A 57,671-nucleotide genomic window follows, 5' to 3' on the forward strand; every position below is an offset into this window, starting at 1 on the left:
GATGCTTCAAAAGTGGGTAGTTGATCAAGCATGGCGTCTACACGCGACAACCTGAATCTTTTCGGCCTGGATCTGAGCGGGGTGCCAGGCACGCTGCGCCAGGGCTGGAAGGAAGCCATGCAATGGCGCTTCTTTCGCTGGCTCCTGCCGGCCGAGCCCGTCCGTCTGCTGTTGCCTGACGGTGGCGAAGCCGTCTGGCCGGTTGCAGCCCGGGCGACCCGCATTGCAGCAATGGCCGTCGTGCTGCCCGAGGACATCCTGCTGCGTCGCGCCTTGAGACTGCCCAATCTGGCTGACGCCGAGCAGCGGCAGGCCATTGAGCTGGCCTTGCGGGCTGAAAGCCCTTTTCCCGTGGATTCGCTCGCCTGGGGCTATCGGGTTGAGCATGATGGGCGTCAGGTTGGTATCGAACTGGCATTTGCCGCCAGGGCACATGTCGAGCAGTATCTCTCGCAGCGTTTGCCCTCGCAGGGCACAAGCGATACCCACCTGATGCCTGAAGTATGGGCGTCCGGTGAGCAGCCGCTGGTATTCCAGGGGTTTGGCGAACAGTCGCGCATGCAGCGCGAGCGCCGGCAGCGCTGGCGCACGCTGGGACTGGCGCTGGTGTGCCTTGGTCTGTTGCTGGCATTGCTGGCCTCACCGGTTGCGCATCTGCGTGCCCAGGTGCTGGCCTTGAACGACCGCTTCGAGACCTTGAGCCGAGAGGTTGCGCCGATCGTGGCGGATCGCGACGCCTTGTCAAAGGCCAACCTCCGCCTGCAGTCGGTCGCCGCGTATGTGCAGGCGCATCCTGATCCGCGGGGCGTGCTGGGGGCGCTTTCGAATCTGTTGCCCGACACCGTCCATCTGACCCGACTGGAGGTGCGCGGCCGAACCGTGATCATTGGCGGCCTGGCTGACAACGCGGCCGGGCTGATGGAGATGCTCGGCGCACAGGGCGGATTCCGCGATGTACGGGCGCCCGCAGCAATCAGCCGCGATCCGGTGTCCGGACGCGAATCGTTCACCATCGAGTTCAAGCTTGCCGACGCGGAGGTCGCACGATGAGCCCTCTTGCGCAGCACCGGGCGTCCCTCAGTGTGGGGGTGGTCGTCCTGATGGTCGTAGCCGTCCTTGGGGTGGCGGTGGCCTATCTGGCAAACAAGGCCTTGTGGGCGGAAGACACTTTCGAAACACTGACGCCTCGCATTGCCAGGCTGGAAGGCATGCGCGAGGCTGCAGGGGCGGTACGTCAGGCGCGTCTGGATGCAGACGCCGCGCTGGGCCGCCTGGCTTATCCGGGCAATGCCACTGCCGATCGCATCGGCACGGACCTGCAGCAACGCATCCGGGCTGCAGCCGAGGCTGCCGGGGTGTCGGTTTCCGGCAGTCAGATCATTGGTCCGCGAACCGACGCCGGACTCGAGTACATTCCGGTGGCTTTCAGTTTCGAGGCGACTCACGCGCAGTTGTCGGCGATGTTGACGGCGGTGGCAGCGCAGTCGCCAGTCGTTCATGTTGATTCCCTGATTCTTCAGCCTCAGCGGACCCGGGTAGGGCAAGGTGCCCGCCTGAACGTGCAGGTTCGGTTTACCGCATTGAGGGTGGCGTCATGACGCTCAAGCCTCAAACGCTGTTGCTGGGTGTGGTTGTGGTCGCCTTGGCGGCCATTGCCGGGTACTGGTCGCTGCTGGCTGTGCCACGCGATTTGCCCGGTGCCGTCGTCCCTGACGCTGCTGCGCTCCGTGCGCAGACGGTGGACGCTGTTGTTCCGGATGCGGCGCTTGTTCAGGCAATCGCTGCACGTCCGTTGTTCATCCCCGGGCGCCGTCCGCTGGCTGATGATGCTCAGGCGACGACCGATTCGGCGTCCACCAGTGGGGGCGGCAGGCTGGTATTGAAGGGGGTGCTCGGTGCCGGCGACGTCGGGGTTGCCATTCTGTCCCGGGATGGCGTTGTCAGAAGGCTCTCCAGAGGGCAGGTGGTCGATGGCTGGACGCTCGAGCAGATCGATGGGCGAGTCGCTCGTTTTTCGGGCGCGGGTGGCGAAACCATGGAGCTCAAGCTCGAACATCTGACTCAGGGGACTGCGGGGCAGGCTCAGGCGGTCCCGCCTCCGCTCCAGCCGCAATCTGCAGATCCGCAAGCCGCAGCTGGCACAACGACTGCGCCACCTCCACCGCCCGCGCCGGTTGTCCGTCCTGCGGCGGGTGCGCTGTCACCCGAGGAGCTCGTCGCTGCGCGGCGTGCCCGGCGTGAGGCCTTGTTGCGCTCGCAGGCAAATTGACAGGTTATTCATGAAACTCAAGATCCTTTCCAGCGTATCGCTGATCCTCATGTTGGCAGGTTGCGCCAGCGTTCCCGCCGGCGGACCCGTGCTGTCCACATCAGCGGAAACGCTCAGGCAGACGGCTGAGCGCAACCCGGTTGGCGCCCCTCCCAGGGCACGGGCCCAGGCAGAGCAGCCGGTCGAGCCCGTTGTGCCAACCCTGGTCAAGGGCTCCGACATCATGATCGGTACGCCGTCGTCCCGCGGTGCGCTGGCCGTCCGCGGTGAGGCGGTTTCGCTGCGCTTCGAGCAGGCGCCCATGACTGAAGTGGTGCACGCGGTATTCGGTGATCTGCTCAAGCTGGATTATTCGCTGGTGACGCCTTTGACGGGCGAGTTGACCCTGCATACCCAGGCGCCGGTGCCGCGTGACCAGGTGTTGCCGCTGCTGGAGTCGGCGCTCAAGGCCAATGGCATTTCGATGGTGACCGATCTGACGGGGCGTTACCAGATCGGTCGCAGCGAGGCACTGAAGGGGTCCGTACCGGTTCCCCGGCGTACCGAAGCCCTGGCAGCAGGCGGGGGCAGTGTGATCGTGCCGCTGCAGTTCATCGGTGCGACCGAGATGGCGGATATCCTGCGCCCGGTTGCCAGTCCCGAATCCCTGTTGCGGGTCGATACCGTACGCAACCTGTTGATGCTGTCCGGTACCCGTCAGCAACTCGATGGCTGGCTGGAAATCATCAACACCTTTGATGTCGATTTCCTTAAAGGCATGTCGATTGGCCTGTTTCCGCTGGCCAACAGTTCGGTGAAGGATGTCGACGCCGCACTCAAGAGTGTGCTGGGCTCCGCTTCGGTCACCACGCTGCCCTCTTCGGCGTCATCTTCATCCGCCCAACGCCAGGGTGAAACCACCCGCAGCGCGTCCGGCGCACCGGCGCAGTCCGCGGCGCAAGGGGGGGACGAGGCGGCGAGCCCCTTTCTTGGCCTGATCCGGGTTGTGCCTATCGAGCGCCTCAACGCGCTACTCGTCATCACGCCGCGTGCTCACTATCTGGAGCAGGCTCGCATCTGGATTGAACGCTTCGATCGTCCCGCGGACAGCGATGTTGACGGCCAGCTGTATGTGTATCCGGTACAAAATGGTTCGGCACAACATCTGGCCAACCTGCTGAACGGCCTGTACGGCAGTGGGCAGACTTCATCCTCCGGCATCGCTGCGGCCACCCGTACCGGGGTTACACCCAGCTTGTCATCGACCACGCAATCCAGTCTTGGGACGGGAAGTTCGATGTCCGGCAGCATGGGCAGCCTGAATGCTTCGGGCAATACAGCCGCGGCGGGCACAACCGGACAGGGCGCGACCGTGACCCAGGTCAGCCTCGATCGCGGGGTCAAGGTCGTGGCGGACGATCACAACAATGCCTTGCTGATTCACGCCAGCCGGTCGGAGTATCGGCGCATCGAATCGGCGTTGCGGCGCCTGGATGTTTCGCCGACCCAGGTGTTGATCGAAGCCAGCATCATCGAGGTCACCTTGACCGATGCGCTCAAGTACGGCTTGCAATGGCATTTTCAGGACAATCTGAGAGGTGGCTGGAAAGGCTTGGGGCAACTGGTCGAGGGGGAGTCCGGCGCCATCAGTGAGTTGGGTGCCGGTTTTTCGTACTCGGTGGTGAATCCGGCCGGCACGGTACGGGCGGTATTGTCCGCGCTGGCAGACAAGTCCTTGCTGAACGTGCTGTCCAATCCCAATGTGATGGTGCTGGACAATCACACGGCAACCATCCAGGTCGGTGATCAGCAGCCCATACAGACCGCCAGTTCGGTGTCGGAAGATGGTGGGTTGCGCACCAGCTCCATTCAGTACAAGGACACCGGTGTATTGCTGACGGTGACGCCATCGGTCAATGCAGGCGACATGGTGTCGATGACCGTCAACCAGGCGATCACCGACGTGGGCGACCGCGACACCGCCACAGGGCAACGCAGCTTCAATCAACGCCAGATCAATAGCCGTGTTGCCGTGCGTTCTGGCCAGACCATTGTGCTGGGGGGGCTGATCCGCGACAACAAGACCCGCGGCCGCCAGGGCATTCCGCTGCTGCACGACATTCCGGTCGTTGGCAACCTGTTTGGCGCGACAACCGTCGATACCGTCCGGACCGAACTGCTGGTGCTTATCACGCCGCGCGTCGTACGCAGCGAAGTCGATGTGGACGATGTCAGCGCAGAGATGCGTGAGCGGCTACGCCTGCTGCGCAGCGCGGAGGGTCTGGCGGGCGAGGAAATGTCGCGGCTACTGCCGGGGCGGCCGATGACGGACGGCGCAACCACCGCCATTCCCGTAAAGGAATGACGTCATTCAAGCTGATGGTGTGGGCTTTCGTGACAAATTTCACGGGGCGAGCAATCTTGCCGGTTGTTCCTGATCGGCACGCGCCCCATCTGGCTGGCTGCCCTTATCCGCATGCTTGCCGTCATGCCAGTGGCGTTCCAGGTGAGACAGATTGATTCTTATAGACCATTTTTTGAATAATTCAAGTGCATGAATCCAAACGCATTTGTCTGTAAAGGAGGAATTATGCAAAAAGGGTGTTGCGTGAGTGCGACAAGTCGATGGGTGGCCTCCCTGTTGCTGGCAGGCGGCCTGGTCATGATGTCGGGATGCACCAGCCTGGGGGGGGCAGGTGCCACCCCAGAGGAAATCGTGGCCAAGCGGGCAGTCGCGCGCTGGCAGGCGGTTATTGCCGGGGACTGGGAAAGCGCTTATAGTTACGCCACGTCTGCTTACCGAGCCGCAGTGAACCTTGAATCCTACAAGGGACGTATCGCGGGTCCGGTAATCCGCAAAGCGGCTGAAGCCAAGTCGGTCAGCTGTCAGGAGTCCAGTTGCGAAGTAGTGCTGCGTATGACATACGAGCCTGCAGGGCGGCGGGGTTTCGGCGAGTTGACAACTGAATTCAGTGAACGCTGGGTCGAAGAAGATGGGCGCTGGTACATTTTTCAGCGTTTCTGATCTCGAGAGTCAGGTGCAGCAGACTGCAGTCAGGTCTGTTGCGTAAGTACAACGACTTGCGGGGGTGGCGCGCCGTTGGTTGTTTTCGCATGGGGTGTATGCTAGTGTCGCCACTAGCGTAATTTCCTGAGCACGTTGCGCTAATTTGGTTTAGATAAATCTAAGGAGTCTTCAATGAAGAAAAAGCTTCTCGCTACTGGTGTTGCGGTTGCTCTGGGTGCGCTGTCCGGTGTGGCGAGCGCTGCTGTTACTGTCAATGCAGGTGGTGTTGGTCAGATCAACGTTCTGCCCTACTACAGCGTTCAGGAAGGCAACGACACGCTGATCTCCATCACCAACACTGACACCACTCGCGGCAAGGCGGTCAAGGTTCGCTTCCGCGGCGCCGAGTGGTCGGATGACGTGTTCGACTTCCAGATCTTCCTGTCGCCGGGCGACATGTGGACCGGTGCTGTCACCAAGGACGGCAACCTGGCCAAGATGAGCACCTCCGACAGTTCTTGCACCCTGCCCGCCAGCGTGAACCAGGCTTTCGTGCCCATTCGTCTGCAGGCCGCTGCCCAGAACACCGGCACGCTGGAAGGCTACGTTGAAGTCATCACCATGGCCGATATTCCGGCTACCGGTACTGGCGCTGGCAACCTGACCGCCAACTGGGCTGTTACCAAGGATCTGTACAACGCAATCAAGCACGTTGCTGGTGGCAAGCCCGCCTGCCGTACCGATGCTACTGCTCAGACCCTGCTGGAAGGCCTGACCCAGGACAACGTTCTGGTGCCTGCTGGTGCTCCGCAGAATGCCTGGATGGTTGCGCCGACCGCTTCGCTGACCACCTTCGCGACCATCATCAACGTGCCGACCTCCAAGGCCTTCACGTTCCCGGCTACCGCGCTGGTTGAAAGTGCGCCGCTCAAGCAGTACTTCGAGCAGTCGAACAACGCTCTGGCGTTCAACGTTGCACTGACCGCCGACAACATCTTTGCTCCGATCGCTGCAAACGGCGGTGCTGAGCTGCCGATGTACCAGTTCGACATGCCGGATCTGTCGACCCCGACCAACGCTGTTGATGTGCTGGCTGTTGATCAGCGTGACGCCATTGCTACGCTGCTGGCCAAGGCTTCGGTGACCACCGAGTATGTGACCAACGATTCGCTGCTGGCCTCGACCGACGTCGTGATCAGCCAGCCGGTCCGTCGTTACTTCTACGAGTACACCCAGAAGGCCGCTGGTCAGACCTTCCATCTGACGATTCCGGATTCGACCGGCACCAACCACAACTACGATGTGAATGGTGACGTCGGTACCGTGTATCAGCCGCTGGATGGTGCAACCAACCGTATCGCCGTGGCGAACCCGCGCTTCTTCGACCGTGAAGAGAACACCTTCACCAGCTCGAGCGGCATCGTGATTTCGCCGACCCCGCCGTCCGCCATCACCCCGATCTCGCTGAAGGGTGAAGTGTCGGTTGTGTCGATCAACAACTCCGGCCTGCCGACTGGCGCGCTGAACGCGTCGATCACCGCGAACGACTACACCGCGACCGGTGGCTACTCCGACGGTTGGACCACCCTCTCCACCACCTCGCAAGGTACTAACGGTGGCGCACTGCCGGTGATCGGCTTCTCGGCGATCAACCTGTTCAACGCCAGCGCGGGTGCTGCCGGTACCAACTACGGCATGACCCTGCCGCTGAAGTAATGCGGGTATTCGGCTGATTGTTGGCCGAACATGAACAAAGGCGGGCTTGCCCGCCTTTGTTTTTTTGTGTTTAGTGTTTATGTTTTGATGCTGGAGGTTTGATGGTGATCGTTCGCAGGTTGCTGGTGACGGGTGTGATGGCGGTGTTGTGTCAGGCTCCGATGGCTGCAGCGGAGACGGTGGCGACCCATCCCAAGGCAAGTTTGTCTGCGGTTGAAATTCAGGCCGAAATGGCCGTACTGGCGCCCGAGTTGCAGGAGGCGGTGAAACGTTCGGCGACATCGGCACAGAACCTCGCGGCAGATCTGCTGGCGCGCCGGATCATTGCCGAGCAGGCTCGCGAGTCTGGACTGGAGGCGGACCCGGTGGTCGCTGCCCGCGTACGACTGGCTGCGGAGCGCGCCTTGTACGAGGCGTATATGGAGCGGGCTGCGACGAAGGCGGTGGACTCCAAACTGGTGGAACGTCAGGCGAAGGATGAGTTTCGCGCGTTTCCTGAAAAGTACAAAAAGGGTGAGCAGGTACGTGCTCGCCACATTCTGATTGGCGCCTGCAAGTGCGCACCCGAAAAAGCGCAAGAGCGTGCCGAAGCCATTCTTGAACGCTTGAAGGCCGGTGAGTCTTTCGAGGCGCTGGCCAAGGCAGAGTCGGAAGATCCGGGTTCCGCCAAGGAGGGAGGCGACCTGGGCTTCTTCGAGCGGGGCAGGATGGTGCCGCCGTTTGAGGAGGCCGCGTTTGCGCTGAAGGCGCCGGGCGATCTGTCGGGCCTGGTGACGTCCCAGTTTGGTATCCATATCATTCGACTGGAAGAGCGCAAGCCTGCTGAAAAACTGTCTTATGACGAGGCGCGTGATGCGCTGGTGTCGTCGATCGAGACCAAGCTGAAGGTTGCCGAGCGGACGCGTATCCTGAACCCCATCCGCGCGCCGGGGGCGATTGCCTATGACGAAGAGGCGCTTGGTCGGGCCGTGGCGGGGAAAGACTGAGTCGCGATGTTGATTGCCACTATGTATCGGTATCGTAGTGGCGTATTGTCTTGCGCTAGTGTCATATCCCTGGCCGGGCGTATCATACGCGCCGGCCTTTTTTCCGTTTATTGAGCGCATGACTTTTCTGTCGGTCCTGTGGGCGCGGCGTTCGCTGCTGTTCGGTTTCATCAAGCGCGACATCAAGATGCGCTACACCGGCACCCTGGTCGGTGGTTTGTGGGCAATCGGCCAGCCGGTGATGTTGCTGGCGATCTATGCTTTTGTGTTCCGGCGTGTGTTTCGTGTCGAACTGCCCGATCTGGGGGCGAACAGCTTTGTGGCCTTTGTCGCGTGTGCGCTGTGGCCCTGGATGGCGTTGCAGGAGTCGGTGCAGCGGGCGACACAGGCGATTGCATCCAATGCCGACCTGGTGCGCAAGATCCGCTTTCCCTACGAATTTCTGGTGCTGGCCGGCGTCAGCTCCAGCTTTGCCATTCATTTCACCGGTTTTTGTGGTGTGCTGATGGCGCTGTCGGCCTGGGGCGAGCCTTTCCATTTTGTCGCGCTACCCACGGTGTTGCTGGCCTGGTTGTCGATGTTCATGCTGGCGCTGGCGCTGGCGCTGGTCACGTCTTCACTGCAGGTGATCCTGAAGGATGTGGATCATCTGATGGGGCCGGCTTTCATGTTGTTGTTCTATGCCACGCCCATCCTTTATCCCTTGGCCCTGGTGCCCGAAGTGGTGCGGCCGTGGATGGAAATCAATCCCCTGTTGCATGTGATCGAACCGCTGCGCGCCGCCTTGCTGCGGGGTGAGGGGGCCGTCGTGTCGCTGCTGCCCTTGCTTGGCTTGTCCGTGTTGCTGGTGCTGGCTGCAAGAGCCTTGTTTGTGCGTCTGTCGGCGTATTTCGAGGATTTCCTGTGAGCAGTGCGATTCCGCTGATCCGTTTGCGTGGGGTGGGCAAGGCCTATCCCTTGGCCGATTCGCCGCTCGGTCGTCTGCGTACCATCGTGACCTTGTTGCTTGGGCGTCCCTTGCCTGCAGTATTCCAGGCCTTGAGTGGCATCAACCTCGAGGTGCATCGCGGCGAATCGCTGGGCTTGATTGGGGTTAACGGTGCGGGCAAGTCCACCTTGCTGAAGACGATTGCCGGGGTCGTGCGTCCGAGTGCAGGCGAGATCGAGATCAACGGACGGGTGTCGGCATTGCTGGAGTTGGGGGCGGGTTTTCATCCGGAATACACCGGACGTCAGAATGTGTTTCTGGCCGCTTCGTTGATGGGGCTGAGTGACGCGGAGATACGGGCGCGTCTCGATGACATTCTGGCTTTCGCTGATATCGGCGAGCACATCGATCAGCCGATCAAGCACTATTCTTCCGGTATGGTGGTGCGGTTGGGGTTCGCGGTGGCAACCTGTGTGCGCCCCGACATCCTGATTACTGACGAAGTGCTGGCAGTGGGGGACGAGTCGTTCCAGCGTAAGTGCGTTAGCTGGATGGAGGCGTATTTGCGAGGCGGCGGCACCTTGCTGTTGTGTTCGCACAGCATGTTCCATATCGAGAAACTGTGTCGTAAGGCGGTATGGATACACGACGGTCAGATCGAGGCTTATGGCGATGCGTCGGTGGTGACCCGCGACTACCTTGCGTGGCATGAACGGCGGCTGGCTGCGGCCAGGCCAGGTGCGCAGCCGTCGAACGCCCAGGCGGCGGGACAACATGCCGTCCGCAAATTGAGTCTGAATGGCTGCGGTGCCGAGGGCACAGAGATCGGGATGGGAGAGACGCTGACGATCAGCGGTGTCGTATTCGCACCGGATGGACGCCCGCCAGTGGTGGCATTGGGTTTTCTGAAAGCCGACGGAACACCGATCTACGGGCTGGCTTCAGACATGGATGGACATGTATTGAGCGCCATTTCGACGCATGAGTTTGTGTTCAATCTGTCTTTGCCCGGTTTGTTGCTGTTGCCGGGTCACTACATCGTTCGGGCGCATGCACTGGATGCAGAGGGTTACCGGTTGTTCGATGAGGTGGTTTGCCCGCTCGTGGTCAAGGGTGATAGCCGTGAGATGGGGGTTTGCAGGTTACCCCATCAGTGGCATGCGTGAGCTTGAGTGATGGAGCCTGATTCGAACATGCGTAATCCGCACGAGCTTACAGGGTGGCCGTGCCACCGCAATACCCTTGAAGGCGTGGATTCGTTGGGGGCTGGATTCCGGGCGGGGCCGGGGGTATCGGTATTCCGCACGGGCAACGTGCACCCCGGGGCCGGCATTTTCATTGGCGAAGATGTGATGCTGTTCGATCATGTCAGGTTGTTGCTCGGTGATGCAGATACCCGATTGACGATTGGAAATCGTGTCGTGATCAATGTCGGGGCTTATGTCTCGGGTGAAGGTGGTCTGCAGATCGGCGACGATGTGCTGATTGGCCCGCATGCCAAGTTATTGTCGGCGGGGCACGAGATACACGAAGGTCATCTCGAGGTCAGCCGGAATCCCATCATCGGTATGCCGATCCGGGTGGGGGCAGGGGCCTGGATCGGCGCAGGTGCGATCGTGATGCCTGGCGTCACGATCGGTGAAGGGGCTGTGGTGGGGGCGGGCAGCGTCGTGACGCGAGATGTGCCGGCACGGATGGTGGTGGCGGGAAACCCCGCCAGGGTATTGCATGCACGCGGACGTCAGGCCCCCCTTCTTCAGCGTTGGTCGAGGCTGGTAAAACGTATGCTGGCCGCGCTTGGGGTGCGCTGACCGAATCGACCCCGGGTCTGATCAGGTACGGGAGATGACGTAGGCGTCCTGGTTGTCCCAGAAGTGCGCCGGGAAGTGCGTGACGCGGGCTTGGGGGTGCAGTGCGTTGACCTGCCTGCGCACATAGGGGTCGGCGGTATAGGTGCAACCATAGACCTGCCCATCCAGGGTGGAGGATTCGCTCTCGGCAAAGAAGGCATAGCCGTGTTCGGAGAGCGTGACGCCAGCGAGTTGGGCGGATCGCGTTCCGTGCGTGCTGATGATCAGGTGGCCGCCCGGTTCGAGTGCATCGAACAGGCGTTGCAACCAGGGAAGCCAGGCGGAGTCGGGCAGATGGCTGAATAGCGAGAGTACAAAGATGACCTCGAACCTGCGCTCGAAACGCACTTGCTTGGGGTCAGTCGATGAGTAGAAGCCGTTGACGTGGAGTTGATCGCGCAGAAAGTCGACGCTGCCCGGCATGACGTCGGAGACATGCAGGTGGCCTGCTGGCAGAGCCTTGACAAGGTGTCGGGTGAAGCGGCCGTAACCGGAGGCGAACTCAAGGAAGGCGTTGCACGCTGACAGCCGCAGACCGATATGCTCGCTCAGTCGCATGAGCTCGGCGAGTGTTCTCCAGCCATCGGCAAGATAGTCACGGATTGGGTTGCGCGAGCTGGGGTGGTTGGCGAAGAAGCGAAAGATCTCGTCGTTTGGATGAATTTGAGCGCAGATGCCGAAGGCAGTGCCGAAGTTGTTTGAAAGTCCGTGTCCTTCGATCAGGTTGTGGCTGTCTATATCTGCAGGGTTGAGCTTCAGCGCGGCGTGCAGGATCTCCGTGGCTTGCGCTGTCCGGCCTTCGTTGAGTAGCTGCCTTGCAATGGGATACAGCGAAGAGGACATCGGCGGAGCTCACTATGGGTCGGGTCGGACATTTTAGTGGCATCTGGCGGACTTTTCGAATTTTCGATCGCCCTTGAGGCGGGTCTTGAGGATTGGAACGGATGATGGGTGAGATCAGGGTTGATGAGGGAGGGGGGGAAGGGTGCAATGACGGTGCTCCTCGTTTTACGGTGCACTGGTCCGGCGTGCCGATGGCGCACGAAGTGGATGCGCGCTTCGAACTCGACGCGAGCTGGCGACGGCCCAGAGATACCTTTGGGCCTTTCGAGCTGATCCGGTGCTTTGTCGGGTCTTTGCTCCGGCTCCGGCCAGAGAAAGTCGTTTTCTTGCAATTCTCGGGGATTGCGCTGGAGTTGGCCCGGATCTCTGCGGCGCTTGGCCTTGAGGTCCATTTGCGCATGCCCGCTGAGGATGCGCTTGAAGGGCTGGATCCGGTCAGTGCGCGGTGGGCGGCTGGTGTGTTGTCGCGCGTGCATGGCATGGTCGAGGGCGGGGCCTTGCTTGCTCCGGAGGCGATGCGTGCGCGGTTCGGTGGGCAATGGGCTGAAGCCTGGTCGGATGGGGGCGTCGGTGATCGCGACAGGCCTGCGTTCGGCTATGAAGCCTATGCCTTGGGGCGTCGGGACCATGCATTGCTGTATGCGATGCAGCTCGGGTTCGCGAGCCATTTTTCCGGGTGTCGAAAGGTGCTCGATGTGGGCTGCGGTACGGGCGTCTTTCTAGAGGTGCTCTCGCGCAACGGTATTACGGCGACGGGGGTGGAGCGCAACGATGTCAGTGCGCGGTTTGCCCAGTGCATGGGGCATCAGGTCGTACAGGCGGATGCGATTGAGTACCTGGAGGCCAATCCGGCATCCTGCGATGGTGTCTACTGTTCTCATTTCATTGAGCATCTGCCAATCGAGGCGGCTGAGCGGCTGATCAGGGCGGTATCTGCTGCCTTGGTTCCGGGGGGGGTGGCGGTGTTCGTCTTTCCTGATCCCGAATCCATTCGCAGTCAGTTGCTCGGGTTCTGGCGTGATCCGGAGCATGTCAGGTTTTATCACCCGGAGCTGGTGTCTACGCTGGCCGAGATTCATGGGCTGGCGCTCGAATTCGATAGCCAGCTCGAGTCGGGCCGCGAAGTGGTGCCATTTGCGATGAAGATGCCTCCCCGGCCGGTAGCCAGGGCGCCGGGTCTGTGGGCGCGCGTGCTGCGACGGCTGGGGATTGCGCCGTTCAGCTTGCTGGAGGCCGAGCGTATGCGCGCCGATGCGATGGATGAGGTGCTCAAGCAATTGTGGTCGGTGAATCAGACCTGGGCGTGGGACGACAACGCAGTGTTGCGTTTCCGTAAGCGGGCCGCACTTATATAATCCGCCACCCGGTTCTTGCGGGCGAGGCGATTGGAGATCGAGATGAGGGCTGGCGGCCCGCGTGGGGTGGGGTATCGAGTCAGGACGTTGGCTGCGAGTGCGGTGGTCGGCCTGTTTCTGCTCGCACTGGGTGTTTTGGTGTTCCTGCGCGTCCGCCATGTTGATGCGGCGTTTGGCGCCGCTTTCGGTTGTCAGGGTTGCCTGACCGGAAGCGTGCTGATCCACGATTTGCCCTATGTGAGCGGCGTGCTGGCCTGCCTGATACTGGGGGTCTGGGTGCGCGCGCGCTGGCTGGGGGGGGCGTGCCGCTTGCTGGCGCTGCTTGGGCTGCTGGTGTACGGACTGGATATTGCGGTATCGCAGCAACTCTTCACCCGGCTGCATGCCGCGGATGTCATGGTTTTTGCGGCCCAGCCAGCGGTGTTGCAGTCCCATCTGATCAACACCGGGCTGTTGCATTGGCCAGTATTGCTGGCGCTGGGAGTGCTCGTGGCCGGTTTTCTGGTGCTGCCTGCCGGGCGCGGCGGGAGGCGCGGTGCTATGGCCTTGGTCGTGCCCCTGGGGCTTGCAACGGCGGGCTTTGGCATGGACCCGGGGCAGTATGTGCATGACTGGGCTTTGCGCAATGTGGTGTCAGTCAATTTCAATACCGGGGTGTCGCGGCCTTATCGAAACGCGCCAGGGCCCGAAGTGGATACGCCTGCTGCGATCGAGTGTGCGCCCGGTGAGAATGTGCGGCCCGATGTCGTCATCCTGATTCTGGAGTCCTGGTCGCCTTATCAGAGTGCCCTGTTTGGCGGTATTCATGACTGGACACCCAGTCTGGACCGGATTGGTCGTGAAGGCAGCTATTTCACGCGGATGCATGCTTCAGGCTTTACCACCAACGATGGCTTGATGGGGTTGTTGACCGGGATGGAGTTGCTGTCGCCGGTGAAGCCGTTCTTCTCGAGCATGCCTTTCGAGACCACATGGGGCCAGTCACGTACCTTGCCGAAGTTGTTGGGCGAGCGTGGCTACGATACGGCGTTCTTTACTTCCGGCAACCTCGCCTTTACCGAGAAGGGACGGTGGTTGAAGGATATCGGCTTTGCTCATGTGGAAGGGCATGATCATCCGTCCTATGAGGGGCATCCGCGCATGCATTTCGATGCGGTGCCAGATGAGGTGCTTTACGCCCGAGTGCTCGACTATCTGAGCCAGGGTCCGTCGACTGGCCCTAGATTGGTGGTGATCGAGTCGGTGTCGTCCCATCATCCGTTCATTCATCCTTACACGAAGGCGCATGACGAAGAGGCCGTGTTCAGGTACATGGATCAGGCTGCGGCCGCCTTTCATGCTGCGCTGGTCGAGCGGGGATTTCTGGAACAGGGGCAGTTGCTCATCGTGAGCGATCATCGCGCCATGATCCCCGTGCGCGCCGAGGAGCGTGAGGTCTTCGGTCGCGCCACGCTCAGCCGGATTCCGGCGATCTGGGTGGGCGAGGCCATTCGTGAGCGGGGTGAGGTGGCGACGCCGTTTCATCAGGCAGATGTGATCGACACGTTCGACTGGATGACTGCAGAGTCGGTCTGTACCGACAAGGGGCGGCGAGATCTGACGCGCCCTGCACTGACCCGGCCGCGTTGCTTGTATCACGGCAGGGGCGACAATCGTGACTTGGTCGATGTGTTCTGCCCGCAGGGCGAAGGTACGATCCGGTTGGCTGGAGACGATACGGCGATGGACGAATGGTCGCCTGCAGGGGCGCCGGGCGCGGAGCAGGCAGTGGCTTGGTTGAACCGTTACCGGATTGAGAGGGATCGGCATCACGACCAATGGAAACAGGCGCAAGACAGATGATGAGGGATTGCGCTTCGCGCATGTTGCTGGTGCTGACGCTGGGTGCGGTTGGCTTGGGAGCGTACCTGCGCCTGCAGCAGATCGAGTTGCAGTGGCTGACCGATGATGAATGGCATGCGGTGCATAAGATTCTGTCGGGCGCAACGTATCTTGAGATTGCGCGTTCGGTCGGGGGGGCGGATTTTTCCATTCCTCAGACCTTGGCTTACAAGTGGCTTGCCGGGCATGTCGGTATCGATGAACTGGGCATGCGACTGCCAATGTTGGCTGGCGGTATTTTGCTGGTGGCGGGGGCCGCTTGGTGGGTATGGCGTGTGTTTGGTGCCTGGGCGGCGCTTTACTGCACCACGTTGCTGGCGATCTCGCCGCTGTTGATTGCATTCAGCCGTACCGCGCGGCCCTATGCATTGACCGTTCTGCTGGCTTGCGTCACCGTTCTTGCGCTGGCTGAGTGGCGACGGGCGCCCCGAGGGGGGTTGCTGTGGCTGGCTGGGTTGGGGGCATTTTTCGCCTGCTGGTTGCACATGGCGGTTGCGCCCTTTGTGGTGGTGCCGATTGCTGCGTTGGTCGTGGAGAATTGCTGGCAGGCCTGGCGGCAGCGGCGCTGGTGCCTGTCTGTGCCCTTGTTGGCGATGGCGGCGGCGGTGGCGGTTGGCGTGGGCTTGGCTGCAGTGTTGCCGATGTTGTTGAGCCGTGGGGCTTTGGCGTCCCGTATGGGCGCAGATCTTCCGACGCTGGAGACTTACCTTGGCGTATGGTCGATCTGGTTTGGAGTGAGTTCGAACGGGCTTGCGCTGGCGCTGCTTGTACCCGCGTGCGTGGGGGCAGTGGAGTGCTGGCGCAGGCGTCCCGATGTCATGGTGTTGTTTGGCCTTGGCTTGACGTGTGCGATGGTTGGAATCTATGCCAGTCGGCCGGCGTGGGTGCACAATCCGCTGACTTTTGGCCGCTATCTGTTGCCGGTGCTGCCTTTCCTGCTGCTCTGGGTGGCACTGGGGGGGCTGCGGCTTGGGGGCGCGTTGGGTTGGCCAGGCGCAAGGCTTGCGGTGCTTGGCGTGCTGGCAGCGGTGCTTTTCGTGAATGCGCCAACGCGGGATTTGTTGATGCGCCCGAACAACTTTACCCTGAACTATTGGTATCAGTTCGACTACCGGCCTGAATATAATCCTGTCCGACGCTTGTTCGAGGCCTTTCCGGAGTCACCGTTCTGGCGCAGGTTGGGTGAGTTTGAGCCGCAGAGCAAGCGCATTGCAGTGGCGGGACATGGCCTGGAAAGTTATTCCCAACTGGATGTGCGATGGCAACCGATCCATCGGCAGATTGTTCTCAACGGGCAGCGAATGGGGTTATGCGACCCGCCGCCGTATTGGGGCGAGGTGCCGGAAGGGTCGGGGTTCGAACTGCGTAATGCGGTCAGTCTGGCCTCGGTCGCAGCGATGAGGGCGGCCAGCCTGGATTACGTGGTTTTCAAGCGCAACACTTCGGGCATGAACGTGCCCGACATAGAGCCCTGTATCGCGCGGTTTCGCGAAATCCATGGCGTACCGGCGTATGAGGATGCTTTCCTCGTTGCCTTTGACATGAAGTATTGATCCCTTTGGGGATGTGTTCGGATTCCTATGCTGCATAACAAGAAGATCGTCGTTGTACTACCCGCTTACCATGCGGTTGAAACGCTCGAGCGTACTTATCGCGCACTGCCCCTCGACATTGTTGACGAGGTCATTCTGGTTGACGATGCCAGCACCGACGGAACGGCGGAGCTGGCTCGCCGGTTGGGTATCCACACAATTGTTCATCCGCATAATCTGGGTTATGGCGGTAACCAGAAGACCTGTTACTCGGCTGCACTTGCAGCGGGGGCCGATGTGGTGGTGATGGTGCACCCGGACTACCAGTACGAGCCGCGGTTGGTGTCTGCAATGGCGGGAATGATTGTATCCGATGTTTATGATGTTGTGCTAGGTTCTCGTATTCTGGGTGGAGGGTCTTTACGCGGCGGCATGCCGGTGTGGAAGTACGTTGCCAATCGGGCGCTGACCTTCTTCGAGAATCTGATGTTGGGGGCGAAGTTGTCGGAGTATCACACCGGTTATCGGGCGTACCGTCGTGAAGTGCTGGAAAATGTGCCAATGCAGTGGAATTCGGACGACTTTGTCTTCGACAACGAATTTCTGGCGCAGATCATCGTTGGTGGCTGCCGGGTGGGCGAGATATCCTGTCCGACCCGCTACTTTCCCGAGGCCAGTTCGATCAACCTGCGCCGTTCCATCATCTATGGCTTGGGTGTGCTCAGGGTGTCGGTGGAAGGGGCGTTGCACCGCTTCGGTCTGAAGCGGCACCCGCGTTACGCGTTTTCGCGGTCGCAGGGACGCCCGTTCGGGGACGATCGTAGTGCGTGATCTGCGCAAGCTGTTCAGGTCGGCACGGTTTGCCGAGGTGGTCCGCTATCTGATTGCCGGCACGGCGATCACGCTTGCGGCACATGCGGTCTATCTGCTGGCTTTGTCTGGTGGAATCGAGCCCCACCCGGCATGGGCAGTGTCTTTCGTATTCGGTACGGTCATTGGTTACCTGATTCATCGCGGATTTGTGTTCCGGGTGAAGGCGAGACGGCGGCACTGGGTGAGTTTTCCATTGGCTTACGGTTTGCGGTTCTCGATTGGACAAGGCTTGCTTGCCCTGTTGCTGGCGCTCGACATGAGTGCCGGCTGGGCGGGATTTGTCACCAATGTGGCGATGGCCCCCATTGGCTTTCTGTTGCTGAAGACGGTGTTGCGCGAGCGCGCAGCGGTGAATGGCGATGGCGCGCTGGATGGTGGAAAAAAGGGGGCGTCCTGATGATGCAGGTGGACGAGTCGGAGCGAGGGTCGCCGATGATCGCAGTGGCATCCGAAGGGGTCATCGATGTCATTGTGCCCGTTTATGGCGGAGATGAGGATACCCGGCGTTGTCTGGCGTCGCTTCACGCGTCATCCGTGCGCTGTGCGTTCGAGATCGTGGTGGTGGACGATTGTTCGCCCGATCCCGCCTTGTCTGCCTGGCTTGATGCCGAGGCGGCCGCTGGGCGGATCACCCTGCTGCGCAATGAGATGAACAGGGGCTTTGTTGCCTCGGTGAATCGGGGTATGACGCTGCACTCCGATCGTGATGTGGTGCTGCTGAACAGTGATACCGAGGTGGCGGGAGACTGGCTGGACCGATTGCGAGCCTGCGTCGATGCCGCGCCGGATATTGGTACGGCTACGCCCTTCTCCAACAATGCGACGATCTGTTCTTATCCGTTCGAGGGTTGGCAGGGTGAGGTGCCCGGGGCGTTGGGGCTTGCGGGTCTGGATGCCGTGTTTGCTCGAGTCCATTCGGGGCGTGCGCTCGATCTGCCGAGTGCCGTGGGCTTCTGCATGTATATCCGCCGGCGCTGCCTGAACGCGGTTGGGCTGTTCGATGAGGCCCGCTTTGGACGGGGGTATGGCGAGGAGAACGATTTCTCGCGGCGTGCCGTTGCTGCCGGATGGCGAAACGTGCTGTGCGCGGACGTGTTTGTCCATCATCGAGGTGGGGTCAGTTTCGGTAGCGGGCGAACGCAGTTGATGCAGGCGGCCGGTGAGGCGCTGAGCGCGGCGCATCCCGATTACGATGAGGTTGTGCGTCGCTTTATCCTGCATGATCCGGTTGCGCCCTTGCGCGCACAGGTCAGTCTGGCCCGTGCCGCCCTTGGTGGATGCGAGTTTGCCGCGGTGGTGGCTGAAAACGCGCAGGCGCTCGAAGTCAGACGCTTGCAGGGGCGACGATTGCGCGAGGCCTTGCCGGTAAAACTTCATATCACCCATAAGTGGGGTGGTGGAATCGAGCGCTGGGTGCGGGATTTCTGCGACGCCGATCTTGCCGCGCGCAATCTTGTGCTCAGGGGGCGGACTTCGCGTAACGAGACCGCGTTCCAGCTGGAGCTGGTGGATCCGCAATTGGGGCAGACGCCGCTACGTGTCTGGGATCTGCAGACGCCCGTGCTGGGTACGGCAGTCGGGCATGCAGAGTACCGTGAGGTGCTGGATTGGGTGTGCCGCAGCTTCGAGGTACGGGCGGTCTACGTTTCGTCTCTGATCGGTCATTCACTGGATGCGCTGGAGACGGGATTGCCAACGACCTGGGTGATGCATGACATGTATCCCTTTTGTCCGGCTCTGTTCGCGTGGTTTGAGCAGCCCTGCACGCAGTGCGGTATCACGGAGCTTTCGCGTTGTCTGACGGCCAACCCGCACAACATCTTCTGGCATGTCACCGACGGCGAGTCCTGGATGCAGGTGCGACGGGCGTTTGAGGCGCGGATAAGTGATGGGGGGTTGACCATCGTCGCGCCCAGCCGTGACGTACATGCTCGGTATGCGCAACTGTTGCCGCCACTGCTGTCGAAGCCGTGGCAGCTCGTGCCGCACGGTTTGGGTGGGGCGATTGCCGGTGCGGTGCGGTCCAGGCCGCGCCCAGTGACTGCCTCGACGCGATTGCGGGTGTTGGTGCCCGGACGGCTGCTGCCGCACAAGGGCTTGGGGGTGCTCGAAGCGGTTTATCCGAATCTGCACGCCTTTGCCGATCTGATTCTGTTGGGCTGTGGTGATTTTGGCCGTGCCTTCGAGGGGCTGCCCGGCGTGAGGGTGATTCCGGACTATGAGATCGACGCGCTGCCTGCGTATGTGGCAGACCTCGAGCCGGACTGTGCCTTGCTGCTGTCGATACTGCCGGAAAGCTACAGCTACACCCTGAGTGAGATGCGAGTATTGGGTGTGCCGGTGGTGGCGACCAACCAGGGGGCATTTGCCGAGCGTATACGTGACGGAGTGGATGGTTTCCTGGTGGCGCCTACGCCAGCTGCGGTCGTTGGCAGGCTGCAGCAGTTCGCCGCGGATCGAACCGTGTTGGATCGGGTTGCCGAGCTTGTTCGGGCGCTGCCAGTGCGTACTGCATTTGAAATGGTCGCCGACTACGATGACCTGCTGCCGGCAGATTGGAGGGGTCAGGGGGGTAGGGTATCTGTCGAAATGGCGATTCAGACGCTGGCCGAACGATTGTGGTTGCAGGACGAGGTGGCGCGGCTGCATGACCGATTGGGGGGGGCGTTGGGTGACGCGGCCCGCCTGCAGGCAGACGTCCATGCCCATGCGCTTGTGGTGCGCAACCGGGAGGAGCGGATTGCTGCGCTGGAGGCCGAGCGTGATGCGATGCTCAATTCGGCGTCGTGGCGCGTGACCCGGCCTTTGCGCAGGATTGAGCGCCTGCTGGCTGCACCCGTTTCCACTGCAGTTGGTGCAGGTGTTGAGGCTGAGCCACCTCATGAGGCGGAGGTGTCGAGCCCTGTTGTTGAGGTCGGCAGGCACTCGGCCGGGCTGCCCGTGTCACGTTCGGCCGCGCGCCAGAGCGTTCGGGAGGCCCTCGGCCTGCCGGACTCGGCACGCGTCGTGGGTGGCGCTGGAGCGGGGCCTGCCTGGGAGCGCTTTGTCGAATTGGCGTCGCGGGTGACCGCTGGTGATACCCGGACGGCCTTCGTCTGGCTGGGTGAGACATCGCTCCCGGATGGTGTGGCGGGTCGGGTGCCGGTGGCGGCGGTACTGGCGTCAACCCGCGACCTGTTTATCGCAGATGCGCTGACGGCAGAGGTCTGGATGCGGGGTATCGATCTTTACTGCGCGGGACCGGAGGATGAAGCCTGGAGGAGCCTGGCAGCCGTTTGTGCCACGCCGTTATTGTCTTGCGAGCGTCTGGGCGGTGATGTTGACGATCATTGTCGGGCCGTATTGAAGGCCTTGAACACAGGCACCTGACGCCGAGGCTTGAGTGGTGGAAGGACGTCGGGCGATGGTGTGATCGATAAGACGTTACAATCGGAGCCTGTTCTGCATTTTCCGATTGAGTCCGACATGCCTGGTACCCTCTTCATCGTCACCGCGCCCTCGGGTGCCGGCAAGACTACGCTGGTGCGTGGCCTGCTGGAGCGCGACCCGCAGGTCAAGCTGTCGATCTCGTTCACCACGCGCCCGCCGCGGCCGGGTGAGCTGGATGGGCGCGAGTACCATTTTGTTGATGTGCCGACTTTCCGTGCCTTGCGCGATCGCGGCGAGTTCCTCGAGTGGGCCGAGGTGCATGGAAACTATTACGCCACCTCCAGGGTCTGGCTGAAGGAGCAGATCGGTGCCGGCACCGATATCCTGCTGGAGATCGACTGGCAGGGCGCGCAGCAGGTGCGCAAGGTGTTTCCGGATGCGGTCGGGGTGTTCATCCTGCCGCCGTCACTCGAAGAGCTCGAAAGCCGGTTGCGTGGGCGGGGTACCGATAGTGACGATGTCATCAGCCGGCGACTGCTCGGCGCCCGCGGCGAGATGCGGCACGTAGCAGAGTTCGACTACGTTATAATTAACAACGAGTTGCATGTCGCGCTCGAAGATCTGGTCGGTGTGGTGCGCGCGTCGCGCCTGCGTTATGCCAACCAGCACCAGCGACATCCGCAGTATTTTGATTTTCTCGAACAGGATTGAGCCATGGCCCGTATCACCGTTGAAGACTGCCTGAAACGCATCCCGAACCGCTTCCAGCTCACGCTGGTGGCCACTTATCGCGCCCGTCAGCTGACGGTTGGCGGCACGCCGCAGATCGAGCTGGATCCGCACGACAAGGACAAGCCCACCGTGGTCGCACTGCGCGAAGTGGCTGCTGGCAAGGTCGGGCTGGAAATGCTCAACCGCGGTCAGGCCTGACCAGGCAACCGGGGTGGGCACGCACCATGGAACCAGACATTGCGACCGCCCCGCCCCAGCCGTTTCGCCCGCCCCCGTCGAGCGTGCTGTCGCTCGACTTTGAACAGCTCAAGACCAAGCTCTCGGGCTATCTTAAGCCTGAAGATGTCGGCCGTGTCGAAGCGGCTTACCATTTTTCAGCCGATGCACACGAAGGTCAGTTCCGCATCAGCGGCGACCCCTACATTTCGCATCCGGTGGCGGTGGCGTCCATCGTCGCCGACTGGCATCTCGACGCCCAGGCGCTGATCGCTGCGCTCCTCCATGATGTGATGGAGGACACCCACATCTCCAAGGCGGAGATCGCCGAGCGATTCGGCAAGACTTCGGCCGAGCTGGTCGACGGCTTGTCCAAGCTCGACAAGATCGAGTTCCGCTCGCAGGAAGAGGCGCAGGCCGAGAATTTCCGCAAGATGCTGCTGGCGATGGCCAGCGACCTGCGGGTCATCCTGATCAAGCTGGCCGACCGCCTGCACAACATGCGTACGCTGGATTCGATGCGGCCAGCCAAACGCCGCCGCATTGCCAACGAAACGCTGGAAATCTATGCCCCCATCGCCAACCGGCTGGGGCTCAACAATATTTACCGTGAGTTGCAGGAGCTGTCCTTCGAGCACAAGTACCCGATGCGTTTCCGGGTCCTGTCCAAGGCGATCCGTGCGGCGCGCGGCAACCGCCGCGAGGTGGTGGGCAAGGTGCTGGCCAGCATCGAGGAGCGCCTGCCGCAGTGGGGTATCAGCGCCGAGGTGCAGGGGCGCGAGAAGCATCTGTACAGCATCTACCGCAAGATGCTGGAAAAGCACCTGTCGTTCTCGCAGGTGCTGGATATCTACGGTTTTCGTGTCATCGTCCACGATGTTCCGGCCTGCTATCTGGCGCTGGGCGCCTTGCATTCGATGTACAAGCCGGTGCCGGGCAAGTTCAAGGACTACCTCGCGATTCCGCGCGCCAACGGCTACCAGAGCCTGCACACCACGCTGATCGGCCCGTTTGGCACGCCGGTCGAGGTGCAGATCCGCACCCGCGAGATGCACCATATCGCCGAGTCCGGTGTGGCCTCGCACTGGTTGTACAAGGAAGACGAGAAGACGCTGACCGAGCTGCAGCAGAAGACGCATTCCTGGCTGCAGTCGCTGCTCGAGCTACAATCGGCTTCGGGCGAAGCTACCGAGTTCCTCGAGCACGTCAAGATCGACCTGTTCCCGGGCGAGGTCTATGTGTTCTCGCCCAAGGGCAAGATCTTCAACCTGCCGCGCGGCTCGACCCCGGTGGATTTCGCCTATGCGGTGCACACCGATGTCGGCAACCGTTGTGTGGCCTGTCGCATCAATGGCGACCTGATGCCGCTGCGCTCGGAGCTGCGCAATGGCGATCAGGTCGAGATCATCACCGCGGCGCACGCCAACCCCAATCCGGCCTGGCTGTCCTATGTGCGAACCGGCAAGGCGCGCGCGCAGATCCGCCATTTCATGAAGAACGCCCAGCAGGAGGAATCCGTCGCGCTGGGCGAGCGCCTGCTCAACCAGGCGCTGCGACCGCACGGGTTGACGCTGGGGCAGATCTCCAACTTTGCCTGGGAGCGTTTCCTGCGTGATCGCGGGGTGCGCCACAAGAAGGACATCTTTGCCGATATCGGTCTGGGCAAGCGCCTGCCGGTCATCGTTGCGCGCCGCCTGTCGCAGGCTCAGGACCAGGAATCCGGCCGGCCCAACGTCATCAAGCCCAAGCCCGCCGGCGCGATCCAGATCCGTGGCAGCGAGGGCATTGCGGTACAGCTGGCGCGCTGCTGCCAGCCGATTCCGGGCGACCCCATCATCGGGACCATCCGCAAGGGGCAAGGGCTGGAAGTGCACCTGCACGATTGCCCGGTGGTGGCCAAGTTGCGTGGCGACCGTGGGCGCTGGGTGGATGTCGAATGGGAACCGGGCGAGGAGCGCCTGTTCGACGTCACCATCCGGGTGCTGACCAAGAACGCACGGGGTGTGCTGGCGCGTGTGGCCAGTGCGATCGCCGAGGAAGACTGCAACATCCAGAGCGTGCACATGGACAGCGAGCAGGGGGCCTATACCGCACTCAACCTGACCCTGCAGGTGCACGATCGCATGCATCTCGCCAAGGTCATGCGCGGTGTGCGTCGCGTGCCCGAAGTGGTCCGCATCGGCCGGGTCAAGGCGGACGGTCGCGCCTGAGCTGCGCTGGCGGGGCTTTCCCGACGGATGCGGATTCCGCGCGGAGAAGTCCGGTCATGATGGATGCCGGACCACGCGTCTTTGCGCCCCCGCCGCCACAGGCGTGTCGACCTGATAGAATCCCGCCCGTACAAAAGGGGAGTGGATGATCATGGCGATTTACGAATCCGAGCACACCAAGTTCATGCGCGAGTGGATGGAAAAGCATCCCGAGCAGATCGAAGAACAGAAGAAGGGTCGTGCCCTGTGGTGGGACAAGCCGCAGGACCTCGACAGCCAGGCCCGCGCACAAGCGTCGAAGGTGCCGGTCAAGCCCTACTACTACGATATCAACCACTGATCTTCGTGTAGATGACCAAGCCCGCACAAAGCGCCAGCCCGCTACAGACCGATCCGCAACTGCGTCGTTACTTCGCGAACGAGGAAGAACGTCGTGTCACGACCCGCCGCCTGTTCGACAGTGCGGCCTCCGGCTACGATCGCGCCGAGAACATCACCGCCCTGGGTACCGGGCCGTGGTACCGGCGCCGGGCGCTGCAGCGTTGCGGTCTGAGCGCGGGCATGCGGGTGCTGGATGTCGCAGCAGGTACGGGTCTGGTGGCGCGCGAAGCGCAGCGCATCATTGGCCATAAGGGCACACTGACGGCGCTGGACCCCTCGCCGGGCATGCTCGAGCAGTTGCGCAAGAAGCTCAAGGTCGAGACGCTCGAGGCCTACGCCGAGTCGATTCCGCTGCCAGCCAACCATGTCGATTTTGTTTCCATGGGTTATGCCTTGCGCCATGTGGGCTCTCTGGAGCAGGCTTTCTCCGAGTACCTGAGGGTGCTGAGGCCGGGCGGGCGGACCTGCATCATGGAGATCACCCGGCCGCGTAGCGGCTTTGGCCGTTTGCTGATGCGCGGCTACATCCGTGGTGTGGTGCCGGTGCTGTCGCGCGTGATGCGCTGCAATCCGGATGTGTCGATGCTGTGGGAATACTACTGGGATACCATCCAGGCTGCGGTCGAGCCCGAGCGGGTGCTGGAGGCCATGCGCAAGGCGGGCTTCGAGGACGTGCGTTGCATGGTTACGCTCGGGGTGTTCCGCGAATATGTCGGGCGCAAGCCTGCTTCGGTGTGATGACGGCGGTGCGCGTGCTGCAGCCGTGCGACCTGATGCCCGTTCATCCCTGATCCGTCGTCCTGCCGCATGAGCTTTCCCCCCCGACTTGCCGTCGTCGATCTCGAAACCACCGGTGCGCATCTTCAGCGCGACGGGATCACCGAGATCGCCATCATCCGGATCGAGCACGGCGAGGTGGTGGAGCGCTGGGAAACCCTGGTCAATCCGGGACGGCCGATTCCGCCCAATCTGCAGCAGTTCATCGGGATTACCGACGAGATGGTGGCGGGGGCGCCAAGCTTTGCCGAGGTGGCGGACAAGGTTCAGGCGCTGCTCGCCGATACCGTGTTTGTCGCCCATAACGCGCGCTTTGACTATGGTTTCCTGAAGAATGCGCTGGGCGCGCTCGACCGCCGGCTGGATCTGCCGGTGATGTGCACGATCAAGCTGTCGCGCGCGCTGTTTCCGCAGCACCATCGGCATGGTCTGGATGCCTTGATCGAGCGTCATGGTCTGGTCTGCGAGGCACGTCATCGGGCAATGGGCGATACCGATGCGCTGCTGCAATTCATCCGTCTGGTCGAGGGTGATGTCGAGCCCGATGTGTTGCGTCAGGCAGTGGAGCGCGCGATGAAGGCGCCGGCCAGGCCCCCCGGTTTGCCGGAGGGCGCCATCGAAGGCATGCCCGACACCCCTGGCCTGTATCTGTTCTTTGCCTCGGAGCAGCCTCCCGAGGGCGGTCGGCCGGATGTGCCGATCCACATCGGCCGTGCTGCCAGCCTGCGTACCCGGGTCATCGAGCATCTGTCTGCCGCTGGGCGCAATGGCAAGGATGGCGAACTGGCGCGTCAGGTGCGTCGGGTCGACTGGATCGAGACCGCAGGTGAGCTGTCATCCCTGTTGCTGGAGATCGACATGCTGCGCGACCGCCAGCCCTTGTCGCAGCGCTTGCAGCGTCCGGGCGATGAGGCCTTCGCGCTGCGGGTCGATCCGGCTCGTCGTCGTCCGCCGGTGCTGGAGCGGGTGCGTATCGGTGCGACCGATCCGGGCGAATGGGTCGGGTTGTATGGTGCCTTCGGCAGCCGCAAGGAGGCCGACAACCTCCTGCGCGAACTGGCCATGGCCTATCAGCTGTGTCCGCAGCGGCTCGGCATCGAGCCCGTTGGCAAGGGGGCCTGTGCGGCGCATCGACAGAAGCAGTGTGCAGGCGTGTGTGCCGGCAAGGAAAAGCCCGAGGCTCACGATACCCGCTTGCTGGGGGCGCTGGAGTCGGTTCGTCTCAAGCCATGGCCCTGGCCTGGCGCGGTGAGGGTGGTCGAGCACCAAGCGGCAAGCGGTCTGCTGGCTTGCCATGTGTTTGATCAGGGGTGTTACCTGGGGACGACCGACATGCCCGACGAGGCCTCGGCGCTGTGCGCCGGACCGCGACGCTTCGATCTGGATCGCTATCGGATGCTGATGCGCTGGCTGGCGGTGCCTGCCAACCGGGAACGGGTCGAGCTGATTCCGTCTTGAGTCGGGGGGCGTGTGAAATTGTGAAGGCCGGGCTCAGCCCGCCGCACAGTTGCGCAGCATCGACAGCTTGTTCAGCACCAGGCCGCGACGACCGTGAGGGCGGATCATGCCGTCGCGGGTGAAGCGCGACAGCACGCGTGACAGGGTTTCCGGGGTCAGGTTGAGTTGGGCGGCGATGTTCTGCTTGTCGGTGTCGAGCTGAACTTCACAGCGTTCAGCGTTGGCGGGCGCAAGCCGGCTGAGGTAGTGGGCGACACGCTGGGTGCTGTTGCCTTGCAGACAGATCTGCAGGTTTTCGATCAGGTCGTAGATGGCCGACGACAGGCGCAGGGTCATCGCATTGGCGAAACCGGCCGAGGCTTCCATGGCGGTGCGCATGGCGGTGTTGCGAATTGCCAGGATGTGACTGTCCCGCGTGGTTTGCGCGGTAAACAATTGCGGCCGTCCGAGTAGCGCCGCCTCTTCACCAAAGATTGCTCCAGCGCTCGCGACCTGAAGGATCTTTTCGGTGCCGCTTGACGAAATCAGCGCACATTTGACCTCGCCATCCAGCACCACCCACACCTGATCGGCCGCGTCGCTGGCATGGGCGACGATTTCGCCCTTTGCGAAGTGCAGGCACTGGGCGCCTTTGAGCAGCCCCTGCAGTTCGGTGAGGTCGAGCAGGTCGAATGGCGCGGTGACGGCCAGGGTGTCGAGCGTCGGTGAGGTGGTTTCGATGTTCATGTGCGGCTCCTTGCGGCAGCGTGCAATGCGACTGCCAGTTCATGGAATGCAGTGTAGAACGCGAGCTTGTTCCCCGATATTGGTGCAAAACGGGACGCAATGCATCGGAATACCTCCAAAGAGGTATGGGCTGAAACACCTAAATCCCTGTTTACTATAGACCTGAGATTCGCCGATGATGCCGCCAGGGCGTGGTGCTGCACATTGGGGGTATCCCCTCGTTTTTCGATCATCGGTTTTTGCGGGAGTCACAACATGATCAGGCGCATGCTGGGCGTCTTGGCGCGCCGGTCCATCCTGTTGCTGGTGGGGTTGGCGATGACGCTGCTGGTTTTGATCAGCCTCGGCGGGATGAGTAGTTCGGTATTTGTCGCCGAGACGGTGCAGGGGAGCGCGAGTGCGATCAACGTCGCTGGCAGCTTGCGCCGGCTGACACATCGTATTGCCAGCCTGGTGGTGGCCGACGCCGGGGACGGGCAGGGTGCCAGTCCGCGTGTTGCGGAGGCGATCCGCAGCTTTGAGGAACAGCTGGTCCATCCGGCCTTGATCCGGGTGCTCGAGCGGGCGCCAGATGGCTTGTTCGCTGCGACCTATCGGGGCGTTGAGGCCAGCTGGCAGTTGAGCCTGCGGCCTCGTTTTGACAGTATCCTGGCGCATGGCCCACCGCCTACCGCAGACAATATCCAGGCGATGCTGGTCGACGTCGATGCCTACGTCGACCAGCTCAATACCCTGGTTGCGGTGCTCGAACACGATACCGAGACCCGCATTCAGGACCTGGGCCGGATCCTGGCGGTGGCCATCGGGCTGACCCTGATGGTGATGGCTGCGGTGCTGGTGCTGTTGCATCGCATGTTGCATCAGCCGCTCAATGATCTGCTGGGCAAGGCCAACCGGATTGCGGGTGGCGATTTCTCCGCGCGGGCCGAATACACCGGGCGCAACGAGCTGGGCCGGGTCGGGACCGCTTTCAACCTGATGGCGGGTGAGTTGTCCAAGCTGTATCGCGATCTCGAGGCGCGTGTCGATGCCAAGACGGCGGAGTTGCAGCGCAGTAACCGTTCGCTTGAGCTGCTTTACCATGCGATTGCCCGGCTGTACCACTCTCCCGCCGCACCGGAGGCTTATACCGCAACCCTGCGCGACATCGAGCAGTTGATCGGCTTGCGCGGCAGCCAGGCGTGCATCGAGCCCCGGCATGATGGGCCGGCGGCGGTCATGGCGTCGACGTTTGGCCCCTGCGCGGAGCGGGCTGCGGATGCGACGGGGGCCGAACTCGCCTGTGCCCGCTGTCGTGGAGATGCGCGGCCGTGGAGCTACGAGTCCGAAGGCGATCACGACCTGCTGCGCGTCCCCCTGCGCGACAGTGAGCGTCGCTACGGCATGCTGCGTCTGGCGTTGGCGCCGGGACAGCGTCTGGAGGGCTGGCAGCGCCAGCTGGTCGAGGCTTTGTCCCAGCACATCGGGATGGCATTGGGGGCCGCCCGCCGCAGCGAGCAGGAGCGTCTGCTGGCATTGCAGGAAGAGCGGTCGGTGATTGCCCGCGAACTCCATGATTCGCTGGCCCAGGCCTTGTCCTACATGAAGATTCAGGTCGCCTTGCTACAACCGATGGTTGGTGATCCGGCGCGGGCGACCGAGGCCGGGGCGACCTTGGCCGATCTGCGCGAAGGGATCAACGCTGCCTATCGTCAGCTGCGGGAACTGCTCGTGTCGTTCCGCCTGAAGATGACTGGCGATTTTCCCGAACTGTTGCATGCCGCCGTCGAGGAATATGCAGCCAAGGGCAAGCTCGAGCTGGTGCTTGAAACCCGCCTGGCGGATTGTCCGCTGGGCCCGAATCAGGAGGTTCATGTGCTGCACATCATTCGCGAGGCGCTGTCGAACATGGTGCGCCATGCGCAGGCCCGGCATGCCTGGGTGCGGTTGAACTGCGATCCGGGCGGACGACTGACGGTCGACGTCGAGGATGATGGTGTCGGACTGGGCGAAGCGGCAGTGGACACGCGTCACCATCACGGGCTGGCAATCATGCGGGAACGGGCGCGCAGCCTGGGCGGCTCGATCGAACTGGGGTCACGCCCGGGTGGCGGAACCCGTTTGCGCCTGCGCTTTGCTGCAGGGGCGAATACGGTGCATGCCGAACCTGTGATGTTTGGAGGTGTGGCATGAGCGAGCGCCAGCGTGTACTGATCGTCGATGACCACCCCTTGTTTCGCAAGGGGCTGACGCAGTTGCTGCAGACCATTGCCGCGTTTGAACTGGTGGGGGAAGCCGCCGGTGGTGTCGAGGGGCTGGCCATGGCAACGCGCCTGGCCCCCGACCTTGTCCTGCTCGACCTCAACATGAAGGACATGGATGGGATCGAGGTGCTCAAGGCGATCCGGGCAGCCCGTCTCGATGCCCGCGTCGTCATGGTCACCGTGTCTGATCATGGCGATGATCTGGTGGCCGCGCTTCGGGCCGGGGCCGACGGCTACCTGCTCAAGGACATGGAGCCGGAGGCCATGCTCGACGCCTTGCGGGAGGCGGCAGAGGGCCGCATCGTGATCTCCGAGCAGCTCACCCACCTGATGGCCGCAGCCCTGCGTGGCCCGGCCCAGCCCCAGTCGGTCAGCGCAGCGGGGCTGACCGAGCAGGAGTTGCGGATACTTGAGCGCATCGCGGGCGGGTTGTCGAACAAGCTGATCGGGCGCGAGCTCGACATTGCCGAAGGTACCGTCAAGGTGCACGTCAAGCATATCCTGCGCAAGCTGGCCCTGCGCTCCCGTGTGGAAGCTGCGGTCTGGGCGGTGGAGCATCTGCGCGCCTGAGTACTGCTGCGGGCCCAGGTGGTTTGTCGCTGTCACGAATGGGCGCCCGCCGCCGCCCGCTATGGGGCCGGTCGGTGAGGCGGTCCGTAGATGACTTTCGGGGGCATTCTCCGCCAGTAGATGCGTTCGCTGCCGTTTGAGACGGATTCTCATCTTGACGGCCATCAATGACCTTGCTTCCGGCAAGGCTTCAAATGTCCTCGTTTTCATCGCGGGGATGTCTCTTGGAATCAGCTTCCTTCTCTCGTCGGGGTTTTCTGCGCGGCCGCATGCGTCGGGTCGACCCTGCGCAACGTCCGCCCTGGGCCTTGGACGAGGCGCTGTTCCTGGACCGTTGCACGCGTTGTGATGCCTGCGTGAAGGCTTGCCCGACCCGCATTCTGGTCAATGGCGATGGCGGCTTTCCGAGGGTCGATTTTGCTCAGGGTGAGTGCACCTTCTGCGGTGAGTGTGTGCGCCACTGCGAACCGGCTGCGCTGACGCCCGAGGCGGGCGAGCCCTGGCTGTTGAAGGCGCAGATCGGGGCGGGCTGTATTGCCCATCAGGGCGTCGATTGCAGGGTGTGCGGCGAGAGCTGTCCGACCGGGGCGATCCGCTTCCGGCTGCAGCGCGGGGGCGTGGCGCAGCCCGATTTGAATCTGGAACGGTGTAATGGATGTGGTGCCTGTTTCGCCCCCTGCCCGACCCGGGCGATCGAGGTGAAGGCAGGGCTGAAGGCAATGGAGCAGGAGGAGCGCGTATGAATATCGCAAGCCTGGTAGTCAGGGCGAAGCCCGAGGATTTTCCCGTTGTGGAGGGATTTCTCGGGCAGGTGCCGGGCGTGGAGTTGCAAGGCAAGTCGGTCGAGACCGGCCATATCGTCGTCACCGTCGAGGACGGCGAGGGCTGGTCGGTTACCGATTCGATCCTGAAGGTGAATCTCGGTCCCTGCGTGCAGGGCGTGACGCTCGCCTACGAATACACGGATGAAGGTCTCGAAGATCAGGAGGCATGAGAAATGAACATGGATAGACGCGAATTCATCAAGGCCAATGCGATTGCTGCGGCGGCGACCACGGCCGGTGTCAGCATCCCGATCACGGTACATGCCCAGGCCAAGAACGGCGACGGCACCAAGGTGCGCTGGGACAAGGCAGCCTGCCGTTTCTGCGGCACCGGCTGTTCGGTGCTGATCGGTGTGCAGAACGGCCGTGTGGTGGCCACCCAGGGTGACCCGGATTCGCCGGTCAACCGAGGGCTGAACTGTATCAAGGGCTATTTCCTGTCCAAGATCATGTATGGCGAGGACCGCCTGACCCAGCCGCTGCTGCGCATGAAGAACGGCAAGTACGACAAGAACGGCGACTTCGCGCCGATCTCGTGGGATCAGGCCTTCGACATCATGGCCGAGAAGTGGAAGGCTGCGATCAAGACGCATGGCAACGATTCGATCGCGATGTTCGGTTCGGGGCAGTGGACGATCTGGGAAGGCTACGCGGCCTCCAAGCTGTACAAGGCGGGCTTCCGCACCAACAACATCGACCCCAATGCCCGTCACTGCATGGCTTCGGCGGTTGCCGGCTTCATGCGCACCTTCGGCATCGATGAGCCGATGGGGTGCTATGACGACATCGAGAACGCCGACGCCTTCGTGCTGTGGGGCTCGAACATGGCAGAGATGCACCCGATCCTGTGGAGCCGCATCACCGACCGGCGCTTGTCCAAGGACGGCTGCGAGGTGCATGTGTTGTCGACCTTCGAGCATCGCTCCTACGAGCTCGCCGACAACGCGATGATCTTCGTGCCCAACACCGATCTGGCGATCCTCAACTACATCTGCAACTACATCATCCAGACCAAGCGGGTGAACACGGACTTCGTGAATCGCAACGTCAAGTTCAAGATGGGTGAGACCGACATTGGTTTTGGTCTGCGTCCGAACCATGCCCTGGAAGCCAAGGCGACCAGCAACGGCTATCCCGGTGCCGACGGCAAACCCAAGGGCGACACCGGTGCAGCCAAGGACATCAGCTTCGACGAGTTCGCCAAGTTCGTCTCCGAGTACACTGCAGAGAAAGTGTCCAAGCTTTCCGGCGTGCCGGTCGAGAACCTCAAGCGCATGGCCGAGGTTTACGCCGACCCGAAGCGCAAGGTGGTGTCGTTCTGGACCATGGGTTTCAACCAGCATACCCGCGGTACCTGGGTGAACAACATGATCTACAACGTCCACCTGCTGGTGGGCAAGATCTCCGAGCCGGGTAACAGCCCGTTCTCGCTGACCGGTCAGCCGTCCGCATGCGGCACTGCGCGCGAGGTTGGTACCTTTGCCCATCGCCTGCCGGCCGACATGGTGGTGACCAATCCAATGCACCGGGCCATGACCGAGCAGATCTGGAAGCTGCCCGAAGGCACCATCCCGGCCAAGATCGGCCTGCACGCGGTGGCACAGAGCCGGGCGCTCAAGGATGGCAAGGTCAAGTGCTACTGGACCACGACCACCAACAACATGCAGGCCGGTCCCAACGTCAATGACGAGATCTATCCGGGCTGGCGCAATCCGGAAGCTTTTGTCGTTGTCTCCGATGTCTATCCGACGGTGTCCGCCTTGTCGGCCGACCTGATCCTGCCGTCAGCGATGTGGGCAGAGAAGGAAGGCGCCTTCGGCAATGCAGAGCGTCGCACCCAGTTCTGGCGCCAGCAGGTGTCGGCACCCGGCGATGCCAAGTCCGACCTGTGGCAGTACATCGAGTTCTCCAAGCGCTTCAAGGTCGAGGACGTCTGGCCGGCCGAGCTGATTGCGAAGATGCCGCAGTACAAGGGCAAGACCTTGTACGACGTCCTTTACGCCAATGGCCAGATCAACAAGTACCCCTTGTCCGATGTCGAGACCGCCAACGCCCACGCGTGGAAGGGCTACATGAACGACGAGTCGAAGGTGCTGGGCTACTACCTGCAGAAGGGGCTGTTCGAAGAGTACGCCCAGTTCGGTCGTGATCATGGCCACGATCTGGCCGACTTCGACGTTTATCACAAGGCGCGCGGCCTGCGCTGGCCGGTGGTGGACAACAAGGAAACCCTGTGGCGCTTCCGCGAGGGCTACGACCCGTATGTGAAGGCGGGCGAAGGGGTGAAGTTCTATGGCCATAAGGACAACAAGGCGGTGGTGTTTGCGCTGCCCTACCAGGATCCCCCGGAAATGCCGGACAAGGAGTTCGACATGTGGCTGTGTACCGGCCGTGTGCTGGAGCACTGGCACACCGGTTCGATGACCCGCCGTGTGCCCGAGCTGCATCGCTCGGTGCCCGAGGCGCAGGTCTTCATGCATCCGGACGACGCCGCCAAACGCGGTCTGCAGCGTGGCATGGCGGTCAAGGTGGCCTCCCGCCGCGGTGAGATCGTCGCCCGGCTGGAGACCCGTGGCCGCAACAAACCACCTGTCGGGCTGATCTTCGTGCCCTTCTTTGACGAAGGCCGGCTGGTCAACAAGCTGACGCTGGACGCAACTTGCCCGATCTCGAAAGAGACCGATTACAAGAAATGCGCGGTGAAGGTGATGAAGGCCTGATACCACGAGGTGTGAGCGCAGTCCCCCCGGTCCGGCATCGCGCCGGACCGTCGGGGCGGTGTTTGCTCGACGATCATGAGCGATATGCAAAATACAAGTGAAAAGCCGGCTGCTGCAGCAAGTCTGCCTGCCACGTCGCGCCGCCGCTTCCTGAAGGATGCGGCAGGGGTGGCTGGAGGGGCAGGCTTGATGGCGCTGGCGGCTGGCTTGTATTCGAAGCAGGCGTCGGCGCTGCCGGCGACGGCGCTGCGCCCGCCCGGTGCACTGGCTGAAGGCGATTTTCTCGCAGCCTGTGTGCGTTGCGGCCTGTGTGTGCGCGACTGCCCGTACGACACCCTGAAGCTGGCCGAACTGGGTGACGGTGTGGCCAGTGGCACGCCTTACTTCGAGGCACGCAAGATCCCGTGCGAGATGTGCGAGGACATCCCCTGCGTGGTCGCCTGCCCGACCGGGGCGCTGGATCGCGCGCTGACCGACATCGGCGACGCGCGCATGGGGCTGGCGGTATTGATCGACCAGGAGAACTGCCTCAACTTCCTCGGGCTGCGATGCGATGTGTGCTACCGGGTGTGCCCGGTGATCGACAAGGCGATTACGCTCGAACGCATCCATAACCCGCGCTCGGACCGCCACGCAATGCTGTTGCCCACGGTGCATTCGGACTATTGCACCGGCTGTGGCAAGTGCGAGAAGTCCTGTGTGCTGCCTGGCGAGTCGGCGATCAAGGTGCTTCCGATCCGACTGGCCCAGGGCTCCAAGGCCGAGCACTACCGTCGTGGCTGGGAGGAGAAGGAAGCTGCCGGTCAGTCGCTGATCGGCGATCAGGTCGAGCTGCCGGTGCGGGGGCTGGAAGACAAGGCCTACGGCGATACCCGGGTCCGCCCGGGCGAAGGGCCGCAGCCCGGTGACGCGGTGCCGGCGAGGCCGGCCGGTAGTGGGCTGGATTCGGGGTGGAAGCCATGAGCGCGCAAACCACGACGCAAGCGCGCCAGGTGCCGCCAACCAGCGTTCGCGGTGCCGCAATGCGCGGTGTGGTCGCACGGCCGGGGCAGGAGGCGATCGAGGCCAAGGGCTGGCTGCGTGCGCACAAATGGCTGCTGCTGCGGCGACTGTCGCAGCTTGGCATCCTCGCCCTGTTCCTGGTGGGGCCCTGGTTCGGCTGGTGGGTGGTCAAGGGCAACCTGGCGTCCAGCCTGACCCTGGGCGTGCTGCCGCTGACCGACCCCTTTGTGCTGGCGCAGCAACTGGCCGCCGGCCACTGGCCCTACCGCGAGGCGCTGCTGGGCGGCGGCATCGTGCTGGCCTTCTACCTGTTGCTGGGGGGGCGGCTGTTCTGCGCCTGGGTGTGCCCGGTCAATCTGGTGACCGATGCCGCGGCGTGGTTGCGTCGGCGCCTGGGGCTGAAGGGGGGCAAGGTGCCGTCCGGCAGCACCCGCTACTGGCTGCTTGGTTTTGTGCTTGTGATCGCTGCGGTGACCGGTTCGCTGGCGTGGGAATGGGTGAATCCGGTGTCGATGGTCCACCGCGGGCTGATCTTCGGTTTTGGCCTGGCCTGGGGCATCGTCGGCGCGGTTTTTCTCTATGACCTGCTGATTGCCCCGCGCGGCTGGTGTGGCCACTTGTGTCCGCAGGGCGCTTTTTACGGCCTGATCGGCCGCAGTGCGCTGCTGCGGGTTTCTGCCGCGCGTCGCAGCGCCTGCAACGACTGCATGGATTGTTTTGCTGTTTGTCCCGAACCCCAGGTCATCCGGCCGGCGCTCAAGGGCGCTGGCCAGGACCACCCGCTGATCCTCGATGGCGATTGCACCACCTGTGGGCGTTGCATCGATGTCTGTGGCAAGGACGTTTTTCGTATTTCGACCCGATTTGACAGGAGCGAGTCATGAACAAGAAGACCCGGAACTTTGCACTCGCGCTGCTGGCCGTGCTTGGCCTGAGCGCGGCCCTGCCTGCCAGTGCCCAGACCGTCACCAGCATCCGTGGTGCCGATGTCTCGGCGCCGGAGTTGCCCGCAGGCGCCTACAAGCCGATTCCCGACCAGGCGCCGATCCAGCGCGACTATGTACAGCAGCCGCCACTGATTCCGCACAAGGTCGAGGGGTATGAGGTCAGCAAGAACTTCAACCGCTGCATGGACTGTCATGCCTGGAGCCGTTACCAGGAGACCGGTGCGACCAAGGTCAGCCTGACTCACTTCAAGGACCGCGATGGCGGCGAACTGTCGAACATCTCGCCGCGCCGCTACTTCTGCATGCAGTGCCACGTGCCGCAGATGGACGCCAAGCCGCTGGTCGGCAACAAGTTCCAGCGTGCCGAAGGCCTGCGCTGAGCGAATGAACGGGGAAAACCATGAGCGACAATAACAAAGGGTTGCGCCAACGCCTGCGCAACATGGGCTGGAGCGCCATCGTGCTGCTGTTTGCGGCCGGCGTGGTGTTCTGGGGGGGCTTCAACTGGGCACTGGAGGCGACCAACACCGAGCGTTTCTGCATCTCCTGCCACGAGATGGAAGTGAACGTGTTCAAGGAGTATCGCAACACCATCCACTACCAGAACCGTACCGGGGTTCGCGCAACCTGCCCGGACTGCCATGTGCCCAAGGAGTGGGGGCCGAAGATGATCCGCAAGATCAAGGCTTCGCGCGAGGTCTATGGCAAGATCATGGGCACCATCGATACCCCCGAGAAGTTTGCCGCTGAACGTCAGCGTCTGGCCGAGAATGAATGGCGTCGGATGAAGGCCAATAACTCGCAGGAATGTCGGAACTGCCACAACTACGAGTACTTTGACTACTCGGTGCAGGGGCGTCGCTCCAACCAGATGCACCAGGCGGGCCTGGCCGCCGGGCAGACCTGCATCGACTGCCACAAGGGCATCGCCCACTCGCTGCCGCCGGTGGCGCAGGACATCGGTGCTGGTCGTGATGCCGTTGCGCCGGACGTGTTCCACCCGCCGCAACCTGCGCAGTCGCAGTAAGCGGTACCGGCATCCCGCGCCAGGCTGGGGCGGGATGCCGCGGGTGTTGCTCAGACCGAGTATTGCCCCACGGCCTTGCGCATGCGGTTTACCACGGTATCGAGCTGGATCACCATGCATTCGGTATCGCTGACCACCGCCACGTTCTGTTCGGTCATGGTCGCGACCTGCTCGATGTGGCGTGCGAGTTCTTCCATGGCCATGCGCTGCTCACCTGATGCGTTCGAAATCTCGGTGACCCGCTGGCGGGTGTGACCCATTTCGGTATTGATGCGGGTGAGCGAGGCTTCGGCCGCACCCACCCGTTCCACGCCTTCGCCTACCTGGGTGGCGCCCACGCGCATGGTGTCCACGGCCAGCCGGGTTTCATCGCGGATGGTGCTGATCATGTCGCCGATCTCGCGCGTCGCCTGGCCGGTGCGTTCGGCCAGTTTGCGAACTTCGTCGGCCACGACGGCAAAGCCACGGCCTTGCTCGCCGGCACGTGCGGCCTCGATGGCGGCATTGAGTGCAAGCAGATTGGTCTGATCGGCAATTTCACGGATGACCCCGGTGATGCGGCCGATTTCATCGGACCGCTTGCCCAGGGACTCGAGTTGTTCGGCCGAGATGCGGATGCGCTCGGCCAGCGACTGGATGTTGCTGCTGGCTTCACGTGCAATACGCGCACCTTGATCCGAGGTGCGGCTGGTTTCTTCCGCGACTGTCCGTGTGGAGTCGGCGTGGTTGGCAACTTCGGCGATCGATACCGTGACCTGCTGGATCGACGAGGCTGCCGAGCCGGCCGCTTCGCTCTGCACATGCGCAGCCTGGCGGACTTCGCGGACGCTCTGGCCCACGCTGCCCGCTGCCCGCCCGACTTCGGCGGAAACTTCGCCCATGCCCTGCAAGGTGGCCTGCATCGAGGAAATGACCTTGTCTGCCCGGCGTGCGACCGCCCCGATGACATCGCGCCGGCTCAGGTCAAAACGCGGTCGCAGATCGCCTGTGGTCAGCACCGCCTCCAGCCAGGCTGCGGTGGCGCCGAGGTCGCGATTGACCCGAGGAGCGTAGACGGCCAGAAAATACAGGGCATACAGGCTGCTGAGCAATACCAGTGCAAGCATGGGCATGGGCACGGGACCGGCGCCGGTCAGCGCGCATGCCAGCACGACGACCGCCGGCAGTAGCGCCATCACGCCGATCAGGCTCATCTGCGCGCGCAGCGACAGCAGGCCGTCCAGCCAGGCCGGACGGGTGCTGACGATACGGCCGTGATACACCTTGATGCTGCGGTCGCCGGTACGGATACGGCGGTAGGCCGCTTCGGCAGCAGCAACCTCTTCGCGGGTCGGCCGGCCACGGATTGACTGATAGCCGACAATACGCCCCTGTTCCCGAACTGGCGAGGCATTGGCCACGACCCAGTAATAACCCCCATCCTTGCGCCGGTTCTTGACCAGGCCGCGCCAGGGGCGCCCTTGCTTGAGGTCTGCCCACATGTCGGCAAAGGCCTCCGGTGGCATGTCGGGGTGGCGCACCATGTTGTGGGGTTGCCCCAGCATTTCCTCACGGGAATAGGCGCTGATGTCGGCGAACGCCTGGTTGAGCTCCTCGATCCGGCCTTGCAGGTCGGTGCGCGAATAGATGAAGGCTCCTTCAGGAATCAGGGTCTCGACATCGCGGGTGAGTGTGGCTGAACGCATGGTCTGCTCCTGGCGCTTCCGGTCTGGTCGGAAGTGAACATTCGACAGTGCTCCGTTAGCACTTTCCGTGCCGAATGAATGCCATGGCGCCTGGATGCGGGGCCATGCAGTGGGGAGACGCGCGCGACGGTGCGTTCGGAGATATTACTTTAGATATAAATTTCCGTTGGCCGGCGAGGCTTGGTCGGGCAATGCCCAAAACGGGTGCCATGTGTCCCTGCATTGCACGGATTCGAGTTGCAGCCTGTCACCATCCGGAGCCTCCTCAGACGGTGTGTTCGTCGGCGAAGCGTCGCGCGATGTCACGGAAGGTTTCTGACAGGGTCAGGAAGGCGTCCGTGATGTCCGGGTCGAAATGACGACCGCGTCCGTCACGGATGATGCGGACCGCCTCCTCATGCGGGAAGGCGGGTTTATAGACCCGTCGGCTGATCAGCGCGTCATAGACGTCGGCGACTGCCATCAGTCGCGCAGACAGCGGAATGGCGTCGCCGGCAAGGCCTTGCGGATAGCCACTACCGTCCCACTTTTCCTGATGTGAGTGGGCGATCTCGCGGGCGTAGCGCAGGAAGGAGAGCGGCAGTTCCATCATGCTCTCGGCGGCGACGATGGCGTCGTGACCGAGCGTGGTGTGGGTCTTCATGATTTCGAACTCTTCCGGCGTCAGTCGTCCCGGCTTGAGCAGGATGCGGTCCGGGATGCCGATCTTGCCGATGTCGTGCAGCGGCGCCGATTTGTACATCAGCAGGATGTTGTCTTCGGTCAGCTCGGCGGCGAAGCGCGGGTGGTCGCGCAGGTGGGTGGCCAGCGTGCGGACGTAAAGCTGAGTGCGGCGGATGTGGTTGCCGGTTTCCTCGTCGCGGGTCTCGGCCAGCGAAGCCATCGCCATGATGGCGGCGTCCTGGACCACGCAGACCGCGCGGGTACGCTCCTCGACAATGTCTTCGAGCATGCGGTTGCGGTCGCGCAGCGCATCGGTTGCAGCCTTGAGGCGCAGCTGGGTGCGTACGCGGGCCAGTACCAGCGGCGGGCTGATCGGCTTGGTGATGTAATCCACCGCACCGACATCGAAGCCCAGCTGCTCGTCCACTTCTTCGGTGCGGATGGTCAGGAAGATCACCGGAATGTCCGCAGTGGCCGGCTCCGCCTTGAGCCGGCGGCAGACTTCGTGTCCATCGAGCCCGGGCATCATCACGTCGAGCAGGATCAGGTCGGGCGGCGGCGCGGTGAGGGCCAGTTCCAGCGCCCGCAGTCCGTCAGTGGCGATGCGGGTGCGGTAATGGGCTTGCTGCAGGCAGCGCACGATGGGTTCGATGGCGTCCGGCATGTCGTCGACCACCAGCACGGTTGGGCGTTCGGTGGGGCTTGGCACGGTGTTCAAGGTTGACTCCCTGAAAGGCTGGGCAGTGTCTCGCCGCCGGATTCGAGCAGCGAAGTCAGCAGTATGGCAGCAGGATGGAAATCGTAGCGCGAGATCACCTGCCGTAGTTGCTCGGTCAGCGTCTCGCCGAAGCGGGCGATGATGTCTCCGAGGCGATCTTCGAACAGCTGCACCGCCTCGCCATCGGAGGCCTGCAGCAGCGCCAGCAGCCTGGACAGGCTGGCATCGTCGATGGGCGTGCCCGACGCGGTGACGTCTGGCGGGCGATCTGCCGGCAGGCGGTCGAGCATGGCCAGCAACTGGGCCAGCTCGTCCTCCAGGCGCTGGTGTGCCCGTTCCCACGGCAACTGGTGACGCAGCTGTCGTTCCAGGTTGGCGGCGGCGGTTTCGACCGCGGTTGCGCCTATGGTTGCCGCAACCCCGCGTAGCGAGTGGGTCAGGCGTTCGGCGTCTGCCGCGTTCTCTGCCTGCATTGCGGCGGCGATCCGCTGGCCGGTGTCACGGTATTGCTCGGTGAACTGTCGCAACAGACGCCGGTACAAGGCCGTGTTGCCACCGACCCGGCGCAGTGCGGCAGCCGTGCGGATGCCCGGCAGCGTGGGCAGATCGGCGTTGTCGCCAGCAGGGGTGTTGGCGGGTGGGGGATGGTTGCGGTGACACAGTGCCGCAAGCACCGAGAACAGATGGTCTGCATCGATGGGTTTGGCGATGTGCTCGTTCATGCCGGCATCCATGCATTGGCGGCGTTCCTCGGGCATGGCATGCGCGGTCATGGCGATGACCGGCAGGCCCGCCAGCTCAGGCTGGGCACGAATTCGCCGGGTGGCCTCCAGGCCATCCATCCCGGGCATCTGCAGATCCATCAGGACGGCATCGTAGGGCGGCTGCTGGCGCGCGATCCGTTCCAGCGCGGCAGCGCCGTCACCTGCCATGTCCACCTTGATCTGGGCCGACGCCAGCAGCTCCCGGGCGACCTGCTGGTTGATCTCGTTGTCTTCGACGACCAGCACCGAAAGACCGCGCAGCAGTGAGGCCCAGTCGTGGCTTTCCCGCGGTGTCGCCGCTGATGCGGGGACGAAGACCTGTTGCAGCGCATCGACCAGATGCGAGGCGGTGACCGGCTTGTGCAGGAAACCGTCGGCACCTGCTGCGCGTGCGCTGACGGGGGCTTCGCCATCGCCGAAGGCGGTGACCACGACCACCATTGGCGGGTTGCTCAGGCTGCGGTCATGCTTGATACGACGGGTGGCCGCCAGGCCGTCCAGGCCAGGCATGTTCATGTCCATCAGTACCAGGCCGAAGGGGTCGCCATGGTCGGCGCGCCCGATACGCTCGATGGCCTCCAGGCCGCTGGCGACCGCTTCTGCGCGGAAGGGGAGGCGTGCGAGCAGGTCGAGCAATACGTCGCGGGCTGCAGGGTGGTCGTCCACCACCAGCACGCGCAGACCCTGCAACTGGTCGGGAAGCGATCGATCAGCGGGCGTTTCGCTGGCCGAGCGGCTGAAGCGCGCATCGAAGGTGAAGGTGCTGCCGGCGCCTTCGGCACTTTGCACGCGCAGGTGGCCGTGCATCAGCTCGATCAGATGGCGGCTGATCGACAAGCCCAGGCCGGTGCCACCGAAACGCCGTGTCATGGATTCGTCTGCCTGGGCGAAGGCCTCGAACAGGCGGTCCTGATGGGCCCGGCTGATGCCGATGCCGGTATCACGGATCTGGAACTGCAGTGCCAGCTCGTCTCCGGTGTGGGACAGGCAGGTGACGCGCAGTTCGACTTCGCCACGCTCGGTAAACTTGATGGCGTTGCCCACCAGATTGATCAGCACCTGACCCAGCCGGAGCGCATCGCCGATGAGCCGCCGCGGTACGTTTGGCTCGACCGCCAGGATGAGCTCCAGACCTTTTTCCTGTGCGCGCTGGCCGACGATGTCGACGAGCTTGTCGAGCACTTCTTCAAGCACGAAGGGATTGTGGTCGAGTCGCAGCTTGCCGGCCTCGATCTTGGAGAAGTCGAGGATGTCGTTGATGACCCCGAGCAGACTGGTGCCCGCACGGTGGATCTTCTCGAGGTAGTCGCGCTCGCGCTCAGCAGGCTTGCCGCCGAGGGCCAGGTGCGACAGGCCGATGATGGCATTCATCGGGGTGCGGATCTCGTGGCTCATGTTGGCCAGGAAACGTGCCTTGGCCTGCGTGGCCTCCTGTGCCTGATCACGGGCCTGGCGCAGTTCGGCCAGCACCGCACGACGGTGGGTGATGTCATCCAGCACCCAGACACAGTCGGCGATTTCACTGTGGTCGTCGCGCAGTCCGCTGATCGAGGCGTCCACCCACAGGTCGCCACCGGCTGGTCGCAGCAGGCGGCACTCCTTCTGCCAGGTCCGTCCGTTCCTGAGGTCGCGCCACAGCTCGCCATGCAGGTCGATGACGCGGTCGTCGTCCTCGAGCAGCACCGGCCGGGTGCCTGCCAGGGCGTCAAGCGTTTGCCCGATGGTGGCGCAGAACTTCGGGTTCGCATAAAGGATCTCGCCCGCCGGCGAGGTGATCAGCAGCATGGCCGGGCTCTGCTCGGCGGCGCGGGACAGGCGGCGCACTTCGCGCTCGGCCTGACGTCGCGCGGTGATGTCGTGTATCCAGCTGATCACCGCGTTCTCGCCGCCGATCTCGGTCAGCGCCATGCTGAGCCGGGTCCATAGCATCGTGCCGTCGCCAACACGGAACGGGACTTCCTCGTCGTGGACTGCCTGGCCCTGGCGCAGGCGCTCGAACAGGCGTTCGCCGTCGCGCGGATCGGCAAACCACTCGAGCGCGGAACGTTGAAGAAACACGTCGTGCGCCAGGCGGGACAGCTCGCTGGCACGACGGTTGGCGAACAGCATGCGGCCATCCGGGCGATTGAGCACGACCGCGATCGGTGACGCTGAAAGGATGCCTAGCAGCCGGTTCTCGGCCTCGCGTGCCTGGCGCTCGGCCGCTTTCTGCGCCGAGATGTCCACGATGATGCCGAGCAGTCCGCCCGGATGACCGTTGCCGAGGCGGAATCCGCTGACCCAGTACAACGTGTCATGCAGCTTGCCGTCGGCAAATGGCATCGTCGTCTCGCGATGTTCGTTGCTGACTGCGGCAATGAGGCGCATGTCTTCCTGGTGAAAGGCGCTGCGGTCGCCAACCGGCAGGTAGTCGAGGTCGAGCACGGTCTTGCCGATCAGATAGGCGCGGGTTGTCCCGAAGGCGGCCTCGTAAGCCCGGTTGCAGCCCAGGAAGCGGCCGTCGGCGCCTTTGAAGAACACTGGATTGGGAATCGAGTCGATCAGCAACTGGACGAACAGCAACTGGTCGGCGAGGGCGTTGCGGTTTTCCGCCAGTTCGGCGGTGCGGGCGGCGACCTTGTTCTCCAGTTCGAGCCGGGCTGTCTCGAGTTCTCCCCGGTGCTCGGCCAGGCGTGCCCGCATCACCTCCTGCGCCTGAGCGAGTTGTGCGATTTCCTGCCATTGTGCGCGGACAGGCGTGAGGGATGACAGGTCGCCGTCGGCAATGCGTTCGCTACGTCCGACCAGTTGTTGAAGCGGCCGGGTGATGCGGCGGGCCAGCAGCATGGCCACGCCCAGCCCGATCAGGCCGGCCAGCACCACCAGCCCGGCGAGCAGCAGCAGGCTGCCCAACTGTGCAGGGACGAAATCCCGCATGCGGGCGAAGCTGCCGATGTGCAATTGCTGGGCGCCCAGCGGTAGCGATTCGAACAGCCCCACCCATGTTTCGCCGCCCGATTCAAAGGTATAGGCCTGAGTGGTGCCGCCTGTCGTCTGCCAGGCGGCGTAGCCGTCGGCCAGATAGGGTACGCCGAGCCCGGTGGCAGGTGCCAGCAGGCGGTCGGCGCCCAGCATTGCGGGGCTGCGCGGCAGGCCGAGTACGCGTCCGTCCGCGGCCAGCACGGCGGTGCCGCCGTGCTGGCCAATGATGTGTGCGGCGGTAAAGGCCGACAGGTCGGTCAGCAGCAGGTCGATGGCCAGTACCCGCATGCGGCCGTCTGCGCCCCGCCAGCGGGTATAGCGGGTCATGCCGGGCTGTTGCGCAGTGTAGAAGAGGTAGGGCGCGGTCCAGCCATGCTCGCCGTCCTTGCTCAAGGCGCGTGCGCCTGCAAACCAGGGACGATTGCGCGGGTCATAGTCGCTGTCGCGAAGGTCGTGACCGATGACCTGGCCGTCGCTCGCAGACCACTGTGTCCAGCTTGCCTGGCGGCCGACGCTTTCCGCATGGACCACCCGGCTGCGCCAGTTCTCCCCTTGGCGGATCAGGAAGACCTCCCGGCCGTCCTCGTCCGCGATCATGATCGCCGAGACCCGTGGGTTGCCTTGCAGCAAGGGCAAGGTCAGGCTGACGAAATCATGCTCGCGATCCACGTCCAGATGCTTGCCGCGGGCAAACGCCAGTGTGGTGTCGAGCATCGATCCAACGGCATCGATATCGCGCAGTGCCTGGGCGCGAATCCAGCCGGCACTGAGGCGCAACTGCTCGTGAGCGAGTGTTTCGGTGGCAGGGCGAAGGACCAGCACGGCGAAGACGGCGGCAAAAGCCAGCAGGCAGCCGGCCACGATGGCAGACAGGCGCAGCGGCAAGCCACGGGCAAGCGAGGGTGAGGCGAGGCGCAAGACAACCCTCCCTAAAGGTACGGAGCGCCCAGAATGGGCGTTTCGCGGGTGGGGTCGATTCTGCCTGCATGTGCGCTGGCTGTCATCGGTCAGTATCGGCAGCCCGTATTCTTGCTTGCGGGATGGCATGTCGGGCCGCCCTGTGGTTCAATCGCGCACCATGCTGGAAATCGAAGACCTCGCCTGCCTGAAGGGCGACCGCCTGCTGTTTCGCGGCCTCGCCCTTACGCTTGCGGCGGGCGAGTTGCTGCGCGTTGCCGGTCCCAACGGGGTCGGCAAGACCAGCTTGCTGCGACTGGTCACCGGTCTGGCACTGGCCGAGGCCGGAGAGGTGCGCTGGCAAGGCGTGGCCATTGGCCGTGATCGTGATGCCTTCCATCGCGACCTGCTCTACCTGGGCCATGCCTCGGCGCTCAACGACCTGCTGACACCGCTGGAAAACCTGCGTTTTGCCTGTGCCGCGGCGGGAGACGAGGTCGACGAGGGCACCTGCATGGAGGCGCTGGTCCGCATCGGCCTGGCCGATCAGCTCGACCTGCCTGCACGCGTGCTGTCGCAGGGGCAGCGCCGGCGTGTCGGTCTGGCCCGTCTGTTCCTGTCGTCGGGCCGGCGGCTGTGGGTGCTCGATGAGCCTTTCACCGCGCTCGACGTGCGGGCGGTGGCCGATCTGGCCACCACCCTGTCCGATCATTGCCGTGCGGGTGGCATGGTCATGCTCACCACCCATCAGGATGCGCCCTTTGCGGTGGAGCCGCGTGTGCTCGATATCGGGGCCTACGCATGCTGAACACCTTTTTTGCAGTGCTGCGGCGCGATTTGTTGCTGGCCTGGCGCGGACGTGCAGACGTGCTGGTGACGCTGGCCTTCTTCGTCATCGTGGTCTGCCTGTTTCCTTTCGGGGTGGGTGCAGAGCCCAACCAGTTGCGTGCGATTGCGCCAGGGGTGCTGTGGGTTGCCGCCCTGCTGGCCTGTCTGTTGTCATTGCACCGGTTGTTTGCCCAGGATCATGTCGACGGAACCCTGGAGCAACTCCTCCTGTCTAGTGAGCCGGCCGTGTTGTGGGTGCTGGCCAAGGTGCTGGCGTTCTGGCTGACCACTGGCCTGCCGGTGGTGCTGGTGGCGCCGGGACTGGCGCTGTTGCTTGACCTCGAACAAGGTGCGCTGCCGACGCTTGCGTTAAGTTTGGCGCTCGGTACCCCCATCCTGGCCCTGCTGGGCGCAGTGGGGGCGGCGCTGACGCTGGGAGTACGCGGTGGTGGTATGTTGCTGGCGCTGCTGATCCTGCCGCTGTTCGTGCCGGTGCTGATCTTTGGCGCGGGCGCGGTGGAGGCCGAGGCCTCCGGTACCGGTGCAGCGGCGCACCTGCTGTTGCTGGGTGGCGGGCTGGCAGGTGCGTTGGCGCTGGCGCCGCTGGCCTGTGCCGCAGCCTTGCGAATTTCGACCGATTGATCTGGAAACGGGCACATACCCGAGACGCTGAAACCGATGAACTCTAGCCAACGCGGCTTTCGCATCTTCCGCTTTGCCGCCCCTCAGGTGTTTTATCCGCTGGCGGGCCGTCTTGCTCCCTGGTTTGCTGCAGCCGCAGTGGCGTTGACCCTCGTCGGGCTGTGGCTGGGTTTTGTCGTGGCGCCGACCGATGCGACCCAGGGCGAGGTGTATCGGGTGATCTTCATCCACGTGCCCGCGGCCTGGATGTCGATGTTCATCTACCTGGTGATGGCGTTCTGGTCTGCCGTCGGCCTGGTCATGAACACCCGGCTGTCCTTCGTCATGAGCCAGGCGCTGGCACCTACCGGGGCGATCTTCTGTTTCGTCGCGCTATGGACCGGCGCCCTGTGGGGCAAGCCGACCTGGGGGGCTTACTGGGTGTGGGATGCGCGCCTGACGTCGCAATTGTTGCTGCTCTTCCTGTATTTCGGTTTCATTGCCTTGACTCGGGCGATCGAGGATCCGCGTCGTGCCGATCGTGCCGGGGCGATCATTGCCTTGGTGGGGGCGGTGAATGTGCCGATCATCTATTTTTCGGTGAAGTGGTGGAACACGCTGCACCAGGGGGCGTCGGTCAGTCTGACCAAGGCGCCGTCGATGGCGACGACCATGCTCGCAGGCATGCTGGTGATGGCGTTCGCGGCCTGGGCTTACACTCTGGCGGTGACCTTGTGGCGGGTACGGCCGATGATCCTCGAGCGCGAGCGGCACACCGAGTGGGTTGGCGAGGTGCTCGAGCGTGAAGGGGGGCGCAAGTGATGCAGTGGGAATCGTGGTCCCAGTTCTGGCATATGGGTGGCGCGGCGGTCTTTGTCTGGGGCAGCTATGCGGTGACCTTTGGTCTGGTCGTGCTGGAACTTGTGCTGGTCGCACAGCGTCGGAAGGAAACCTTGAAGCGCCTGCTGCGCTGGCGCCGTGCGCTTGGCAAGGATGGTTCGGGGCGCCAGTCCGCCCCTCTGGAGTCTGAACAATGAAAGCCCGTAGCAAGCGTCTGATGCTGGTGGGCGGCGGGGTGGCCTTGCTGGCCGCTGCAGTCGCCCTGGTGTTGAGTGCCTTCCAGCAGAATCTGGTGTTCTTCCACACGCCCACCGAAGTCATGGAGGGCAAGGCCCCCACCGGAAAGACCTTCCGCATCGGCGGTCTGGTCGAGGACGGGTCGATCCAGCGTGAGGCTGATGGCCTGACGGTGCGTTTCGCGATCACCGATACGGCCAAGGTGATTCCGGTCAGTTACCGCGGCACGCTGCCCGACCTGTTCAAGGAGGGCAAGGGGGCGGTGGTGCAGGGCACGCTTGGCCCAGATGGCCAGTTCCGCGCCACTGAAGTCCTGGCCAAACACGACGAGAACTACATGCCGCCTGAGGCGGCCCATGCGCTTGAGCAGGCTCACAAGGCCGGCATGACGGTGAGCCAATGATTCCCGAACTTGGACATTTCGCACTGGTGCTGGCTTTCGTGCTGGCACTGGTTCAGGCGGTGGTGCCGCTGGTCGGTGCAGCACGCAACAATCAGTCGATGATGGCGGTGGCCAGGCCTGCGGCGCAGGGGCAGTTCCTGTTCATCGTGTTTGCCTATGGCTGCCTGACCTGGGCCTTCATCACCAGCGATTTCTCGGTACAGCTGGCGGCGACCAACTCGCACAGCGAGACTCCGCTGATGTACAAGATCACCGGGGTGTGGGGCAATCACGAAGGGTCGCTGCTGCTGTGGGCAATGTCGCTGTCGCTGTGGACCGTGGCGGTGACCGTGTTTTCGCGCAATCTGCCGGACGCCTTCATGGCCCGGGTGATTGGCGTGCTCGGCTTTGTCAGCCTGGGTTTCATCGCCTTCATGCTGGTCACCTCGAACCCCTTCGACCGCTTGCTGCCGGGTGCGCCGCAGGGGCGTGACCTGAATCCTCTTCTGCAGGATCCGGGCATGATCATCCACCCGCCGCTGCTCTACATGGGTTATGTCGGCTTCTCGGTGGCCTTTGCCTTCGCCATTGCCGCGCTGCTGACCGGACGGTTCGACGCCGCCTGGGCGCGCTGGTCGCGGCCGTGGACCACAGTGGCCTGGGTCTTCCTGACCGCGGGTATCGCGGTGGGTTCGGGCTGGGCGTATTACGAGCTGGGCTGGGGTGGGTGGTGGTTCTGGGATCCGGTGGAGAACGCTTCCTTCATTCCCTGGCTGGTCGGTACTGCGCTGATGCACTCGCTGGCCGTGACCGAAAAGCGCGGCGCCTTCCGCAGCTGGACGGTGCTGCTGGCGATCAGCGCGTTCTCGCTGTCGCTGCTGGGGACCTTCCTGGTGCGCTCGGGGGTGATCACCAGTGTGCATGCATTCGCCACTGATCCGGCCCGGGGCATGTTCATCCTGGCCTTGCTGGTGATCGTCATTGGCGTTTCCCTGCTGCTGTATGCCTGGCGTGCGCCCAAGCTGACCGGTGGCGGTTCGTTCGGGCTGGTGTCGCGTGATACCACCTTGCTGGGCAACAATGTGCTGCTGGCGGTGGTTGCGGCTTCGGTGCTGCTTGGTACGCTGTATCCGCTGTTCCTCGATGCCCTGAACCTTGGCAAGATCTCGGTTGGCCCGCCCTACTTCGAGGCCGTGTTCGTACCCTTGATGACGCCGGTCGTGGTGCTGATGATGTTCGGTCCCTTCCTGCGCTGGAAAAACGACGAGATGGGGGCGGTGGTACGCCGTCTGGCGCCGGCTGCCGTGGTCAGCGTCCTGACTGGGGTGGGGGTGGCATTTGCGATCGGCAATCCGACCTGGCGCACGATGCTGGGCATCTCGCTGGCGGCGTGGGTGGTGTTGACCAGCTTCCAGTTGCTTGCTGCGCGGCTCAAGGATCGCCACGGTGGGACGACCTCCAGCCGCTTGTCGACCATTCCGGCAGCGTGGTGGGGGATGTGGCTGGCACACTTCGGCGTCGGCATCTTCATCATTGGTGTGACCCTGGTCGGCAGTATCGAGTCCAACCTCGATCTGCGCATGAAGGAGGGGCAGCAGGCCGATTTCGCGGGCTATACCGTCAAGTTCCGCGGTGTGGTGGAGGCCGATGGTCCCAATTACGACGCCATGCGCGCCACGATCGACCTCAGCCGTGACGGTCGTGCGATCGCCACGCTGCAGCCGGAAAAGCGGGTGTACCGTGCGATGGGCATGCCGATGACCGAAGCCGCACTCGATATCGGCGTGTTCCGCGATGTCTATGTGTCGCTGGGCGAGCAATTGCCCGAGGGCGACTGGATCGTCAGCCTGCACTACAAGCCCTTCATCAGCTGGATCTGGGCGGGCTGCATCTTCATGGTCCTGGGGGGCATCCTGGCTGCCGCAGACCGTCGTTATCGTCGTCTGGCCGAGCGCAGTGCGCCGGCTGGTGCGGCGGCTCATGCTGCCTGAGTGACTTCATGAAAGCCAAGTTTCTCGTTCCGCTCTTTCTTTTTCTGGTGCTGGTGGGTTTTCTGGCCTTTGGTCTGGGGCTCAATCCGCGTGAGGTGCCGTCACCGCTGATCGACAAGCCGGCACCGGCATTCAGTCTGGCCCGCCTGGATCAACCGGAGCAGCGTTTCTCGATCGACGAGATGCGCGGCCAGGTCTGGCTGCTCAATGTCTGGGCTTCGTGGTGCGTGGCCTGTCGGCAGGAGCATCCGGTACTGGTCGACCTGGCGCGGCGCAATCTGGTGCCGATCGTCGGGCTCAACTACAAGGAAGTGCGTGGGGATGGTGCGATTGATGCTCGCGGCATGGCGCTGGAGGTGGAGACCGCGCAGGCGATCTCCCGCGCGCGTGGCTGGCTGAAGGCGCATGGCGATCCTTATCAGTTGTCGGTGCTGGATATCGATGGGCGGGTGGGTATCGATTTCGGGGTGTACGGTGTGCCGGAGACTTTCCTGATCGACCGTGATGGACGCATTCGCTACAAGCATATCGGCCCGGTTACCCCGGACAATCTGCAAAAGGTGTTGCTGCCGAAGATCGAGGAGCTCAAGCGTGCGGGTTAAGTCTGTGTTTGCCCGCCGTATCGGACTGAGCTTGCTGCTGTCGGCAGTGCTTGGCGGTGGCGGGGTCGCGTTTGCCGACGATGCTGCGCAGGTGGCGGTGCCAGTCGTCGCCAATCCTGAGCTTGAGGCCGAGGTGATGGAGTTGTCGCACAAGTTGCGCTGCCTGGTGTGTCAGAACCAGTCCATTGCCGAATCCAATGCGCCGCTGGCGGTCGATTTGCGTGACCAGGTGCGCGAGCAACTTGAGGCCGGGAAGAGCAAGGATGACGTGCTCGAATACCTGGTCGAGCGTTACGGCGATTTCGTGCTCTACGAGCCGCCGTTCAAAACCACCACCTTGTTGTTGTGGGGTGGGCCGGCGGCCCTGCTGGTGGGTGGAGCCGGCTGGCTGGCTTTCCGCCTGCGCCGTCGCCAGGCTGAAGCCGCCCAACAAGCCCGATTGACCGATGCCGAGCGCGACCGCGCTCGCGCCTTGCTGGCGGGCGCAGCGCCCGTTGCTGCAGACGCACCGTCTGCCGAGGAGCCCCGTTCGTGATTGCCTTCCTGATTGTGGCCGGCCTGTTGGTGGCCGGCGCCTTGTTGTTGGTGTTGCCTCCGCTGCTGGGTTACGGGCGTGGTGCCCGGCTGACTCCCGCTGCGGCGGATGCGGCCCAGGCTGCAACCGCCCTTGCCGTCTTGCGTGAGCAACTGGCTGAACTGGAAGCTGAGCGGCAGGCAGGCGGCATTGATGACGCGGAGTATGCCCGCAGCCGTGAAGAGCTCGAGCGGCGTGCGCTGGATGAGGGCAAGGTCGTCGATGCCGGCGGCCGTGGTGGCCCGGCGCGTGGCTGGGCAGTATCCGTAGCGGTGGCGGTGCCTGCGCTGGCTGTTGCCGTCTATCTGATGGTGGGAACACCTGCTGCGCTGGATCCGAAGAATATCGAAGGGCAGGCAGGCTTCACCGCCGAGCAGGTGCAGGACATGGTTGGCACGCTGGTCGCCCGCCTGGAGAAGGAGCCGGACAATATCGAAGGCTGGGTCATGCTGGCCCGCTCCTGGATGGTGCTGGAAAACTATGCTGAAGCATCCAAGGCCTTCGCCCGCCTTGCCGAGCTGATTCCGAACAATGCCGATGTGATTGCAGATTGGGCCGATGTGGTGGCGGCTCAGCACGGTTCGGTGGTGGGTGAGGCGGAAGCCCTGATCCAGCGCGCGCTGGAGATCGATCCGGATCATGTCAAGGCGCTTGCGCTGGCGGGTACTGCCGCCTATCAGAAGGGCGATTTTGCTGCCGCGGCGACGCACTGGGAGCGCATTCTGGCGCGCGTGCCGCCGGGCGAGGCGATTCGAGAGGCCTTGCGCAGCAGTGTGGATGATGCGCGCGCCAAGGCCGGTTTGCCGCCACTGGCAGCGGAGTCGGCTGCAGCGGTAGCTCCCGCTGTTGCTGCACCCTCTGCTCCGGCGGGCGTCGATGCGACTGCACTGACGATCTCCGGGCGCCTGGAATTGGATGCTGCGTTGCAGGGCCGGGTCATGGCGGAAGATACGGTCTTTGTCTTTGTCCGTGGCGGCGAGGCTGGCCCCCCGATTGCCGCTCAACGTTTCAAGGCCGCTGAGCTGCCGCTGGACTTCAGCTTTGCCGGGGTGCCACCGATGATGGCCGACGCGCCTCTGCCGCCCACCGTGTCGGTGATGGTGCGTATCTCGCGTTCTGGCGATGTTGCTGCGCGCCCTGGCGATATCGAGGGCAGGGTGACCGGTCTGGCGCCCGATGCCAGTGGCGTCGTATTGCGGGCCAGTCAGGTGCGTGAGTGAAGCGGCTGCGGGTCGGTTTGAGGCGACCCGCCTGTTTCAGCCCCGGTATCAGCCTTGGTATTCGAAGCGTACCCGTTTGACGTTACATAGCAGCTCGTAGGCGATGGTGCCGGCAGCGGAAGCGATCCGGTTGACCGGAACCTGCGCCCCCCACAGTTCCACCGTGCTGCCGATGCCACAGCCGGGTACATCGGTCAGGTCGATCGTGAGCATGTCCATCGACACCCGCCCAATCAGGCACGTGGGGTGTCCATCCACGGCAACCGGCGTGCCGTCCGGCACTGTGCGCGGATAGCCATCCGCGTAGCCCATTGCGACCAGTCCGACCCGCGTCGCACGCTCTGCGACGAAGCGGCCGCCATAACCCAGCGCGGCACCGGCCGGAATGTCGCGGACCGCCATGACTTGACTCTGCAGGGTCATCACCGGGCGCAAACCGTTGTCGGCGGCAGGCAGGGGGTCGGCGCCATACAGCAGGATGCCCGGGCGTGCCCAGTCCCGGTGCGCAGCCTGCCAGCCCAGCACTGCGCTTGAGTTTGCCAGGCTGCGTGGGCCTGGTAGATGACGTGTGGCGTCATCGAACACTGCGATCTGATCGGTCGTGCTCAATACATCAGGCTCGTCTGCACGGGCAAAATGGGTCATCAGTGTGCAGCTTGCGACCCGTCCGCTGTCGTGCAGTCGCTGCCACGCGGCGGGGGCCTGTTCAGGCAGGAAGCCCGCACGGTTCATGCCAGTATTGATCTTCAGCCACACATGCAGCGGCTGCGACGCTGGGGTGCGCTCGACCATGTCGATCTGTGCGGCGTGGTGTACCACGATCCACAACTGTTCGCGCATGACGGCGTCGAGTTCGTCGGTGTCGAACACGCCCTCCAGCAGCAGGATGGGATGCTGGATGCCGGCCGCGCGAAGGCTGAGTGCCTCGTCCAGAAAGGCGACCGCAAAGCCGTCAGCCACGCCGGAGAGGGCTTTTGCACACGCGATCGCGCCATGACCGTATGCATTGGCCTTGATGACGGCGAGGGCCCGGCCCCCATGACGTGCGCGGGCAAGCAGGTAGTTGTGGCGCAGGGCGTGGAGGTCGATCAGGGCACGGGCGGGGCGCATGGATGGGGTCGGCAGTTGTGGAGGCATCATGGTGCCGTGTCGGACATCGCGTCGCAATCGGAAGCCGCGATCTTGTCGGGGGCGATGCCGCCTTCGGGTGTGAAGAGTGGCAGAAGCCGGGGGCCGATTTCGTGCAGCGAGCGTGGAGAGGCGGATGCTGCGTTGGCAAACCTGCATTGAAAAGACCTAAATCAGAGCAAATAAAGTAAATAAAGTGTTTTATTGTTAAAATTGTTTTTTTCTGTATGTATTCTTGATGTGCCGTTCATATCGCAGCTGAGCTGACCCGTTTATGATTGCGTCTTTAGCGCGGGCCGAGATGAAATAGGGCGCTACCTGCGGGCGGTATGGGTGAGAGGGGAGCTTTCGATGAACAAGAAGCTGTTTCCGATGATCCTGGCGGGCTTGCTGCTGCTCGGAGAAGGTGGGCCGGCAGTTGCGGCGGATCGTGAGGCGGACGTTCGCCAAGCCGGTGTGCTGAAGGTATGCATCTGGCCCGACTACTATGGCATCACCTTTCGCAACCCGAAGAGCGGCCAGCTGACCGGGCTTGACATCAGCTTGTCACAGGCATTTGCGGCCGATCTCGGGGTCAAGGTCGAGTATGTCGACGTGACATTCCCCACCTTTATTGATGCACTGCTGGAGCGTCGCTGCGATGTTGCGATGTTCGGTATCGGTGCGCTGCCGTCGCGTGCGGAGAAGGTGCGTTTCTCCCTGCCTTACCTGCGTAGCGATCTGGTTGCCGTGACCTTGCGCAACCACCCTTCGGTCAAGCGCTGGGCAGACATCGATCAACCCGGTCGGGTGGTGTCGGTGCTGAAGGGAACCTTCATGGAGCCGGTCATGCGCGCGCAACTCAAGCATGCCGAACTTCAGGTGGTGGCGCCGCCGGAGACGCGTGAGCGTGAGGTGCGTTCGGGACGGGCGGATGTGTTCATGAGCGATTATCCCTACACCCGTCGGGTGCTGGATAACGAGGACTGGGCGCATCTGGTCTTCCCCGATCAGCCGGTGTTCCCGCTGGATTACGCCTATGCGGTCGCGCCGGGCGATGATGCCTGGCTGGCGCGGGTCAATCGTTTCGTCAGCCAGATCAAGCAGGACGGGCGGCTTGCCGCTGCTGCAGAGGCGGTGAAGCTGACCCCCATCGTGGTCAAGGACTGAGGGGCGGGTTCGCCCGATGGCAGGGCTCAGCCTCGGTCGCGGGATGCGCCAGCTGGCGGCGGCCACCGTCATCAGCCTGGTCGCGATCGCGTTGGTGATTGGGGCACACCTGTGGCAGATGCGCGGTGAGATCGAGGGCGTAGGGCGCAAGCAGATGGCTTCGGTCGCGGTGTTCCTGGCTTTTGAGGCGAACCGGCAGTTCACGGTTGCCCAACTGATTGCCGCAGATGCCATGCAGGCCTGGAAGGCCGGGGGGGATCCGGATGAACGGAACCAGACCATCCGTACTGCGTTTCAGCACGGCTTGCGCAATGACCCGGCGTTACGGGAGATCGTGCTGATCGATGCCGAGGGGCAGGTTCTGCTGGCCACCCGCGACGCCCTTCGTGGGCAGCGCCTCGCGGGTCACGACTTTCTGGCTGCGGCGCAACCGGAGCTTGCCTACCTGGGTTTGCCGCAGACCGGTCGCGGGCTGTTGCCCAGTATGCCCCCTGCACACCCGGCCGCAGCACAGGAAGGCTTCTTTACGCTGACCTTTGCCCAACAGGATCTCCGGGTGGTGTTCGTGCTGGGGGCGGCGAACGTGCTCAATCATTTCGGGCGCCTGACTCAGGATGAGACGGGCGGAGAGGTTCGCCTGCACCGTTACGATGGCGCTTTGCTGGCCAGCTCGCGAGCGGCGGCTGCAGGACCGAACCCGATTTTCCGCGACTTTCTGCCTGCAGTGGAGCGAGGGGGATTTGTCGACGAAACCCCATCCGGCGAGGTCTGGTTCGCACATTTTGCGACGCTTGACGATTTTCCGCTGGTGATCGAATACCGCAGACCACAGGCTGCCCTGCTGGCAAGTTGGCGGGCCGAGTTGCGCTCGTCGGTGGTGACGCTGGCCGTGGTGTCGTTCATCGTGCTGATGTTTGCGGTGGCCGTCTTTCGTGTGCTCAGGGAGCTGACCGCAGCACGGGACGCCGCACAGGCGGCAGCTCAGGCCAAAGCCAGCTTCCTTGCGACCATGAGTCATGAGCTGCGTACGCCGATGCATGGCATTCTGGGCATGGCAGAGTTGCTCGATGCGTCGCCCCTGTCGCCGGCGCAGCGGGAACATCTTGCAGTGTTGCGCCGCTCCGGGCGTCTGTTGCTGACCATCCTCAACGATGTGCTGGATTTCTCGAAGATTGATGCCGGGCATCTGACGCTTGAACGCATTGCCTTCTCCCCGCTCGATGAGGCTGGCGAGGTGATCCGGGTGCTGGAGCCAGCGGCACAGGCGCAGAACAATCAGCTCAGCCTGCTCGCCGACCCGGCCTTGGTGCAGCGGATGGGGGATCCGAACCGGTTCCGGCAGTTGCTGTTCAATCTGGTTGGCAATGCCATCAAGTTCACCCGCGATGGGTTGGTGCAGGTCCGACTCGAGTCGCTGGCCACAACACCAGGCGCCGTTCCCGTGTTGCGCTGCGAAGTGAAGGACTCAGGGATCGGCATCGCGCCTGAAGTGTTGTCGCGGCTCTTTACCGCTTTTGAACAAGGGGATTCTTCCACGACGCGAAAGTACGGTGGAACCGGGCTTGGGCTGGCGATCTCCCGCAGGCTGGCGGAGGCGATGGGCGGGCGCATCGGGGTGGAAAGTCGGCAGCATGAAGGTGCATGCTTCTGGTTCGAGTTGCCGTTGCCACTTGCTGAGTCTGCACCCGTGCAGGTGTCGAGCATGCCGGCTACCGGGTCTTCCGCACGGGTGGCTGCACCGGCTGTTCCGTCGGCGGTGGAGGTGGAGGTGGAGGTGGAGGGGGCCGACCCCGCGCCGATTGTGAAGGGGCTGAAAATCCTGGTGGCGGAGGACAATCCGACCAACCGGATGCTGATTCAGGCGATGCTGGCCCGCAAGGGGCACCGCCTCGAGATGGCCGAGGATGGTCAGGCGGCGTTCGAGCGTGCGTCGGAAGCGGACTACGATGTGGTGCTGATGGACATCCAGATGCCGCGCATGGATGGTTATCAGGCGGCAAGCGCGATCCGTGCATTGCCGGGGGCGAGGGCGCGGGTGCCGATTGTCGCGTTGACCGCCGATGCCTTGCTGGAGGAGCGGGACAAGGCACTGCAGAGCGGATTGTTCCAGCACTATCTGACCAAACCGATCGACTGGGCCTTGCTCGATGCAACGCTGGCACGGTTCAAGCCGGTCTGATCCCGCGATCTGCGGCGTGCTGTAATTCCGCTCGTCGAACGGCTACGGTATAGTCCCGCCTTTGGGGCGGGTGACCCGGGGAAACGCATCCGGATGCCCGTGCATATCCCTACTGGATGGTGCTCTGCCGTGACGACTCTTGATGCTGTTTCTGCCCGGGATTGTGATGTTCTCGTAATCGGTGGCGGCCCCGCCGGTTCGACTGCGGCGGCCCTGCTGGCCGACAAGGGGCATCGGGTCGTGCTGCTGGAGCGTGCACGCCACCCGCGCTTCCATATTGGTGAGTCCCTGTTGCCAGCCAACCTGCGTCTTTTCGAGCAACTCGGTGTGGCTGAGGAGATCGCCGCCATCGGTATCCGAAAGTATTCGGCCGAGTTCGTTTCTCCGCATCATGACAACCAGCAGCGCTTCAACTTTGGTGAAGCTATGGATCGATCCATGCCATACGCCTATCAGGTGCGGCGCTCCGAGTTCGACCATATCCTGATCGGCAATGCGGCACGCAAAGGCGCCGAAGTCATCGAGGGTTGCCGCGTCAAGGACGTGGATTTTCACGCTGATGGGGCCAATGTGATGGCCGAGCATGAAGACGGACGTCGTGAGCAGTGGGCGGCGCGTTTCGTCATCGACGCCTCGGGGCGCGACACCTTCCTCGCCAATCGCATGCGCGCCAAGCACCGCAACCCCAAGCACAACAGTTCGGCGATGTACGCCCACTTCGCCGGTGCGCGGCGCCACGAGGGGTGTGCCGAGGGCAACATCACGATCTACTGGTTCGAGCACGGCTGGTTCTGGTTCATTCCGCTGTCCGACGGGGCCACCAGCATTGGGGCGGTGACCTGGCCCTACTACATGAAGCAGCGCAACGGGCGGTCGATGGAGGCCTTCCTCGACGACACCATCGCGCTGTGCCCGGCCTTGGTCGAACGCCTCAAGGACGCACATCGCGTGTCGCCGGTCGAGGCCACCGGCAACTTCTCCTATACCACCGACCATACCCATGGCGAGCGCTATGTCCTGCTGGGGGATGCCTATGCCTTCATTGATCCGGTGTTTTCATCCGGGGTCATGCTGGCCATGCAGGGTGCCTTCTTTGGTGCCGAGGCGGTCGATACCTGTCTGCGTGATCCGGCGCGTGCGCCGCGGGCGCTGGCGCGTTTCGACAAGGGCGTGCGCCATGGCCCGCGCGAGTTCTCGTGGTTCATCTACCGCATGACCAATCCGACCATGCGCGACCTGTTCATGGGGCCGCGCAACACCCTGCGGATGAAGGAAGCACTGCTGTCGCTGCTGGCCGGTGACATCTACGGGCGCACGCCGATCTGGTTCTCGTTGCGCGCATTCAAGGTGGTCTATTACCTCTCGGCCCTGCGCCACCTGCCGCGTACCTTTGCCGCCTGGCAGCGGCGTCGGCGCAACATCCAGCCGGTTGAGGACGGCGAGATGGTGGCGCGCGGATGAGTGCCTTGGGGGTATTGTGGCCACAAGGGCTGGACCAGGCGCTACCGCAGGACTTGCCTGCCGATCAGGTACTGGGTGAATTGCGTTTTGGGAAGGATGTCCTGCGTGATGCAGGCCTGCCTTGTGTGCTCGTGCGCGTTCCCACGCTGCTGCCGGAGCAGCCCTGGCGGGCGGTGTGGTGGTCCGGTACCCAGGTGACTGCCGGGCAGCACGGAGCAGTCAGTTATCGGCATGACGGCCATATGCTGTTCGGCGCCGTTCGGGTGGACGAGGCCGAGTTTGCCCCCTCATCGGAAGCCAGTGCCTTGCAGCAGGCGGCGGAGCAGGCTTATCGCGAGATCTTCGCCGCG

At 63.2% G+C, this 57,671-nt stretch carries 51 protein-coding genes (2 of these 51 cut by a window edge); 45 read left to right on the forward strand and 6 right to left on the reverse strand.

Features of this window, described 5'->3' with window-relative positions:
* The 11 genes from DNK49_RS12675 to DNK49_RS25000 all read left to right on the forward strand — a co-directional run.
* Window positions 1-24: the 3' portion of a type II secretion system minor pseudopilin gene (locus tag DNK49_RS12675; RefSeq protein WP_110525076.1), read on the forward strand. 906 nt of this gene lie to the left of the window's left edge; only the last 24 of its 930 coding nucleotides appear in the window; its start codon lies off the left edge, out of view; it ends in the stop codon at window positions 22-24.
* A 6-nt stretch (window positions 25-30) separates the two neighbouring features.
* Window positions 31-1,050, forward strand: a complete 1,020-nt coding sequence (locus DNK49_RS12680) for a PilN domain-containing protein (RefSeq protein ID WP_110525078.1) — start codon at window positions 31-33, stop codon at window positions 1,048-1,050.
* Window positions 1,047-1,598, forward strand: coding sequence for a type II secretion system protein GspM (gene gspM / locus DNK49_RS12685; protein ID WP_110525080.1), 552 nt, complete (start codon window positions 1,047-1,049; stop codon window positions 1,596-1,598). Before DNK49_RS12680 ends, gspM begins: the two co-directional genes overlap by 4 nt.
* On the forward strand, window positions 1,595-2,269 hold the full coding sequence (locus DNK49_RS12690) for a hypothetical protein (protein ID WP_110525082.1): 675 nt from the start codon (window positions 1,595-1,597) through the stop codon (window positions 2,267-2,269). Before gspM ends, DNK49_RS12690 begins: the two co-directional genes overlap by 4 nt.
* Window positions 2,270-2,279: 10 nt before the next feature.
* Window positions 2,280-4,613 carry a type II secretion system secretin GspD gene (gene gspD, locus DNK49_RS12695; RefSeq protein ID WP_110525084.1) on the forward strand — a complete coding sequence of 778 codons (2,334 nt, stop codon included), beginning with the start codon at window positions 2,280-2,282 and terminating at the stop codon, window positions 4,611-4,613.
* A 264-nt stretch (window positions 4,614-4,877) separates the two neighbouring features.
* Entirely contained in the window at window positions 4,878-5,273 is a 396-nt protein-coding gene (locus tag DNK49_RS12700; protein ID WP_110525086.1) for a hypothetical protein, read from the forward strand.
* 174 nt (window positions 5,274-5,447) lie between these two features.
* Entirely contained in the window at window positions 5,448-6,971 is a 1,524-nt protein-coding gene (locus tag DNK49_RS12705; RefSeq protein ID WP_110525088.1) for a hypothetical protein, read from the forward strand.
* A 101-nt stretch (window positions 6,972-7,072) separates the two neighbouring features.
* A complete protein-coding gene (locus DNK49_RS12710) occupies window positions 7,073-7,957 on the forward strand; it encodes a peptidylprolyl isomerase (protein WP_110525089.1) in 885 nt (294 codons plus the stop codon).
* A gap of 118 nt (window positions 7,958-8,075) precedes the next feature.
* Window positions 8,076-8,864 carry an ABC transporter permease gene (locus tag DNK49_RS12715; RefSeq protein ID WP_110525091.1) on the forward strand — a complete coding sequence of 263 codons (789 nt, stop codon included), beginning with the start codon at window positions 8,076-8,078 and terminating at the stop codon, window positions 8,862-8,864.
* On the forward strand, window positions 8,861-10,051 hold the full coding sequence (locus DNK49_RS12720) for an ABC transporter ATP-binding protein (RefSeq protein ID WP_110525093.1): 1,191 nt from the start codon (window positions 8,861-8,863) through the stop codon (window positions 10,049-10,051). The genes DNK49_RS12715 and DNK49_RS12720 overlap by 4 nt, the downstream gene beginning before the upstream one ends.
* 27 nt (window positions 10,052-10,078) lie before the next feature.
* Complete coding sequence (locus DNK49_RS25000) at window positions 10,079-10,696, forward strand: acyltransferase (protein WP_110525269.1); 618 nt, start codon at window positions 10,079-10,081, stop codon at window positions 10,694-10,696.
* Window positions 10,697-10,717: 21 nt separating this feature from the next.
* Here the strand turns inward: DNK49_RS25000 and DNK49_RS12730 are convergent, their stop codons facing one another.
* Window positions 10,718-11,578: a class I SAM-dependent methyltransferase gene (locus DNK49_RS12730; protein WP_110525095.1), complete on the reverse strand. Its 861-nt coding sequence runs from the start codon at window positions 11,576-11,578 to the stop codon at window positions 10,718-10,720.
* Window positions 11,579-11,904: 326 nt separating this feature from the next.
* Between DNK49_RS12730 and DNK49_RS12735 the strand changes: the two genes are divergently transcribed.
* The 12 genes from DNK49_RS12735 to DNK49_RS12790 all read left to right on the forward strand — a co-directional run bounded on the left by DNK49_RS12735 (window position 11,905) and on the right by DNK49_RS12790 (window position 26,362).
* Complete coding sequence (locus DNK49_RS12735) at window positions 11,905-12,933, forward strand: class I SAM-dependent methyltransferase (protein WP_165843321.1); 1,029 nt, start codon at window positions 11,905-11,907, stop codon at window positions 12,931-12,933.
* A gap of 42 nt (window positions 12,934-12,975) precedes the next feature.
* Window positions 12,976-14,775, forward strand: a complete 1,800-nt coding sequence (locus DNK49_RS12740; protein ID WP_110525099.1) for an LTA synthase family protein — start codon at window positions 12,976-12,978, stop codon at window positions 14,773-14,775.
* Window positions 14,772-16,367 (forward strand): ArnT family glycosyltransferase, encoded by a 1,596-nt coding sequence (locus DNK49_RS12745; protein WP_165843322.1) that lies wholly within the window; start codon window positions 14,772-14,774, stop codon window positions 16,365-16,367. The genes DNK49_RS12740 and DNK49_RS12745 overlap by 4 nt, the downstream gene beginning before the upstream one ends.
* Before the next feature lie 27 nt (window positions 16,368-16,394).
* A complete protein-coding gene (locus DNK49_RS12750) occupies window positions 16,395-17,177 on the forward strand; it encodes a glycosyltransferase family 2 protein (protein ID WP_110525103.1) in 783 nt (260 codons plus the stop codon).
* Window positions 17,170-17,616, forward strand: a complete 447-nt coding sequence (locus DNK49_RS12755; RefSeq protein ID WP_165843323.1) for a GtrA family protein — start codon at window positions 17,170-17,172, stop codon at window positions 17,614-17,616. Before DNK49_RS12750 ends, DNK49_RS12755 begins: the two co-directional genes overlap by 8 nt.
* Window positions 17,616-20,588 (forward strand): glycosyltransferase, encoded by a 2,973-nt coding sequence (locus DNK49_RS12760; protein WP_110525107.1) that lies wholly within the window; start codon window positions 17,616-17,618, stop codon window positions 20,586-20,588. Before DNK49_RS12755 ends, DNK49_RS12760 begins: the two co-directional genes overlap by 1 nt.
* A 96-nt stretch (window positions 20,589-20,684) precedes the next feature.
* On the forward strand, window positions 20,685-21,299 hold the full coding sequence (gene gmk, locus DNK49_RS12765) for a guanylate kinase (RefSeq protein ID WP_110525109.1): 615 nt from the start codon (window positions 20,685-20,687) through the stop codon (window positions 21,297-21,299).
* A gap of 3 nt (window positions 21,300-21,302) precedes the next feature.
* Entirely contained in the window at window positions 21,303-21,518 is a 216-nt protein-coding gene (gene rpoZ / locus DNK49_RS12770) for a DNA-directed RNA polymerase subunit omega (RefSeq protein WP_110525111.1), read from the forward strand.
* 26 nt (window positions 21,519-21,544) lie between these two features.
* Entirely contained in the window at window positions 21,545-23,746 is a 2,202-nt protein-coding gene (locus DNK49_RS12775; protein WP_110525113.1) for a RelA/SpoT family protein, read from the forward strand.
* Window positions 23,747-23,897: 151 nt separating this feature from the next.
* Complete coding sequence (locus DNK49_RS12780) at window positions 23,898-24,086, forward strand: DUF3460 family protein (RefSeq protein WP_110525271.1); 189 nt, start codon at window positions 23,898-23,900, stop codon at window positions 24,084-24,086.
* A gap of 11 nt (window positions 24,087-24,097) precedes the next feature.
* On the forward strand, window positions 24,098-24,865 hold the full coding sequence (locus DNK49_RS12785; RefSeq protein ID WP_110525115.1) for a class I SAM-dependent methyltransferase: 768 nt from the start codon (window positions 24,098-24,100) through the stop codon (window positions 24,863-24,865).
* Between the two features lie 69 nt (window positions 24,866-24,934).
* Window positions 24,935-26,362, forward strand: coding sequence for an exonuclease domain-containing protein (locus tag DNK49_RS12790; RefSeq protein WP_110525117.1), 1,428 nt, complete (start codon window positions 24,935-24,937; stop codon window positions 26,360-26,362).
* Between the two features lie 33 nt (window positions 26,363-26,395).
* Here the strand turns inward: DNK49_RS12790 and DNK49_RS12795 are convergent, their stop codons facing one another.
* On the reverse strand, window positions 26,396-27,088 hold the full coding sequence (locus DNK49_RS12795) for a Crp/Fnr family transcriptional regulator (RefSeq protein ID WP_110525119.1): 693 nt from the start codon (window positions 27,086-27,088) through the stop codon (window positions 26,396-26,398).
* A 255-nt stretch (window positions 27,089-27,343) separates the two neighbouring features.
* Between DNK49_RS12795 and DNK49_RS12800 the strand changes: the two genes are divergently transcribed.
* From DNK49_RS12800 to DNK49_RS12840, 9 genes are all read left to right on the forward strand, one after another.
* Window positions 27,344-29,260: an ATP-binding protein gene (locus DNK49_RS12800; protein WP_110525121.1), complete on the forward strand. Its 1,917-nt coding sequence runs from the start codon at window positions 27,344-27,346 to the stop codon at window positions 29,258-29,260.
* The gene (narL, locus tag DNK49_RS12805) at window positions 29,257-29,901 is read left to right on the forward strand and encodes a two-component system response regulator NarL (RefSeq protein ID WP_110525123.1); all 645 of its coding nucleotides are present in this window, start codon (window positions 29,257-29,259) and stop codon (window positions 29,899-29,901) included. The genes DNK49_RS12800 and narL overlap by 4 nt, the downstream gene beginning before the upstream one ends.
* 224 nt (window positions 29,902-30,125) lie before the next feature.
* Window positions 30,126-30,644 carry a ferredoxin-type protein NapF gene (gene napF / locus DNK49_RS12810; RefSeq protein ID WP_243632350.1) on the forward strand — a complete coding sequence of 173 codons (519 nt, stop codon included), beginning with the start codon at window positions 30,126-30,128 and terminating at the stop codon, window positions 30,642-30,644.
* The gene (locus DNK49_RS12815) at window positions 30,641-30,895 is read left to right on the forward strand and encodes a chaperone NapD (RefSeq protein WP_110525125.1); all 255 of its coding nucleotides are present in this window, start codon (window positions 30,641-30,643) and stop codon (window positions 30,893-30,895) included. Before napF ends, DNK49_RS12815 begins: the two co-directional genes overlap by 4 nt.
* A gap of 3 nt (window positions 30,896-30,898) precedes the next feature.
* Window positions 30,899-33,445 (forward strand): nitrate reductase catalytic subunit NapA, encoded by a 2,547-nt coding sequence (gene napA, locus DNK49_RS12820; protein WP_110525127.1) that lies wholly within the window; start codon window positions 30,899-30,901, stop codon window positions 33,443-33,445.
* 84 nt (window positions 33,446-33,529) lie between these two features.
* A complete protein-coding gene (gene napG / locus DNK49_RS12825; protein ID WP_110525129.1) occupies window positions 33,530-34,408 on the forward strand; it encodes a ferredoxin-type protein NapG in 879 nt (292 codons plus the stop codon).
* Window positions 34,405-35,331 (forward strand): quinol dehydrogenase ferredoxin subunit NapH, encoded by a 927-nt coding sequence (gene napH, locus DNK49_RS12830; RefSeq protein ID WP_110525131.1) that lies wholly within the window; start codon window positions 34,405-34,407, stop codon window positions 35,329-35,331. Before napG ends, napH begins: the two co-directional genes overlap by 4 nt.
* Window positions 35,328-35,774 carry a nitrate reductase cytochrome c-type subunit gene (locus tag DNK49_RS12835; RefSeq protein ID WP_110525132.1) on the forward strand — a complete coding sequence of 149 codons (447 nt, stop codon included), beginning with the start codon at window positions 35,328-35,330 and terminating at the stop codon, window positions 35,772-35,774. The genes napH and DNK49_RS12835 overlap by 4 nt, the downstream gene beginning before the upstream one ends.
* A 20-nt stretch (window positions 35,775-35,794) precedes the next feature.
* A complete protein-coding gene (locus tag DNK49_RS12840; protein ID WP_110525134.1) occupies window positions 35,795-36,421 on the forward strand; it encodes a NapC/NirT family cytochrome c in 627 nt (208 codons plus the stop codon).
* 50 nt (window positions 36,422-36,471) lie between these two features.
* On the opposite strand, the gene DNK49_RS12845 is transcribed toward DNK49_RS12840, so the two are convergent.
* The 3 genes from DNK49_RS12845 to DNK49_RS12855 form a co-directional block, all read right to left on the reverse strand.
* Complete coding sequence (locus DNK49_RS12845) at window positions 36,472-38,106, reverse strand: methyl-accepting chemotaxis protein (protein ID WP_110525136.1); 1,635 nt, start codon at window positions 38,104-38,106, stop codon at window positions 36,472-36,474.
* Window positions 38,107-38,371: 265 nt separating this feature from the next.
* The gene (locus DNK49_RS12850; protein WP_341538207.1) at window positions 38,372-39,478 is read right to left on the reverse strand and encodes a response regulator; all 1,107 of its coding nucleotides are present in this window, start codon (window positions 39,476-39,478) and stop codon (window positions 38,372-38,374) included.
* A 5-nt stretch (window positions 39,479-39,483) separates the two neighbouring features.
* Entirely contained in the window at window positions 39,484-44,130 is a 4,647-nt protein-coding gene (locus DNK49_RS12855) for a response regulator (RefSeq protein WP_165843324.1), read from the reverse strand.
* 160 nt (window positions 44,131-44,290) lie between these two features.
* Here DNK49_RS12855 and ccmA point away from each other — a divergent pair, with 160 nt between their 5' ends.
* The 9 genes from ccmA to ccmI are packed head-to-tail and all read left to right on the forward strand — an operon-like array spanning window position 44,291 to window position 51,404.
* A complete protein-coding gene (ccmA, locus tag DNK49_RS12860) occupies window positions 44,291-44,917 on the forward strand; it encodes a cytochrome c biogenesis heme-transporting ATPase CcmA (RefSeq protein WP_110525274.1) in 627 nt (208 codons plus the stop codon).
* Window positions 44,911-45,579 carry a heme exporter protein CcmB gene (gene ccmB / locus DNK49_RS12865; RefSeq protein ID WP_110525141.1) on the forward strand — a complete coding sequence of 223 codons (669 nt, stop codon included), beginning with the start codon at window positions 44,911-44,913 and terminating at the stop codon, window positions 45,577-45,579. Before ccmA ends, ccmB begins: the two co-directional genes overlap by 7 nt.
* A 36-nt stretch (window positions 45,580-45,615) precedes the next feature.
* Window positions 45,616-46,380, forward strand: a complete 765-nt coding sequence (ccmC, locus tag DNK49_RS12870; RefSeq protein WP_110525143.1) for a heme ABC transporter permease CcmC — start codon at window positions 45,616-45,618, stop codon at window positions 46,378-46,380.
* Window positions 46,380-46,595, forward strand: a complete 216-nt coding sequence (ccmD, locus tag DNK49_RS12875; RefSeq protein ID WP_110525145.1) for a heme exporter protein CcmD — start codon at window positions 46,380-46,382, stop codon at window positions 46,593-46,595. The genes ccmC and ccmD overlap by 1 nt, the downstream gene beginning before the upstream one ends.
* The gene (gene ccmE / locus DNK49_RS12880; protein WP_110525147.1) at window positions 46,592-47,038 is read left to right on the forward strand and encodes a cytochrome c maturation protein CcmE; all 447 of its coding nucleotides are present in this window, start codon (window positions 46,592-46,594) and stop codon (window positions 47,036-47,038) included. The genes ccmD and ccmE overlap by 4 nt, the downstream gene beginning before the upstream one ends.
* Window positions 47,035-49,008, forward strand: a complete 1,974-nt coding sequence (locus tag DNK49_RS12885; protein WP_110525149.1) for a heme lyase CcmF/NrfE family subunit — start codon at window positions 47,035-47,037, stop codon at window positions 49,006-49,008. Before ccmE ends, DNK49_RS12885 begins: the two co-directional genes overlap by 4 nt.
* A gap of 8 nt (window positions 49,009-49,016) precedes the next feature.
* The gene (locus DNK49_RS12890) at window positions 49,017-49,610 is read left to right on the forward strand and encodes a DsbE family thiol:disulfide interchange protein (protein ID WP_110525151.1); all 594 of its coding nucleotides are present in this window, start codon (window positions 49,017-49,019) and stop codon (window positions 49,608-49,610) included.
* Window positions 49,600-50,145, forward strand: a complete 546-nt coding sequence (locus tag DNK49_RS12895; RefSeq protein WP_424445147.1) for a cytochrome c-type biogenesis protein — start codon at window positions 49,600-49,602, stop codon at window positions 50,143-50,145. Before DNK49_RS12890 ends, DNK49_RS12895 begins: the two co-directional genes overlap by 11 nt.
* Complete coding sequence (ccmI, locus tag DNK49_RS12900) at window positions 50,142-51,404, forward strand: c-type cytochrome biogenesis protein CcmI (RefSeq protein WP_110525155.1); 1,263 nt, start codon at window positions 50,142-50,144, stop codon at window positions 51,402-51,404. Before DNK49_RS12895 ends, ccmI begins: the two co-directional genes overlap by 4 nt.
* A 48-nt stretch (window positions 51,405-51,452) precedes the next feature.
* On the opposite strand, the gene alr is transcribed toward ccmI, so the two are convergent.
* A complete protein-coding gene (gene alr, locus DNK49_RS12905; protein ID WP_110525157.1) occupies window positions 51,453-52,514 on the reverse strand; it encodes an alanine racemase in 1,062 nt (353 codons plus the stop codon).
* Window positions 52,515-52,883: 369 nt separating this feature from the next.
* Here alr and DNK49_RS12910 point away from each other — a divergent pair, with 369 nt between their 5' ends.
* From DNK49_RS12910 to DNK49_RS12925, 4 genes are all read left to right on the forward strand, one after another.
* Window positions 52,884-53,681 carry a substrate-binding periplasmic protein gene (locus DNK49_RS12910; protein WP_110525159.1) on the forward strand — a complete coding sequence of 266 codons (798 nt, stop codon included), beginning with the start codon at window positions 52,884-52,886 and terminating at the stop codon, window positions 53,679-53,681.
* Between the two features lie 16 nt (window positions 53,682-53,697).
* Complete coding sequence (locus DNK49_RS12915) at window positions 53,698-55,860, forward strand: hybrid sensor histidine kinase/response regulator (RefSeq protein ID WP_110525161.1); 2,163 nt, start codon at window positions 53,698-53,700, stop codon at window positions 55,858-55,860.
* A 129-nt stretch (window positions 55,861-55,989) separates the two neighbouring features.
* On the forward strand, window positions 55,990-57,321 hold the full coding sequence (locus tag DNK49_RS12920) for an NAD(P)/FAD-dependent oxidoreductase (RefSeq protein ID WP_243632351.1): 1,332 nt from the start codon (window positions 55,990-55,992) through the stop codon (window positions 57,319-57,321).
* Window positions 57,318-57,671 carry the start of a chorismate transformation FkbO/Hyg5 family protein gene (locus tag DNK49_RS12925; RefSeq protein WP_110525165.1) on the forward strand. Its footprint extends 669 nt past the window's final position, so the window shows 354 of its 1,023 coding nt (coding positions 1-354); its start codon is at window positions 57,318-57,320; its stop codon lies off the right edge, out of view. Before DNK49_RS12920 ends, DNK49_RS12925 begins: the two co-directional genes overlap by 4 nt.

It is taken from the genome of Parazoarcus communis SWub3 = DSM 12120, from assembly GCF_003226565.1.
GTDB classification, from domain to species: domain Bacteria; phylum Pseudomonadota; class Gammaproteobacteria; order Burkholderiales; family Rhodocyclaceae; genus Parazoarcus; species Parazoarcus communis.

Coding starts and splice junctions, on each gene's coding strand:
- DNK49_RS12680 (WP_110525078.1), top strand. CDS start 31: ATGGCGTCTACACGCGACAACCTGAATCTTTTCGGCCTGGATCTGAGC.
- gspM (WP_110525080.1), top strand. CDS start 1,047: ATGAGCCCTCTTGCGCAGCACCGGGCGTCCCTCAGTGTGGGGGTGGTC.
- DNK49_RS12690 (WP_110525082.1), top strand. CDS start 1,595: ATGACGCTCAAGCCTCAAACGCTGTTGCTGGGTGTGGTTGTGGTCGCC.
- gspD (WP_110525084.1), top strand. CDS start 2,280: ATGAAACTCAAGATCCTTTCCAGCGTATCGCTGATCCTCATGTTGGCA.
- DNK49_RS12705 (WP_110525088.1), top strand. CDS start 5,448: ATGAAGAAAAAGCTTCTCGCTACTGGTGTTGCGGTTGCTCTGGGTGCG.
- DNK49_RS12710 (WP_110525089.1), top strand. CDS start 7,073: ATGGTGATCGTTCGCAGGTTGCTGGTGACGGGTGTGATGGCGGTGTTG.
- DNK49_RS12715 (WP_110525091.1), top strand. CDS start 8,076: ATGACTTTTCTGTCGGTCCTGTGGGCGCGGCGTTCGCTGCTGTTCGGT.
- DNK49_RS25000 (WP_110525269.1), top strand. CDS start 10,079: ATGCGTAATCCGCACGAGCTTACAGGGTGGCCGTGCCACCGCAATACC.
- DNK49_RS12730 (WP_110525095.1), bottom strand. CDS start 11,578: ATGTCCTCTTCGCTGTATCCCATTGCAAGGCAGCTACTCAACGAAGGC.
- DNK49_RS12740 (WP_110525099.1), top strand. CDS start 12,976: ATGAGGGCTGGCGGCCCGCGTGGGGTGGGGTATCGAGTCAGGACGTTG.
- DNK49_RS12745 (WP_165843322.1), top strand. CDS start 14,772: ATGATGAGGGATTGCGCTTCGCGCATGTTGCTGGTGCTGACGCTGGGT.
- DNK49_RS12750 (WP_110525103.1), top strand. CDS start 16,395: ATGCTGCATAACAAGAAGATCGTCGTTGTACTACCCGCTTACCATGCG.
- DNK49_RS12760 (WP_110525107.1), top strand. CDS start 17,616: ATGATGCAGGTGGACGAGTCGGAGCGAGGGTCGCCGATGATCGCAGTG.
- gmk (WP_110525109.1), top strand. CDS start 20,685: ATGCCTGGTACCCTCTTCATCGTCACCGCGCCCTCGGGTGCCGGCAAG.
- rpoZ (WP_110525111.1), top strand. CDS start 21,303: ATGGCCCGTATCACCGTTGAAGACTGCCTGAAACGCATCCCGAACCGC.
- DNK49_RS12775 (WP_110525113.1), top strand. CDS start 21,545: ATGGAACCAGACATTGCGACCGCCCCGCCCCAGCCGTTTCGCCCGCCC.
- DNK49_RS12780 (WP_110525271.1), top strand. CDS start 23,898: ATGGCGATTTACGAATCCGAGCACACCAAGTTCATGCGCGAGTGGATG.
- DNK49_RS12785 (WP_110525115.1), top strand. CDS start 24,098: ATGACCAAGCCCGCACAAAGCGCCAGCCCGCTACAGACCGATCCGCAA.
- DNK49_RS12790 (WP_110525117.1), top strand. CDS start 24,935: ATGAGCTTTCCCCCCCGACTTGCCGTCGTCGATCTCGAAACCACCGGT.
- DNK49_RS12795 (WP_110525119.1), bottom strand. CDS start 27,088: ATGAACATCGAAACCACCTCACCGACGCTCGACACCCTGGCCGTCACC.
- DNK49_RS12800 (WP_110525121.1), top strand. CDS start 27,344: ATGATCAGGCGCATGCTGGGCGTCTTGGCGCGCCGGTCCATCCTGTTG.
- narL (WP_110525123.1), top strand. CDS start 29,257: ATGAGCGAGCGCCAGCGTGTACTGATCGTCGATGACCACCCCTTGTTT.
- DNK49_RS12815 (WP_110525125.1), top strand. CDS start 30,641: ATGAATATCGCAAGCCTGGTAGTCAGGGCGAAGCCCGAGGATTTTCCC.
- napA (WP_110525127.1), top strand. CDS start 30,899: ATGAACATGGATAGACGCGAATTCATCAAGGCCAATGCGATTGCTGCG.
- napG (WP_110525129.1), top strand. CDS start 33,530: ATGCAAAATACAAGTGAAAAGCCGGCTGCTGCAGCAAGTCTGCCTGCC.
- napH (WP_110525131.1), top strand. CDS start 34,405: ATGAGCGCGCAAACCACGACGCAAGCGCGCCAGGTGCCGCCAACCAGC.
- DNK49_RS12835 (WP_110525132.1), top strand. CDS start 35,328: ATGAACAAGAAGACCCGGAACTTTGCACTCGCGCTGCTGGCCGTGCTT.
- DNK49_RS12840 (WP_110525134.1), top strand. CDS start 35,795: ATGAGCGACAATAACAAAGGGTTGCGCCAACGCCTGCGCAACATGGGC.
- DNK49_RS12845 (WP_110525136.1), bottom strand. CDS start 38,106: ATGCGTTCAGCCACACTCACCCGCGATGTCGAGACCCTGATTCCTGAA.
- ccmA (WP_110525274.1), top strand. CDS start 44,291: ATGCTGGAAATCGAAGACCTCGCCTGCCTGAAGGGCGACCGCCTGCTG.
- ccmB (WP_110525141.1), top strand. CDS start 44,911: ATGCTGAACACCTTTTTTGCAGTGCTGCGGCGCGATTTGTTGCTGGCC.
- ccmC (WP_110525143.1), top strand. CDS start 45,616: ATGAACTCTAGCCAACGCGGCTTTCGCATCTTCCGCTTTGCCGCCCCT.
- ccmD (WP_110525145.1), top strand. CDS start 46,380: ATGCAGTGGGAATCGTGGTCCCAGTTCTGGCATATGGGTGGCGCGGCG.
- ccmE (WP_110525147.1), top strand. CDS start 46,592: ATGAAAGCCCGTAGCAAGCGTCTGATGCTGGTGGGCGGCGGGGTGGCC.
- DNK49_RS12885 (WP_110525149.1), top strand. CDS start 47,035: ATGATTCCCGAACTTGGACATTTCGCACTGGTGCTGGCTTTCGTGCTG.
- DNK49_RS12890 (WP_110525151.1), top strand. CDS start 49,017: ATGAAAGCCAAGTTTCTCGTTCCGCTCTTTCTTTTTCTGGTGCTGGTG.
- alr (WP_110525157.1), bottom strand. CDS start 52,514: ATGCGCCCCGCCCGTGCCCTGATCGACCTCCACGCCCTGCGCCACAAC.
- DNK49_RS12910 (WP_110525159.1), top strand. CDS start 52,884: ATGAACAAGAAGCTGTTTCCGATGATCCTGGCGGGCTTGCTGCTGCTC.
- DNK49_RS12915 (WP_110525161.1), top strand. CDS start 53,698: ATGGCAGGGCTCAGCCTCGGTCGCGGGATGCGCCAGCTGGCGGCGGCC.